At 49.9% G+C, this 57,671-nt stretch carries 57 protein-coding genes and 2 tRNA genes; 47 read left to right on the top strand and 12 right to left on the bottom strand.

The genetic code is table 11. The features are described 5' to 3' along the window. The first annotated feature begins 355 nt into the window (after positions 1 to 355). From BUB13_RS13190 to BUB13_RS13155, 8 genes are all read left to right on the top strand, one after another. On the top strand, positions 356 to 1,366 hold the full coding sequence (locus BUB13_RS13190) for a glycosyltransferase (protein WP_244151875.1): 1,011 nt from the start codon (positions 356 to 358) through the stop codon (positions 1,364 to 1,366). Positions 1,367 to 1,612: 246 nt separating this feature from the next. Next, positions 1,613 to 2,857, top strand: coding sequence for a carboxylate--amine ligase (locus BUB13_RS13185; protein ID WP_072909235.1), 1,245 nt, complete (start codon positions 1,613 to 1,615; stop codon positions 2,855 to 2,857). Between the two features lie 54 nt (positions 2,858 to 2,911). Further along, positions 2,912 to 3,274, top strand: a complete 363-nt coding sequence (locus tag BUB13_RS13180) for a GxxExxY protein (protein WP_208610174.1) — start codon at positions 2,912 to 2,914, stop codon at positions 3,272 to 3,274. 41 nt (positions 3,275 to 3,315) lie between these two features. Beyond that, entirely contained in the window at positions 3,316 to 4,323 is a 1,008-nt protein-coding gene (locus BUB13_RS13175) for a polysaccharide deacetylase family protein (protein ID WP_072909233.1), read from the top strand. A 136-nt stretch (positions 4,324 to 4,459) separates the two neighbouring features. After that, positions 4,460 to 5,839 carry a phenylacetate--CoA ligase family protein gene (locus tag BUB13_RS13170; RefSeq protein WP_072909232.1) on the top strand — a complete coding sequence of 460 codons (1,380 nt, stop codon included), beginning with the start codon at positions 4,460 to 4,462 and terminating at the stop codon, positions 5,837 to 5,839. Positions 5,840 to 6,005: 166 nt separating this feature from the next. Next, positions 6,006 to 6,782 carry a M55 family metallopeptidase gene (locus tag BUB13_RS13165; protein ID WP_244151880.1) on the top strand — a complete coding sequence of 259 codons (777 nt, stop codon included), beginning with the start codon at positions 6,006 to 6,008 and terminating at the stop codon, positions 6,780 to 6,782. Further along, positions 6,770 to 7,360: a tetratricopeptide repeat protein gene (locus tag BUB13_RS13160; RefSeq protein WP_072909230.1), complete on the top strand. Its 591-nt coding sequence runs from the start codon at positions 6,770 to 6,772 to the stop codon at positions 7,358 to 7,360. The genes BUB13_RS13165 and BUB13_RS13160 overlap by 13 nt, the downstream gene beginning before the upstream one ends. Positions 7,361 to 7,375: 15 nt before the next feature. After that, positions 7,376 to 8,785 carry a right-handed parallel beta-helix repeat-containing protein gene (locus BUB13_RS13155; RefSeq protein WP_072909229.1) on the top strand — a complete coding sequence of 470 codons (1,410 nt, stop codon included), beginning with the start codon at positions 7,376 to 7,378 and terminating at the stop codon, positions 8,783 to 8,785. On the opposite strand, the gene BUB13_RS13150 is transcribed toward BUB13_RS13155, so the two are convergent. Beyond that, positions 8,782 to 9,867 carry a CapA family protein gene (locus tag BUB13_RS13150; RefSeq protein WP_084092098.1) on the bottom strand — a complete coding sequence of 362 codons (1,086 nt, stop codon included), beginning with the start codon at positions 9,865 to 9,867 and terminating at the stop codon, positions 8,782 to 8,784. The genes BUB13_RS13155 and BUB13_RS13150 overlap by 4 nt on opposite strands. 115 nt (positions 9,868 to 9,982) lie before the next feature. On the opposite strand from BUB13_RS13150, the gene BUB13_RS13145 reads away from it, so the two are divergent. The 15 genes from BUB13_RS13145 (at position 9,983) to BUB13_RS13075 (ending at position 25,467) form a co-directional block, all read left to right on the top strand. Then, complete coding sequence (locus BUB13_RS13145) at positions 9,983 to 11,230, top strand: TIGR03790 family protein (RefSeq protein ID WP_084092096.1); 1,248 nt, start codon at positions 9,983 to 9,985, stop codon at positions 11,228 to 11,230. 243 nt (positions 11,231 to 11,473) lie between these two features. Continuing rightward, a complete protein-coding gene (locus BUB13_RS13140; RefSeq protein ID WP_072909227.1) occupies positions 11,474 to 12,028 on the top strand; it encodes a hypothetical protein in 555 nt (184 codons plus the stop codon). A gap of 24 nt (positions 12,029 to 12,052) precedes the next feature. Further along, positions 12,053 to 12,340, top strand: a complete 288-nt coding sequence (locus BUB13_RS13135; protein WP_161947654.1) for an HPr-rel-A system PqqD family peptide chaperone — start codon at positions 12,053 to 12,055, stop codon at positions 12,338 to 12,340. Further along, positions 12,337 to 13,272 carry an HprK-related kinase A gene (locus tag BUB13_RS13130; protein WP_072909225.1) on the top strand — a complete coding sequence of 312 codons (936 nt, stop codon included), beginning with the start codon at positions 12,337 to 12,339 and terminating at the stop codon, positions 13,270 to 13,272. Before BUB13_RS13135 ends, BUB13_RS13130 begins: the two co-directional genes overlap by 4 nt. Beyond that, a complete protein-coding gene (locus BUB13_RS13125; RefSeq protein ID WP_208610172.1) occupies positions 13,262 to 14,344 on the top strand; it encodes a nucleotidyltransferase domain-containing protein in 1,083 nt (360 codons plus the stop codon). The genes BUB13_RS13130 and BUB13_RS13125 overlap by 11 nt, the downstream gene beginning before the upstream one ends. 105 nt (positions 14,345 to 14,449) lie before the next feature. Then, positions 14,450 to 15,553: a non-hydrolyzing UDP-N-acetylglucosamine 2-epimerase gene (gene wecB, locus BUB13_RS13120; RefSeq protein WP_072909224.1), complete on the top strand. Its 1,104-nt coding sequence runs from the start codon at positions 14,450 to 14,452 to the stop codon at positions 15,551 to 15,553. 9 nt (positions 15,554 to 15,562) lie between these two features. Then, a complete protein-coding gene (gene xrtA / locus BUB13_RS13115; protein ID WP_072909223.1) occupies positions 15,563 to 16,390 on the top strand; it encodes an exosortase A in 828 nt (275 codons plus the stop codon). Next, complete coding sequence (locus BUB13_RS13110) at positions 16,387 to 17,019, top strand: exosortase C-terminal domain/associated protein EpsI (protein ID WP_084092092.1); 633 nt, start codon at positions 16,387 to 16,389, stop codon at positions 17,017 to 17,019. The genes xrtA and BUB13_RS13110 overlap by 4 nt, the downstream gene beginning before the upstream one ends. A 6-nt stretch (positions 17,020 to 17,025) precedes the next feature. Continuing rightward, a complete protein-coding gene (gene prsK, locus BUB13_RS13105; protein ID WP_072909222.1) occupies positions 17,026 to 19,083 on the top strand; it encodes an XrtA/PEP-CTERM system histidine kinase PrsK in 2,058 nt (685 codons plus the stop codon). 56 nt (positions 19,084 to 19,139) lie between these two features. After that, positions 19,140 to 20,555 (top strand): PEP-CTERM-box response regulator transcription factor, encoded by a 1,416-nt coding sequence (gene prsR / locus BUB13_RS13100; RefSeq protein WP_072909221.1) that lies wholly within the window; start codon positions 19,140 to 19,142, stop codon positions 20,553 to 20,555. 22 nt (positions 20,556 to 20,577) lie between these two features. Continuing rightward, the gene (locus BUB13_RS13095) at positions 20,578 to 21,258 is read left to right on the top strand and encodes a Crp/Fnr family transcriptional regulator (protein ID WP_072909220.1); all 681 of its coding nucleotides are present in this window, start codon (positions 20,578 to 20,580) and stop codon (positions 21,256 to 21,258) included. A 50-nt stretch (positions 21,259 to 21,308) separates the two neighbouring features. Continuing rightward, positions 21,309 to 21,677: a nitrous oxide-stimulated promoter family protein gene (locus BUB13_RS13090; protein WP_072909219.1), complete on the top strand. Its 369-nt coding sequence runs from the start codon at positions 21,309 to 21,311 to the stop codon at positions 21,675 to 21,677. Positions 21,678 to 21,781: 104 nt separating this feature from the next. Beyond that, a complete protein-coding gene (locus BUB13_RS13085; protein ID WP_072909218.1) occupies positions 21,782 to 22,552 on the top strand; it encodes an ATP-binding protein in 771 nt (256 codons plus the stop codon). A gap of 125 nt (positions 22,553 to 22,677) precedes the next feature. Continuing rightward, positions 22,678 to 24,099 (top strand): mannose-1-phosphate guanylyltransferase/mannose-6-phosphate isomerase, encoded by a 1,422-nt coding sequence (locus BUB13_RS13080; RefSeq protein ID WP_072909217.1) that lies wholly within the window; start codon positions 22,678 to 22,680, stop codon positions 24,097 to 24,099. 12 nt (positions 24,100 to 24,111) lie between these two features. Further along, positions 24,112 to 25,467, top strand: a complete 1,356-nt coding sequence (locus tag BUB13_RS13075) for a phosphohexomutase domain-containing protein (RefSeq protein WP_072909216.1) — start codon at positions 24,112 to 24,114, stop codon at positions 25,465 to 25,467. Positions 25,468 to 25,528: 61 nt separating this feature from the next. On the opposite strand, the gene tpiA is transcribed toward BUB13_RS13075, so the two are convergent. The 3 genes from tpiA to gap form a co-directional block, all read right to left on the bottom strand. Next, positions 25,529 to 26,287 carry a triose-phosphate isomerase gene (tpiA, locus tag BUB13_RS13070; RefSeq protein ID WP_072909215.1) on the bottom strand — a complete coding sequence of 253 codons (759 nt, stop codon included), beginning with the start codon at positions 26,285 to 26,287 and terminating at the stop codon, positions 25,529 to 25,531. Between the two features lie 9 nt (positions 26,288 to 26,296). Continuing rightward, positions 26,297 to 27,484 (bottom strand): phosphoglycerate kinase, encoded by a 1,188-nt coding sequence (locus tag BUB13_RS13065; protein WP_072909214.1) that lies wholly within the window; start codon positions 27,482 to 27,484, stop codon positions 26,297 to 26,299. 69 nt (positions 27,485 to 27,553) lie between these two features. After that, positions 27,554 to 28,555, bottom strand: a complete 1,002-nt coding sequence (gene gap, locus BUB13_RS13060; protein ID WP_072909213.1) for a type I glyceraldehyde-3-phosphate dehydrogenase — start codon at positions 28,553 to 28,555, stop codon at positions 27,554 to 27,556. A 259-nt stretch (positions 28,556 to 28,814) separates the two neighbouring features. Here gap and BUB13_RS13055 point away from each other — a divergent pair, with 259 nt between their 5' ends. From BUB13_RS13055 to pyrE, 5 genes are all read left to right on the top strand, one after another. Then, positions 28,815 to 29,591 carry an MBL fold metallo-hydrolase gene (locus BUB13_RS13055; protein WP_072909212.1) on the top strand — a complete coding sequence of 259 codons (777 nt, stop codon included), beginning with the start codon at positions 28,815 to 28,817 and terminating at the stop codon, positions 29,589 to 29,591. Positions 29,592 to 29,684: 93 nt separating this feature from the next. Further along, complete coding sequence (locus BUB13_RS13050; RefSeq protein WP_072909211.1) at positions 29,685 to 32,666, top strand: phosphoribosylformylglycinamidine synthase subunit PurS; 2,982 nt, start codon at positions 29,685 to 29,687, stop codon at positions 32,664 to 32,666. Between the two features lie 2 nt (positions 32,667 to 32,668). Next, positions 32,669 to 33,493 (top strand): phosphoribosylformylglycinamidine synthase subunit PurQ, encoded by an 825-nt coding sequence (locus tag BUB13_RS13045; protein WP_072909210.1) that lies wholly within the window; start codon positions 32,669 to 32,671, stop codon positions 33,491 to 33,493. Between the two features lie 8 nt (positions 33,494 to 33,501). Next, positions 33,502 to 34,908: an amidophosphoribosyltransferase gene (purF, locus tag BUB13_RS13040; protein WP_072909209.1), complete on the top strand. Its 1,407-nt coding sequence runs from the start codon at positions 33,502 to 33,504 to the stop codon at positions 34,906 to 34,908. Positions 34,909 to 34,959: 51 nt separating this feature from the next. Continuing rightward, the gene (gene pyrE / locus BUB13_RS13035) at positions 34,960 to 35,511 is read left to right on the top strand and encodes an orotate phosphoribosyltransferase (RefSeq protein ID WP_072909208.1); all 552 of its coding nucleotides are present in this window, start codon (positions 34,960 to 34,962) and stop codon (positions 35,509 to 35,511) included. Between the two features lie 56 nt (positions 35,512 to 35,567). Here the strand turns inward: pyrE and BUB13_RS13030 are convergent, their stop codons facing one another. The 3 genes from BUB13_RS13030 to nadB are packed head-to-tail and all read right to left on the bottom strand — an operon-like array spanning position 35,568 to position 37,686. Then, a complete protein-coding gene (locus BUB13_RS13030) occupies positions 35,568 to 35,777 on the bottom strand; it encodes a hypothetical protein (protein WP_072909207.1) in 210 nt (69 codons plus the stop codon). A gap of 1 nt (position 35,778) precedes the next feature. Then, on the bottom strand, positions 35,779 to 36,051 hold the full coding sequence (locus tag BUB13_RS13025) for a chorismate mutase (RefSeq protein WP_072909206.1): 273 nt from the start codon (positions 36,049 to 36,051) through the stop codon (positions 35,779 to 35,781). 12 nt (positions 36,052 to 36,063) lie between these two features. Continuing rightward, entirely contained in the window at positions 36,064 to 37,686 is a 1,623-nt protein-coding gene (gene nadB / locus BUB13_RS13020) for an L-aspartate oxidase (protein WP_072909205.1), read from the bottom strand. A 149-nt stretch (positions 37,687 to 37,835) separates the two neighbouring features. Here nadB and BUB13_RS13015 point away from each other — a divergent pair, with 149 nt between their 5' ends. The 11 genes from BUB13_RS13015 (at position 37,836) to nhaA (ending at position 43,887) form a co-directional block, all read left to right on the top strand. Then, positions 37,836 to 38,405, top strand: a complete 570-nt coding sequence (locus BUB13_RS13015) for a lytic transglycosylase domain-containing protein (RefSeq protein WP_161947653.1) — start codon at positions 37,836 to 37,838, stop codon at positions 38,403 to 38,405. Further along, on the top strand, positions 38,406 to 38,999 hold the full coding sequence (gene pgsA / locus BUB13_RS13010) for a CDP-diacylglycerol--glycerol-3-phosphate 3-phosphatidyltransferase (RefSeq protein ID WP_072909204.1): 594 nt from the start codon (positions 38,406 to 38,408) through the stop codon (positions 38,997 to 38,999). 117 nt (positions 39,000 to 39,116) lie between these two features. Continuing rightward, positions 39,117 to 39,191, top strand: a tRNA-Gly gene (locus BUB13_RS13005). Positions 39,192 to 39,229: 38 nt separating this feature from the next. After that, positions 39,230 to 39,304, top strand: a tRNA-Gly gene (locus BUB13_RS13000). Between the two features lie 277 nt (positions 39,305 to 39,581). Continuing rightward, positions 39,582 to 39,842 carry a BrnT family toxin gene (locus BUB13_RS12995; protein WP_072909302.1) on the top strand — a complete coding sequence of 87 codons (261 nt, stop codon included), beginning with the start codon at positions 39,582 to 39,584 and terminating at the stop codon, positions 39,840 to 39,842. Then, positions 39,832 to 40,059: a type II toxin-antitoxin system BrnA family antitoxin gene (gene brnA / locus BUB13_RS12990; RefSeq protein WP_072909203.1), complete on the top strand. Its 228-nt coding sequence runs from the start codon at positions 39,832 to 39,834 to the stop codon at positions 40,057 to 40,059. The genes BUB13_RS12995 and brnA overlap by 11 nt, the downstream gene beginning before the upstream one ends. A 233-nt stretch (positions 40,060 to 40,292) precedes the next feature. Further along, positions 40,293 to 40,535, top strand: coding sequence for a type II toxin-antitoxin system Phd/YefM family antitoxin (locus BUB13_RS12985; protein WP_072909202.1), 243 nt, complete (start codon positions 40,293 to 40,295; stop codon positions 40,533 to 40,535). Beyond that, a complete protein-coding gene (locus BUB13_RS12980) occupies positions 40,532 to 40,795 on the top strand; it encodes a Txe/YoeB family addiction module toxin (RefSeq protein ID WP_072909201.1) in 264 nt (87 codons plus the stop codon). Before BUB13_RS12985 ends, BUB13_RS12980 begins: the two co-directional genes overlap by 4 nt. A gap of 460 nt (positions 40,796 to 41,255) precedes the next feature. Then, the gene (locus tag BUB13_RS12975) at positions 41,256 to 41,453 is read left to right on the top strand and encodes a hypothetical protein (protein WP_072909200.1); all 198 of its coding nucleotides are present in this window, start codon (positions 41,256 to 41,258) and stop codon (positions 41,451 to 41,453) included. A 329-nt stretch (positions 41,454 to 41,782) separates the two neighbouring features. Next, entirely contained in the window at positions 41,783 to 42,640 is an 858-nt protein-coding gene (gene htpX, locus BUB13_RS12970) for a zinc metalloprotease HtpX (protein ID WP_072909199.1), read from the top strand. Between the two features lie 38 nt (positions 42,641 to 42,678). Next, positions 42,679 to 43,887: a Na+/H+ antiporter NhaA gene (nhaA, locus tag BUB13_RS12965; protein ID WP_072909198.1), complete on the top strand. Its 1,209-nt coding sequence runs from the start codon at positions 42,679 to 42,681 to the stop codon at positions 43,885 to 43,887. A 174-nt stretch (positions 43,888 to 44,061) separates the two neighbouring features. On the opposite strand, the gene BUB13_RS12960 is transcribed toward nhaA, so the two are convergent. Further along, a complete protein-coding gene (locus BUB13_RS12960; RefSeq protein WP_072909197.1) occupies positions 44,062 to 44,748 on the bottom strand; it encodes a DUF554 domain-containing protein in 687 nt (228 codons plus the stop codon). Positions 44,749 to 44,933: 185 nt separating this feature from the next. Further along, positions 44,934 to 48,605 (bottom strand): carboxypeptidase regulatory-like domain-containing protein, encoded by a 3,672-nt coding sequence (locus BUB13_RS12955; RefSeq protein WP_072909196.1) that lies wholly within the window; start codon positions 48,603 to 48,605, stop codon positions 44,934 to 44,936. 1,054 nt (positions 48,606 to 49,659) lie between these two features. On the opposite strand from BUB13_RS12955, the gene BUB13_RS12940 reads away from it, so the two are divergent. The 5 genes from BUB13_RS12940 to BUB13_RS12920 all read left to right on the top strand — a co-directional run bounded on the left by BUB13_RS12940 (position 49,660) and on the right by BUB13_RS12920 (position 53,584). Next, positions 49,660 to 51,405, top strand: coding sequence for a putative bifunctional diguanylate cyclase/phosphodiesterase (locus BUB13_RS12940; RefSeq protein ID WP_072909195.1), 1,746 nt, complete (start codon positions 49,660 to 49,662; stop codon positions 51,403 to 51,405). 110 nt (positions 51,406 to 51,515) lie between these two features. Next, positions 51,516 to 51,701, top strand: coding sequence for a DNA gyrase inhibitor YacG (locus BUB13_RS12935; RefSeq protein WP_072909194.1), 186 nt, complete (start codon positions 51,516 to 51,518; stop codon positions 51,699 to 51,701). 19 nt (positions 51,702 to 51,720) lie between these two features. Further along, positions 51,721 to 52,092, top strand: coding sequence for a 6-carboxytetrahydropterin synthase QueD (gene queD / locus BUB13_RS12930; protein WP_072909193.1), 372 nt, complete (start codon positions 51,721 to 51,723; stop codon positions 52,090 to 52,092). After that, the gene (locus tag BUB13_RS12925; protein WP_244151874.1) at positions 52,070 to 52,825 is read left to right on the top strand and encodes a 7-carboxy-7-deazaguanine synthase QueE; all 756 of its coding nucleotides are present in this window, start codon (positions 52,070 to 52,072) and stop codon (positions 52,823 to 52,825) included. The genes queD and BUB13_RS12925 overlap by 23 nt, the downstream gene beginning before the upstream one ends. Before the next feature lie 39 nt (positions 52,826 to 52,864). Beyond that, a complete protein-coding gene (locus tag BUB13_RS12920; protein ID WP_072909192.1) occupies positions 52,865 to 53,584 on the top strand; it encodes a creatininase family protein in 720 nt (239 codons plus the stop codon). Between the two features lie 29 nt (positions 53,585 to 53,613). Here BUB13_RS12920 and coaD read toward each other — a convergent pair whose 3' ends face one another. Together coaD and rsmD are read right to left on the bottom strand one after the other, a co-directional pair. Then, positions 53,614 to 54,105, bottom strand: a complete 492-nt coding sequence (coaD, locus tag BUB13_RS12915; RefSeq protein ID WP_072909191.1) for a pantetheine-phosphate adenylyltransferase — start codon at positions 54,103 to 54,105, stop codon at positions 53,614 to 53,616. 1 nt (position 54,106) lies between these two features. Continuing rightward, complete coding sequence (rsmD, locus tag BUB13_RS12910; RefSeq protein ID WP_072909190.1) at positions 54,107 to 54,667, bottom strand: 16S rRNA (guanine(966)-N(2))-methyltransferase RsmD; 561 nt, start codon at positions 54,665 to 54,667, stop codon at positions 54,107 to 54,109. A gap of 83 nt (positions 54,668 to 54,750) precedes the next feature. Here rsmD and BUB13_RS12905 point away from each other — a divergent pair, with 83 nt between their 5' ends. The 3 genes from BUB13_RS12905 (at position 54,751) to zupT (ending at position 57,437) form a co-directional block, all read left to right on the top strand. Next, entirely contained in the window at positions 54,751 to 55,377 is a 627-nt protein-coding gene (locus BUB13_RS12905; RefSeq protein WP_072909189.1) for a LysE family transporter, read from the top strand. 67 nt (positions 55,378 to 55,444) lie between these two features. After that, a complete protein-coding gene (locus BUB13_RS12900) occupies positions 55,445 to 56,578 on the top strand; it encodes a deoxyguanosinetriphosphate triphosphohydrolase (RefSeq protein ID WP_072909188.1) in 1,134 nt (377 codons plus the stop codon). A gap of 94 nt (positions 56,579 to 56,672) precedes the next feature. Continuing rightward, a complete protein-coding gene (gene zupT / locus BUB13_RS12895; RefSeq protein ID WP_072909187.1) occupies positions 56,673 to 57,437 on the top strand; it encodes a zinc transporter ZupT in 765 nt (254 codons plus the stop codon). Here the strand turns inward: zupT and BUB13_RS12890 are convergent. Further along, on the bottom strand, positions 57,386 to 57,671 hold a 286-nt coding region (locus tag BUB13_RS12890; RefSeq protein WP_139249384.1), incomplete at its 5' end, for a transposase. The two genes, zupT and BUB13_RS12890, sit on opposite strands and share 52 nt — an antisense overlap.

Below are 57,671 nucleotides of genomic sequence, written 5' to 3'. Positions count from 1 at the left end.
CAGGATCTGACAGGATGAAAATCTGATAAGTTCTGATATTGGCAGAATCAAAGTCAAAATCAGGTTTTTGGGGTAGGGCCTTAATCATCGAATTTATCTTTATGTTCGTGTGGGTCTGTGTGAGTCTGTGGCTGATAGACTGGCTTTAGTAGTTTGTACCATATGTTTTTCGTCTGCTCTTGTCTGCCTTGTCTGTGGCCAACAAAAGGGTTAGTTTTTGAAAATTCTTTCTTTCTCATACTGCTTTCCGAACCAACAAAACCCTAACTGGGGCATGTTTGTTTATCAGCGCTTGAAAGCACTGTCCCAGCTTGAAGAGTTAGAAGTCTGTTCGCCCGTTCCCTGGTTTCCGCTGTTGAAAAAGTATTCGGGGGCTAACGTCGCTCAGGATTGGCAGGGCTTGACCGTTCATCGACCTGGTTTTTTCTACCTGCCGGGAATGCTGAAGAACTCTGATGCGTGGTTCTATGCCAGGGGCTTGAAGCGCTGGCTGCAGCAGTATTGCGAAAATACGCGACCCGATTTACTTGATGCCCATTTCATCTGGCCTGATGGTGTCGGCGTGGCGCTGCTTGCGAAGGAATTGGGCATTCCTTATACCATCACTTTGCGGGGAAAAATCTACGAATGCCTGAAGGTGCCTTCCCAGGCCCACCAATGCGCGGAGGCGCTGAAAGGTGCCGCAGCAGTGATCAGTGTCTCGTCACGCATGGCGGATGAAGCATTAAGGTTGGGCGCCCCAAAAGACCGTTTGCATGTCATCAGCAATGGCGTCAACCTGGAACATTTTGCTCCGCGTGACAAGCAGGAGTGTCGTGCGCAGCTTGGTTTGCCCGCCGATCGACGACTGATCGTGACGGTAGCTCATCTTGGTCATCGCAAAGGGCACCACGAGATGATTGCAGCTCTTGCCGGATTGCCGGAAGATGTTCAGCTGGTGATCGTTGGTGGCGCTGCGCAAGGAGGGAGTGCCGAGCAGTTAACGGGGATCGCCAGAGATAATGGCGTTGAAGATCGCCTGATTCTCCCAGGTCCGCAACCTTATGCTAGAATTCCCTTGTACTTCTCGGCCGCTGACGTCAGCGTGCTGGCGTCCTACCGGGAAGGTTGTCCGAATGCTGTCCTTGAAGCGTTAGCGAGTGGAACACCCGTTGTTGCGACCGATGTTGGTGCTGTGCCGGATATTCTGCCAGAATCTGTTGGTCGCATCGTGCCTCCAGAGCAGGTTGAGCCGCTGCGTGAAGCTGTTGCCGACGTTCTGGAAAAATCATGGATTACCGAGCAGGTCATCGCCGATAGCGGTGTTCGCAGTTGGGAACAGGTGGGGGAAGAGGTGCAGAAGGTATTTCAAAATCTTTTGATTTAGCCACGGATCCACACAGACGAACACGGACAAGGCAAAATCTGGTATAGCCACCGACAAATGCAGGCAAATCCGGATAAGAGCTAAATCCTTTTGTTTGAGACAAAACAATAAGCTTTTGTTTGGTTTTAAAACCTGAAATTCATTTTTTTATGTCCAGCTTACGTCTGATTTTGTCTATGGCCGATTAAATTAACTGGTTTTTGTTTGTGTGGGTCCGTGTGTGTCTGTGGCAAATAATGAGGCGATATGAAACAAGTCAAACCAACTAATTCAAAGCTTATCCAGAAAGACCGCAGCCGCCGTGTCCTGGCAATTGTTGGGGATACCCAGGTTGGGTTGTGGGTTGTCCGTAGCCTGGCTCGCAACGGGCTAGAGGTGCATGCCATAACCAACACCATCCACGGCCAGTCGGCGCACAGTTGTTATTCTACCAGTTCATGGCTGCTGGATAATAATCCGAGCCTGCCTGGCTTTGCCGATGAAATCATCGGCCTCGCACAAAAGCTTGATGTGGGCTCAATTATGCCTGTTTCAGAAGGGTTCCATAATGGCCTGATTACACTTCGTGACTGCCTTGACGCTGCCGATATCCATCTCTTTTCTCCATCGCGCGAGTGTTTCGATAAGGCCACCGATAAGGATTACGTTCATCAGCTATGTCTTGATTTAAATATCCCGGTGGCAAAAGGGATGTGCCTGGATGAGTTGATGGAGCAGGGGCCAGAGTCAACGCTGCAATATCCTTTGGTGCTGCGCACTCGTAAGCAGAACGCTGGGTTAGGCAAAGTTCCGGTCAAAGCCGCCTATGCGCGGAATCTTGATGAGCTTTTGAACTGGCATAAGCAGTTCGAAAGTTTTGCCGATAATGTGCTGGTGCAGGAATACCACCCGGGTGCCGAGGAGCATGTGCAGATACTGATGCATGACGGCGAAATGTTCATGACCGGGGATTACATCGGTGAGCACCACATGCCGCTGGCCGGAGGAGTGACCGTGCAGCGAATCAGCTGCCATCATCAGGATGTCATCGATGATACGGTTAAGCTGCTGAAGGCTTTAAATTGGCAGGGTATCGCCGGGGTGCAGTTTCATTACGATACAGATACCGGTAAGTATATTTTTCTGGAAATCAATCCGCGCTTCAGTGGTGGCCTACCAACAGTTGTGATGGCAGGTTTTGAGGCTCCTTTTAATCTCTGGCAGAGCCATTTCGAGCCGGAGAGAATGCGCCGGACAAATTACCGCCTCGGACTGCGGACGCGCATCCTGGGTGGTGATGCCAACTGGTTTCTCGGCCAGTTGCGCCGTGATGAACTGCCGCCAGGACAGAGTCATCTGGGCAAAATTAAAGCGGCCATGACAATCCTTTGGAACTGCGGTCCCTGGACCAAAGATGATTCGTTTATGCTTGCTGATCCCAAACCTTTCTTCGTTGACTTCAAGCAGATGTTGAAAAAACTCGGGGCGCGGGGGCATGAAATCGTGAATTAGCCACGGACACACACAGACGCACACGGACAAAGTCTGGACCATGATGGGGGGATTGTGGGGATAGATGATATTACGTACCGTATCAATGGTGCGATATATGAGGTTAATAGGGTTTTAGGGCATGGCTTTTTGGAAAAGGTCTATGAAAAGGCTTTGCTGCATGAATTGAGAGAGTGTGGCTTGAAGGCTGAGTCACAGGTTCCGATACCTGTTTCTTATAAAGGTTTTTCTGTCGGAGACTATTTTGCTGATATTGTAGTTGAAGGAAAAGTCCTGCTTGAACTGAAATCGGTTAAGGTTCTTGATAAAAGTCATGAAGCCCAATTGTTGAATTATTTGAAAGCCACAAATATTCCAATTGGCTTATTGATTAATTTTACTTTTCCTAAAGCAGTCATAAAAAGATTTGTTTCTTAGTCTGTGTTCGTCCGTGTGTGTCTGTGGCAAATAGAGGTCTTATGAAACCTGGTGTTTTTATAACGTTCGATGTCGAATGTAGCATGGGAGGGGCCTGGAATGATCCGAGCCTCAAGCCGGTACCACCCCGTCTGGGAATGATGGGAGAGTACGGAAATAAGCAACTCGGCATTCCTCTGATCTGTGACATCCTTGATCGTTCGAATGTTAAAGCGACTTTCTTCACAGAACCTTTCAACGCCGAGCTCGGTTATCCCGGAGAAACTGAGCCGGTTGTCCAACACCTGATCGACTGCGGGCAGGATGTCCAGCTGCATATTCATCCGAACCATATCCACTACAGTCAATACAAGGCGGGTGAAGAGTATCAGATGACCGACCAGATGGCTGATCTGTCGGTTGAGAGACAGGCCGAAATGTTGGTCAAGGGCGCCGATCTTTTGCAAGAATGGAGTGGTCTGAGACCGATAGCGTTTCGGGCTGGAAACATGGGCGCTTCAGAGTCCACGCTAGAGGCAATGAGTCGTGCCGGCCTTTGGATCGACAGCAGTTATACCTTTCCCTATGTCGGTGGCCAGTGCCGTTTTCAGGAGACGGAACGTTATAACGGCTCGAAGTGGTACGGTGATGTGTTGGAAGTGGCGTTGTCAGCGTATCAGCAACCGGATGTTCCAGGACTTTATCCCGCTAAGCCGGTCGACCTGATGGGATCCTCTTTTGAAGAATGCCGGGATGCCGTCAAAATGATCTGCGATGCTGGTGGCGATGCGGTTGTTATTCTTCATAGCTTCAGCCTGTTCAAGGTGCGAGATAAACAGTATCGTGATGGTAGGGTGAACAGAATTGTGACTCGCCGGTTTGAGAAATTCTGCCAGTGGCTGGATGAAAACAGGGACAAATATCCAACACGGAATTTTGCTGAACTTGGTAAATTAGTAAAAGAAAATGGCTATAAGCCCGTTGCCGTACCGCCGTGCACGATTAATAAGCCTGTTAGGGCTTTGACGAGGAAATTTGTTCAAGGATTGAATAATTTTTATTGGTTTTAGCCACGGACGCACACAGACGTACACAGACAAAACCTAAAAAAAGAACTTTTATGTTTTTTGTTTTGAAGATTTTGGTTCTTTGATTTTGTCCAGCCCTTGTCCGTGTGTGTCTGTGGCAATTTAATAGAGGTTTTAAATGCTTCCATTTATCGCCAGAAATATTTTCAAACTGCAAGAGCAGCTTCTCGGTCGCAACAGCTTCTCGGTTTTATCTGAACTGCTCAGATCTGAGCGTTTGCCCCAAGAACAAATCCGTCAATTGCAGTTAGAGCGTCTTCAGTCAATCGTTCGTACAGCCTGTGATCATACGCCCTATTGGCGGCAGTTGATGGATGATAATTCGATCTCACCGGAATTTATCCAATCCTTGGATGACCTGAAGAAATTTCCATTACTCGATAAAGACATCATCCGCAGTCAGCGTGAGCAGATGGTGTGGCGCGAAGAGGGGAAGCGACTGCAGATGGTGCGCACCAGTGGGTCAACTAACGAAGCGCTGGAGTTTTATACCTCGTCAACACGGGAAGCCCAGATTAATGCTGCACGCATGCGTGGTCACGAATGGGTGGGTGTACGTCGCGGTGAAAAGGAGCTCTATTACTGGGGATCGCCGATCGAGTTGAACAAGCAGGACAAAATCAAACGCTTCCGTGACTGGTTGATTAACGATGGCCTGACCAATGGTTTTGAAGTTACCCCTGCAAGGCTAAAGGGATATTTTGAACAATGGCTGCAGTGGAAACCGAAGTGCATCTTCGGCTACCCAAGTACTTTTGTTTTGACGGTGACCATGGCTGAATCTCTGGGCATCAACCTGAAAGAGCTCAAGTCGAATGGTTTGACTGTCATCATCACAACAAGCGAAATGCTTTCTGAAGTTGATAGGCAATTGATTGCCGATGGGTTCGGTGTTCCAGTCTGTGACTCCTACGGCTTGCGTGAAGCAGGCTTGATTGGGCATGAATGTGAGCACGGAACGATGCATTGCATGGATGAGCAGCTTATTCTTGAGACGATCAATCCTGAAACACTTGAGCCTGTCGATGGGGAAGGGGAGCTGGTTGTTACCAATATCGTCGGACCTGCATTTCCGGTTATCCGCTACCGGACAGGTGATATTGTCACACTGTCGAAGGAACCATGTGCCTGTGGCAGAACCTTGTCGAGTATCAAAATTAGCGGTGGCCGGGCTGTCGAATTCGTTGTAACCAAAGAAGGAAAGTGGGTAGTCGGTTATTCGTTCATCTATATCGCCCGTTCAGTGCCGGGGATTGTAAAGTTCCAGGTTGTGCAGGATAAAATAGGTGAAGTGAGATTTCGAATTGTCGTTGATGAACGCTTCCCAGACGATGGTGAAGAGAGGGTCCGCGATCAGGCATCCAAACGTCTGGGGGGAGATGATCTGATTGAGGTAGAGATTGTAGATGACATCAAACCGGCTAAGTCGGGGAAGTATCGACCGGTCATCAGCAAGGTTGCAGAAGAGCTGTATAGCAAGAGAGATTTTACAGCATAAAAACCTGTTTATTGCCACAGACACACACGGACAAGAGCTGGACGAAGCCTCTGATTTCAAAATCTATAAACCTATATACAAGAGTGTAGTGGCTTTTAAGGGTTTAGATCATGTCTGTGTACGTCTGTGTGTGTCCGTGGCCAATGGAGGCTTAGCTTTGAAATTCATGATTGCCGTAGACTGCGATGGCCCCGCCTGTGTCGTAGGAGAACCGGGAAAAGCGTTGAGCGATTCTCGTGACATGGTTTTTGCCCGTGAACAGGCAACCCGTGAGGCGGACGCAGCGGCGAGAGCTCTTTTCGATTGCGGGGCGGAAAAGGTTATTGTCTGGGATAACCACGGCGTTGGTTCCAACCTGGTTTTCGATAAGCTTGAACCGCGTTGTGAAATAATTCTCGGTGCAGGTTTTGACAGGCGTTTTCCATTGCTGGATGAATCTTATGCCGGGGTTTTGATGATCGGCTATCATGCCATGGAAGGAACGCCGGATGCGGTACTGGCCCATACGTACAGTCCGTGGGCATACGCGGAGATCCGTGCAAATGGGCAACCAGTTGGTGAAATTGCACTGGATGCGGCAGTTGCAGGAGAACTTGAAGTGCCGTTGATCTTTGTTTCGAGCGATGACAAGGGGTGTGCAGAGGCACGACAGTTTGCGCCATGGGTTGAAACTGTGGAAACAAAAATCGCCTACGGCAGAACCTGCGCTTATAGCAAACATCCAAGCTCTGCTGAAAATGAAATTTATCAGCGGGTGACGGATTCTGTAAACAAACTTGAAAGCATGCAGGCTTTCAAGTTTGCCAAGCCGATCACAATTGAGATACGCTTTAAAAAAATCTTCAAGGCATTTAAGGCCAGAGTGAAGCGTTCTGGGTGGCGTTATTCGGGTTTCTCCTCGATTATGCGTGAACATTCAAGCATGTTGGAATGGCGATGTTAAATAAAAGCTTCATTGTTGTTATAGTTTTTTTTCTGTTGGCTCAATTTGCGCCGGTTGATGCTATTACCCGTCAGCAATATGCTCACAATCTTGCTTCGCTAGCTGAGAAAATGAGCAAGCAAGAAGGGAAAGAGTTCCTGGCTATCTCTTACATTAATGAAGCTATCAAAGCCCAACCTTCTAACCTTGGAATGTATTATAAAAGAGCAGCAATTTATAGCCGTGCAGGGCTGAATGCTGAAGCAATTAAAGATCTGAATTTGATTTTAAAAAATGATCCTTTAGGAAAAAAATTTCCCTCAACTCTAAAATACCGTGCTGAATGCTTTGCTGCATTAGGTTCTTATCAAAAAGCTCTTTCTGACTACCAAACTTTTCTCAGAAAAGCGCCTAAAAGTGGAAAGGTTTGGTATTACTATGCTGAATTGCTTTGGTTTGTTGGAGATCGTGAAAAAGCTTTGCAAGCAATCAATAGCGGATTGCGGACTGGTTCTCATTGGGAAAAAAAGATGAGGAGCCTTCAGACAAAGATCCTTGATAATAAAAAAGTAAAGCTCCATAAACCATTTTCAAACTGATTTTTTGGGGGAGGTATGAAAACCATAAAAATGGTTATGGTTTTAGTGGCTTTGTCTGGATTCTTGTCTTTCTCAGAAGCAGAAGTTGTAACCTTCGAAAAAGAACAATACGGAACGCACGTTTATGTTTCTGGCAGTGCAGAACTAAACGAGGTGCTCAGAAATATTCGTCCCGGGACAACGGTTATCATTCCAGCAGGAAATTATAATCGTGGTTTTGCTTTCCGGAATGTTAATGGTCTTCCTGATGCCCCTATCGTTATCGAAGGCTCCGACCCAGACAACCCACCAATTTTTGAAGGCCGCGGAGAAGGTCTCAAAGTCAGCAATTCCTCTTATATCAAATTCAAAAATATAACTTTTAAAGGTTTTACGACGAACGGTATCAATATCGATGATGGCGGTAAAATTGGCCAGCCTTCTCACCATATCATTCTGGACAATATCACCGTTCTTGATACTGGCCCTAAAGGCAACAACGATGCCTTGAAAATGTCCGGAGTTGACCACTTTATTATTCGCAATAGTCACTTCGAGGGCTGGGGAGGCGCTGCGATTGACATGGTCGGATGCCATCATGGTGTCATTGAAAATTCGACAATTGTCGGTAAGGAAGGCTACCGAACTGCTGTCGGGGCTCAGATGAAAGGCGGTTCCCGTTTAATCCTGTTGCAGAATAATTATTTTGAAAACGCAGGAACGCGAATGGTCCAGATTGGTGGCTCAACAGGGTTGAAATATTTCCGACCTGCGGAAACGGCTTACGAAGCTGATAGTATCCAGGTGAAAGGCAATGTTTTTGTTGGTGGGGAAGCTCAACTCTCCTGGGTGACTACACAGAACAGCTTGGTTTCGCATAACCTTTTCATTCGTCCGCAAAAATGGCTGGGTCGAATCCTGCAGGAAACTGAAAACCCGCGATTCGCCCCGAGCCAGACCGGAATCTTTGAAAACAATCTGGTTGTGCTTGGTGACAAAAAACGCAATTTCATCAATGTCGGGCGAGGAACTCTGCCGCAAAGCTTTGTTTTTCAGAAGAACGTATGGGATGCCTCCGAAAAAGACGTCGAAAAAAGCTTGCCCGTGAGAGAGAACCATGGGGGCTACAAATTTCAATTCCAGATTGAAGATGACCATTCGGGCCGATTATCGGTGACAAACGATGACCCGCGTATTGAGCAGGTTGGACCTGCTGCCTACAAACCATGGTCAGCGACTGTCGAATTTGCAGATATCGATTTGCTGCCGATTCTTCCCGTGACATCTTCGCTTGGATCAGTAGCTCTTGTCGATGACCGTTGGCTGGCAGTTATTGCGACTGTTTCTGCTGGTGCCTTGGGGGTTGGTGCATTGGGTTGGGTGATGATTCGTCCGCATGTGGCAAGAAATCGTAAACGGCGCAGAAGGAAAAGAGACAAAAACTAAATTTTCCCTGTAAGAAGCTTGATGGCTTTAATCAGGTGCTGAGGCCTGATCCGTTTCACCTCGTGCCACTGAAGCTTGTTGATGATTGGGAGAAGTTTTCTGACGCGAAACTTTTCCCTGCGATAATGCTTTTCCAGCGTTTTCCTCTGCAGGGAATTATAAGCCCGTTCCAGGTAGTATTTGCCTTCTTTTGAGCGGTCAATCTGGATAAGTTCACCATCATCATAGATGGCAAGCTGTTCCAGTTTTTGCACTCCTTCCTGATCAAACTCACAGATTATAAGCGCACTTGTTCTTTCAAAACGATTCCAGGTCAGAACATCGCCACTTTCCCAATACACATCACTGGCCATGAAATTACCAAGAGAATAGACGACGGGGCAATCGTTGTAATATTCAAGCCCTTGGATGACATGAGGATGATGACCGAAAATCATCGTTGCGCCGGCATCAATAAAGGCTTTTGCTTCTTCCCTTTGCTGGGGGGAAGGAAAGCGAAAACGCTCATCCCCCCAATGTGGCGAAATGACAATCTGGTCGACCTGTTTTTTAAGTTCACTTATCTGCTGACACAGGCGGTCTTTATTAAGCAACGCGACACCGCTGGTCTCTTCTGAGGCAAAGCGGTACATACCACTTGATTTGTCAACGACAGAGACGAACGCAGTGCGAATGCCGTTTTTGTTGATGATGATCGGCTTTTCTGCCTCTTCGAGATTTATCCCGGCGCCGAAATATGGCAAGCCAAGCTCTCGCAGCAGTCGAATGGTCTTCTGGAAACCTTCGTCCGTGCCGTCAAAGCAGTGGTTGTTGCCAAGGTTGACAAGTGTGATCCCGGTATTTTTCAAGCTGAGTATTTGTTCTTCTGTTGCAAAGACACGGGGTTCAGTTGCGACTTTTTTGTCGCTGGGGCTTGTGCATTCAAGGTTTGCCAGGACAATGTCGGCTGATTTGAATAACTCCCTGATTTCAGCAGAGAGTGACTCAAGTCCGCGTTGCTGGGGTTCCCCCGGCTTGATTGTCATCATCAGGTCGCCGATAGCGATCAGTCTTAGTGTTTTTGAATTTGTCGTGTCTGGCACAGAAGAAATCCATCTGGGGTGAGGGAATATGTTGTAAAGGTTAGACCCTGATAGCACTGTCAGTTAAGATATCTATTATGCCGTTATTTTTCAATCTTATCCGTTCGGTGTCCTGATGAAGCTTATATGCAGCGTTTTGATTTCGTGGTCTTTTCTTTTCTTTTCTCCCCCCAGTTTTGCGTTGCAACCAGGCGAAATTGTTGTTGTGGCGAATGGTCTCTATCACGACAGCGTTGATCTTGCCCGTTATTACATGAAAGCGCGGAACATCCCGAAAAAAAACCTTTTAAAAATTGCTACGACGGATCGCATTTTTATTGATCGTGATCGATACAATTCTGAAATAGCCAAACCTGTTCGCAAATTTTTGCAAAAAAGGATGCGTGATAAAGAGATCAAGTGTCTTGTAACGGTTCGTGGAATACCGTTGCGTATTGACCCGCCACGTCTTTCTTCTGCAGAAAAAAAGAAGCTTGAAGAACTGCAGGGCCAAAGGAAAGCCATATCGGAACAGCTGAAAGCTTTGGATAAGCAGGAAACAGAGAAACAGAAAAGCCTGAAATCTCAGCAGTCTGTACTGGATGCTGAAATTAAAAGAATAAAGAAAAAAGATTATCGAGCGGCGGTTGATTCTGAATTAACTTTGGTTTTGGTTGATGAATATCCTTTGAAGGGCTGGACAGCGAACCCATTTTTTGTCGGCTATAAAAATCGCCAGCTGGACATAAGCAAAAACGAAGTTCTTTTTGTCTCGCGGCTTGATGCTCCTACGGTCGATATCGTCAAACGCGTAATCGATGACAGTCTCGCCGTTGAAAAGGAAGGCTTGCAGGGGAAGGCTTATATTGATGCTCGCTGGAAAAAGCCTCAACCCGGAAAGAGTTTAAAGGGATACGCTTTTTATGATAACTCACTTCATTTGACGGCTGATTTTATAAAAAGTAAGAAGCTGATGCCGGTTGTCCTTGATGATCAGCAGAGATTATTTCAGGCAGGTGAAGCGAAAGACGCAGCGCTTTATTCTGGCTGGTACAGTCATCATCAATATGTGGATGCTTTTCAGTGGCGCAAAGGGGCGGTTGGCTATCACATTGCCAGCAGTGAATGCAGTACCTTGCGAACCGGGAAAAGTCAGGTCTGGTGCAAGCGCATGCTGGAAGAAGGGGTGGCCGCCACCATTGGACCTGTAGGCGAGCCTTATGTGCAGGCATTTCCCGTACCTGAAGTGTTTTTTCGCGTATTGGCAGATGGCTATTACAGCCTGGCAGAAGCATATTTCCTGAGCGTGCCATTTTTGTCCTGGCAGATGATTTTAGTAGGAGACCCTCTTTACACGCCTTTTGCGAATAGGCTTGTAAATTAAGGCAGTTAATAGAGGTGATTGAGGTGTCGATTTTTTTTACAGCTATATGGTTGGCTGTTTCTTATTAGCAAGAGTCCTAGACCCTTTTTAGGGAAATCAATGGGTTGCACTTGATGTGCTGTGTTGAAAATGTACGGCATGAAATTTGCGTCTACAAGCACTGTACTGTAGCTTATTCTTGCTATATACTTTTAAATATACAGCAAATATCCGAACAGGCTCTATAAGGCCAAGGGATTTGAGATGGAAGAGAATAAAGAAATTCGCGAAGAGATTGAGGCTGGTTCTGATCGTCGTACCTTTATGAAAAAAGGTGCTGTTGTTTCGGTGCCACTTGTTTTGTCTGCCTTCAGTCGACCGGTTTTGGCTGAACGCTGCGGTTTGTCTGGACTGACATCCGGGAACCTGTCTGGGCACGAGGATGATCAATGTGTCCTCGGTTTAAGCCCTGGTGCCTGGAAAAACAGAATGGCAGGGAAAAACGATAAGGAAGTCTTGTGGCCAGCTCCTTTCACCTTATCCACCCCGTATCATGATGCAACATATGGTTTTGCTGGAAACTTATTCGGCGATGCCAGCATGTATGAGGTTTTGTTTTTAACTGATTATTCTGTCTATCCGCCTGGCGCACATTTCGTCGCAGCTCTGCTCAATGCCTATTATTTTGATGACTACGTGTTGTCTGTGGCAGATGTTCATCAACTTTGGGGTGAATATCTGCTCAGTGATTACACTACCCTCGATGAGCTTGGTGGCTTCATAGATTTCAATAGCTTCCTAGATACAACCTGGACCTGAATGCTTTTTTGAGTTGTGACTGGTTTGCAGAGCTTCCCTTCAAAATGGAAAATTTGTGAAGGTTTAAGATTGGTTTGGCGGCAGTGGGGAGATGAGTTTGTTGTCTATCATTCCGGCTCAGCTGATGTGCACCTTTTATCGCCTGTTGTTGTCAGTATTCTTCGCAAATTACAGGCCGGTCCCAATACGCTAAATCATCTTGCCTCTGAACTGGCCATCGCCAATGGTCCCAAGCAAACTGAAGAGGCTGATGTTAAAGAAATTATTCGTTTATTGAATAACCTTTGCCTGGTAGAACCCTGCTCTTCGTGAAAATCTCTTCCTACTCATTACCCCAGTTGAAAAAACTGCTTAATACCGAAGGCCTTTGTCTCCGTACAGGCTCTTTTGTCAGCCGTATCCGATCGAGTCTACCCTTTGTTGCCGATGGGATTGCTTCAATGTACGCGGATTATTCCGTTGAACCGGAAAGCGATTTCTTCGATTTTCACATTTCACTTGAAAAACCGATGGGAGTCCGTCGTTGGGTTCGGCCTCAGGTTCAGTTCTATGTCGATCGGCTCACACCATTTAAACCGCTTCCTCTCGATCAAGCGTTTCCCATGTTGGAGTGGGGGCTCAACTGGTGTGTATCAACACGAATAAACAATCAACTTACCATTCATGCTGCTGTTGTTGAAAAAAATGGCTATGCTTTGATTCTGCCGGGTGACCCCGGGTCTGGAAAAAGCACTCTCTGTGCAGCACTTGTCAATTCGGGCTGGCGGCTTCTGTCTGATGAACTGACAATGGTTTCTCTGGCCGATGGGCGGATTTTTCCACTTCCCCGTCCTGTCAGTTTGAAAAACGAATCGATAAAAGTCATTCAACGGTTCAGCCCGGATGCGGTCATAAGTCGTATTTCTCACGATACGTCGAAGGGTTCGGTTGCCCATATGCGTGTACCGACTGAACATGTTGATCGTTCTACAGAAACCGCAATCCCTGGCTGGGTGGTTTTCCCGAAATATATTGCGGGCTCACCTTTGACGCTGGAACCGCTTTCGAAAGGGCAGGCCTGTATCAGGTTGATAGAGAACAGCTTCAATTACAGCATCCTGAGTGAGAAGGGGTTTGAGGCTGTCACAAAGGTGATAGATAGTTCTGATTGCTTCGATTTCAGCTACAGCGTTCTGGATGATGCCATTTCAGAATTCGATGATCTTGCCGCACTCAAGTCTGGGGAATCTCAGAATGCCACATAACGCCCCGATGCTGGTTCAGTTTTTTCGCAACCCGGAAACTGTTTCTGTATTCAAGCGCGGGGACTGGGATCTTTTGCTGCGCCAGGCTCAGGGGGCCGATGTTCTGCCTCGGCTTTCTTTTTTGTTGCGTGAAAAAGATCTTCTCGGTTCTGCTCCCGAACAGGTCATGGTGCATCTCGATTCAGCACGTAATCTGTCTGAGGGTTATGAACGGTCGGTAAAATGGGAAGTGAATCGCATTTGCCATGCACTAAGGGGAAGGGATGTACCTGTTATCTTGCTGAAGGGGGCAGCTTATATGCTGGCAGAGATGCCTTTTGCAAGAGGACGTGTTTTTTCCGATATCGACCTGCTGGTGGAAAGACAGAAGCTTGATACCGCAGAGCGCGCTTTGTTCCTTAATGGTTGGCTGTCGTCCCATCTGGACGAGTACGATCAACGTTATTACCGTCAGTGGATGCATGAACTGCCGCCGCTGAAGCATATGAAGCGGCGTTCCGTGCTTGATGTGCACCACACGATACTTCCTTTGACTGCAAGCTTGAAGCCTGACAGCAGCAAGCTTTTCGCAGACATTGTTCCCTTGCAGGACAACCCGTACATATTCACGCTGTCTCCCATCGACATGGTCCTGCACAGTGCCACCCACTTGTTCCACGAGGGAGAATTCGAGCACGGGTTCCGAGGCTTGCTCGATCTGGATGGATTGCTGCGCCAGTTTTCAGCAGAAATCGATGATTTCTGGACAGTACTGATTGGTCGTGCTGCGGAACTGGATCTGAACAAACCTCTTTATTATGCTCTCAGGTATAGTCATAAGATTCTGCTAACTCCAATTCCTTCAGGCAGCATCGAAAAAATTGGTGATGGGGTTCCGAAAGGACTGACAGCTAAATTGATGGATGCGTTGTTTATGCGTGCACTGCAGCCCTATCATTACAGCTGCGACAAGTTTGGGGCTTCTCTGGCACGCTGGCTTTTGTTCGTGCGTTCTCACTACCTGCGTATGCCTTTTTACCTTCTCATTCCGCATTTATTAAAAAAGGCGATGAAGCCGAAAAAACAGCTATAGTCACTAGTTGCTGTAACGACTCTTTATAAACAGGCTTGTTTCATTTGTCTCAGGCACATAAAATCACTGAATAGTTATTTATAAATTTTCTTGCTGGAGGGTCTCTTGAAAATCATCAACATCGTCGGTGCACGTCCTAACTTTATGAAAATGGCTCCGATCATCGAAGCCATGAACAAATATCCGGAACAAATCGAACACCTGCTGGTGCATACAGGTCAACATTACGACGAGAAGATGAGTAAATCCTTCTTCGATGATTTGGGGATGCCGAAGCCGGACATAAATCTTGAAGTCGGCTCCGGTAGTCATGCCGAGCAGACAGCCAAAATCATGGTTGAGTTCGAAAAGGTCTGTCTACAAGAAAAACCGGATCTGGTGATTGTGGTCGGCGACGTTAACTCGACTATGGCCTGTACTATTACGGCGAAAAAGCTTGGCATCAAAGTCGCCCATGTCGAGGCGGGTTTGCGTTCGCGTGATATGTCGATGCCAGAGGAAATCAATCGTCTCTGTACAGATGTCCTTTGTGATTACCTGTTCACGACCGATCATTTTGCCGATGAGAACCTGGCAGCCGAAGGCGTATCCAAGGAGAAGATCTTTTTCGTCGGCAATGTCATGATCGATACTCTGCTGAAACATAAGCAAATGGCAGCGAAGTCTGCTTTCGGTGAAAAGCTAGGCTTGCAACCAGGCAGATACGCAACGCTGACAATGCACCGTCCTGGTAATGTCGATAATAAAGATGTTTTTGAGGGAATACTTGAAGCTTTACATGAGATTTCACAAGAGGTGCCGATTGTTTTTCCGATTCACCCGCGAACTCGAAAAATGGCAGACCAGTTCGGTCTTTCTCACTATTTTAAGAGCGGAGACGAGATTAAGGGGATCTGGATTACCGAGCCGCTCGGCTATCTTGAATTTCTCAATCTGAACATGAATGCCAAGCTGGTCCTGACCGATAGCGGGGGGCTGCAGGAGGAAACCACGGTGCTCGGTGTGCCCTGTGTGACCATGCGCCCGAATACGGAGCGACCGATCACCTGTGAAGTTGGCTCAAACATCATGGTTGGCAACGATAAAAATAAGATATTACAGGAGGCGTTTAAAATTCTCAGCGGTGAAGCCCCAAAGGGCAGGTCACCTGAAAAATGGGATGGTAAGTCGGCGGAGAGAATTGTTGATGTCCTGCTGAATCTGTTTTAAGGGTCGATAATGCTGCTTTCAAAAAATCAAATCGGTTTATTCTCTGTTGTCGCCGTGCTACTTGCGGTCGTCTACGCAGATGTTTTCCAGGGGCTCTACTACGACTGGTCGAACGACGAGAACTATTCGCACGGTTTTCTGGTGCCAGTCATTTCGGCCTATTTTGCCTGGCAGGTCCGGGATCAGTTGCTGAATGATCTCATCAAGCCGATGAACAGCGGATTGCTGTTGGTTGCTTTTGCCTTGCTGGTTCTTTTTGCTGGAGTCTCGGCACAGGTTGATTTTGCCCTACGGACTTCCTTCGTTTTTCTGCTTTGTGGAATGGTCCTGTTTCTTTTTGGCTGGCAATGGTTCAAGACGTTGTCGTTGCCGCTCGGCTTTCTTTTTTTCATGATTCCGCTGCCTTATATTGTTTATGATTCTCTGGCGTTTCCGCTGAAACTTTTCGTTGCCAAGTTTTCCGTTATCATTCTGAAGTTGATGGGGGTCATCGTCTTACGGGAAGGGAACATCATCATGTTTCCCGAAACCGTGCTCGAGGTTGCGGATGCCTGTAGCGGCTTGCGTTCGTTGATGTCACTTCTGGCGCTAGGTGTGGCTTTGGCCTTTTTTACGCAGGATAAGCCAGTGTGGCGTGTGGTGTTGATTCTGCTGACCGTTCCCATTGCAATTCTCACCAATATGTTGCGTGTCATTGGAACTGGCTACCTGGCTCAATATTATGGTGCTGCAGCTGCGGAAGGGTTCTTTCACGAGTTCGCTGGCATGGGTGTTTTCTTGCTGGCGATGGTACTACTGTTCATCAGTAGTGGTGTTTTGCGGAAGGTGTCGTCATGATTAAAACCTGGAGATTTCTTCTGCTTTATGCCGTGCTGGCTTTGGCTGCAGCTTATGTTTATGCACGATCTGAGGTGGCAGTCCCGGTAAATCAGCCTCTCGATCTTTTCCCGCAAAAAGTCGGAGCCTGGCAGATGACCGGGCAAGCCCGGTTCGATGAACGAACTTTGGAGGTTTTAAGACCGGCCGATTATCTTTCAAGATCTTACCGCAACACTGACGGTGAACAGGTGTCGCTTTATATCGGCTATCATGATGGTGGTCCAGATAGCGGTGCAATTCATTCCCCGCGCCAGTGTTTACCGGGGAGTGGCTGGAACCGCTTGGACAGCCGTGTCGCGGAAGTTAAAATCGCTGGGGAGACCGTTCCCTATGTTCAGGCGATCTACCAGAAGGATGCGGAGAAACAGCTGTTCCTTTACTGGTTTCAGTTACGGGACGCTATCGTCACTGATGAATACAGGATGAAAATCGAGCAAGTGAAAAACTCCATCATTGCCAATCGTCGAGATTCTTCTTTTATCCGTCTTTCTGTCATGGCAACCGACAGGGTGGATAAAGCAATAGCGGTCGGTGAGAAGTTTATCCACGATTTCTATCCAGCAATAACCTCAGCCCTGCCTCGCTAACAGCATATGAATACAGCAGCATTTTCAATAATTTCTGTCGCTGCTGCCGTTTTGTGTAGCCTGTTTTTGCTTGCTCGCTCTTTTACCCGCGAAAACTCTCTGCTCGCGCTGCTGTTGCTTCTTTCCGCTGCGCTCTGCGGTCTGGATACCTACGTCCTGCTTTACCCGGAGCAGTTTCTGCTGAAAGCCTGGGTGCAGAAACTGGAATCGCTCCTGCCGCTGGTTGCGCTTGGCTGCTCGGCTTTTTATTGCCGTCCGGCAAAAATTTCAAGTCTGTCCAAGACGTCACGACTGTTGCTGCCAACAGCTTTTGTTTTTTTAGGCCTTGGCCTGAGCCAGGAGCTTAATGCTTTTTATTTTTCTCCGGATTTTGGTGAAGAAACCCTGCTGTTTCTCAGCAATATCGGTTTTGTTTTTTACCTGATGCTGATGACATTCCTGGTGCTGTCGATGGTGCAGATCGAGCGCACGTTTTCGGCGTTGTCACAGTTTGAGCGCTGGCACGTTAAATACGAGATCATCGGTCTCTGCGTGTTGCTCGGCATTTCCGTCGTTTATTACAGCCAGAGCCTGCTCTATCGATCTCTCGAGATGTCGATGACAGGTGCCCGTTCTTTTGCCCTGCTGGTTGCTGTTGCACTGATCTTCTATTCTCGTTTCTTCCGTCGTCAGGCCGGTAAAATCACGATTTCCCGAACGGCTGCATATCGTTCCCTGATCCTGTTTGTCGTTGGGGCCTACCTGATCGGACTTGGTCTGGTTGGGGAAGGGATGCGTTACCTCGATCTGCCGGCTCAGCGCAATATCCTGCTGGTCATCGCGATTGTCTGTGCGGTTTTGGTTTCTGTGCTGTTGATGTCGGAAACGTTGCGTCGCAAAATAAAAGTCCATCTGCACAAAAACTTTTATCAGAGTAAATACGATTATCGACAGCAGTGGACCGATTTTACTGCCAGGTTGAGTGGGGCCAATTCGTTAGGGGAACTGCAGCAGACGATACTGATCAGCTTCTGCGAAATTTTCGCTTGTAACGGAGGTGCCTTTTATCTGCTCGACAGTGAGACAGGTGAATACAGTTACAGTCATCATTTCGAATTTCGTCGTGACTGGCGCAGCTTCAAGGCCGATGACCCCTTGATTCTACAACTGTCTGAGAAAGACTGGGTACTGGACTTAAGACAGGCGAACGATGAACTCGAAGACGCCCTGATCAGCTCGCTTTCCGAAGCTGGTGCGTCTCTTGTTGTGCCACTTTTTTTCGACAATGAATTGACCGGTTTCATCGTCCTGACCGGTAAAATCAATGCAGCCGAAAACTACACGTATGAAGATTATGATCTGATGCGGATGTTGGCCCGGCAGTCGATCGCTGCGGTCCAGGGTCTGCGTTTGTCGGAACAATTAACTGTGGCGCGCGAACTGGCGGCCATCGGTAAGGTATCGACCTTTGTGTTGCACGATTTAAAGAACCAGGTTTCCGGTCTGTCTCTGATGCTGGATAATGCCAGGAACTATATAGAAGACCCGGAATTTCAGCAGGACATGTTGGAAACGGTCGATAATACCGTTAATAACATGAAAGGGCTGATCGCCCGCCTGAAGAACCTCAAGGAAAAGCCTCAACTGCTGGTGGCCCCCGTGGAGTTAGGAAAAGTTATTGAGGACGCAGTCAATACCGCGACCGGTGAGATTGAGATAAGTGGCGAGTCGGTCCAGATTGATGCCGACGAGGAAGAGATCTATAAAGTCATATTAAATTTGTTGCTTAATGCAGTTGAAGCAAGCAAGAATAACTCTGCCGTCCAGGTTAGATACGGTGTTAAGCAAAATTCAGCGTTTGTCGAAGTCCAAGATAGCGGTTGTGGCATGAGTGATGATTTTATCCAGAATCGCTTGTTCAAGCCGTTTGAAACGACAAAGAAACACGGCTTCGGAATCGGCCTGTATCAATGCAAGCAGATTATGGAATCTCATAACGGTCGCATTGATGTCGAAAGCTGTGAAGGTGAAGGGACGACCTTCCGGCTGCTATTGCCGCGGGCTCTTGGAATTGCCACTGAATAAATGAAAATCCAACCTCTTTTTTTGTGATCTGATTCGGTTTTCTTCCGGAGGTTCTGTTGGAAAAACTGCTGATTGTTGATGATAGCCAGGAAATCCGCAAGCAACTCAAGTGGGGGCTCGCAAAGGACTATAAAGTTATTCTTGCTGAGAGTGTCGACGAAGCACTGGTTTTGTTTGCTCAGCATCAGCCCGCCGTGGTGACCCTTGACCTGGGCTTGCCGCCAGATATCGATGGAGCAACGGAAGGGTTGCGCTGCCTCGAAGAAATCCTCAAGCAGCAGCCAGCAACCAAGGTGATCGTGCTTTCGGGCAATGAGGATCACGCCAATGCGCTGGCCGCAGTCGGCATGGGGGCCTATGATTTTTACCACAAGCCGATCAATCTCGATGAACTCAAGATTATCCTGTCGCGTGCGTACCATGTTGCCGGACTTGAAGAGGAAAACCGCCGATTGCAGACCGAAACCCGCAAGGAAGAGGGCGGATACGGGGGGATTTTTGGCCACTGCCCGGCGATGCAGAAAGTTTTTGCCACGATCAAAAAGGTTGCATCAATCGACATCCCGGTACTGATCCTCGGTGAAAGTGGCACTGGAAAAGAGATCGTCGCCCAGGCGATTCACAACCGCGGTCTTCGTCAGGAGGCCAGGTTCGTAGCGATCAACTGTGGTGCGATTCCTGAAAACCTGCTGGAATCGGAACTGTTCGGTCACGAAAAAGGAGCTTTTACCGGGGCTCAGAATCGGGTTCAGGGGAAGGTCGAATTCGCTGACCAAGGCACCTTGTTTCTGGATGAGATCGGAGAGATGCCACCGCTTCTGCAGGTGAAAATGCTGCGTTTTCTGCAGGACAAATTGGTGCAGCGGGTCGGTGGACGAGAGGATATTCCGGTCGATGTACGGGTCGTCGCGGCGACCAATATCGATATCCATGATGCCATGAAAAAGGGCGATTTTCGAGAAGACCTTTACTATCGTCTCGGCGTCATCACCATCGAATTACCTCCGCTGCGCGAGCGTGGTGATGATATCGAGCTGCTGGCCAATGTTTTTCTGCGTCGTTTCAGCCAGGAGCTTTCCATCAAGGCGCGTGGGTTCAGCGCTGCGTCGCTGAAATGGATCAAGGAATACGATTGGCCCGGCAATGTGCGTGAACTTGAGAACAAGGTGAAACGGGCGATCGTTATGGCGGACACTCCAATCATTGAACCATGGGATTTGGGTTTTGAAGAACGTGAACTGTCCGATCTCAGTGATGAAGCCACTGTTGCCACGGAAGACACAGAGATGTTAGGTGGATTGGAGTTGTCGGGTTTGTCGCTGAAGGATGCCCGCTACCAGGTCGATCATCTGCTGCTGCAACGAGCGCTTGAGGAGTGCCAGGGCAATGTACAGCAGACGGCAGAGTATTTGTCAGTCAGTCGACCAACGCTGTACGATCTGTTGAAAAAGCACGGTTTGCACGGTTCTTGATCTCAAGAAAAGGTTTGACTTGATGCGTCTTCCTGAAAATGTCACCCGCTGCCACCTTTTTGCTGGCCTGACAGATACTGACTTGCAACTGCTGGCCACCGTCGGACGATTACGTGAATGCCGACGTGGAGATGTTTTGTTTGAGCAAGGAGAAGAGGCTGCTGGTTTTTACGCGGTCGGCAGCGGGAAGGTCAAGATCTATAAGCTCTCCCCGGAAGGAAAAGAGCGGATTCTGCACGTGGTCCTGCCGGGAAGTACTTTTGCCGATGCCGCGATTTTCGATGACGGTTGTTATCCCGCTTTCGCCGAAGTGCTGGAAAAATCGACACTGGTTTTCTTCCCGAAGCAGGATTTTCTCAACCTGCTGCACCAGCATTCGCAAATTGCCATCAATATTATCGGTGGCCTCTCACGTTTTTTGCGTCAGTTTGTCACCCAGATTGAAGATCTGACATTTCGGGATGTGCCGGCAAGATTGGCTCGCTTCCTGATCGAAATCGGGGCCGACGAGAATCGGCAGGTGACACTGCCATTCTCGAAAAGCCAATTGGCCTCCAACCTGGGAACTGTCAGTGAAACCCTGTCGCGGACCTTCCGCAAGCTTGCGGATGAGGAGATGATTCGTGTCCAGGGGAAGACGATCGAAATTCTTGATGTCGACCGTTTGCACGATCTTGCCGACAGCAGCAAGGATATGGCCTGATTTTGACCTGCATCAAGGGATTCGTCCGTCAGCCTGTTTAAACTCACCGTATGAGTGATAAAAACCAACAGCAGCCACTAACCAGAAAAGAGCGTAAAGACCTCAAGGTGCTTGCACTTTTCACGTCGGTCTATTGCAAAGCCCACCATCAGGCTGGTCGATCTCCTATCGAGAACCTTCCGCCGGAACTGTCTCACTTGTCCGGTTATCGCTGCTGCACCGAGTGCACCGAGTTTCTCCTTTATGCGATCGAGCGACGCTTGAAGTGTCCTCTCGATGAAAAACCTTCCTGCAAGCATTGTACGATTCATTGTTACCGCCCGGGACATCGGGAGAAGGTACGTGAAATCATGCGTTTTTCCGGTAAAGCGCTGATTCGCAAAGGTCGGCTGGACCTGCTTTGGCATTATTTTTTTTAGAAAAAAGAGTTTTCTTGATCGAGGTCAAGGTTACAGCCCGCTTTAATCGCTATAGTGCGTACAACTTAAAGAAAAATCCATTGACTGAATAAAGGGAGTTACAGATGGCATATCGCGAGATGGTAAAGATTGATGAAGACAAGTGTGATGGTTGCGGTCTTTGTGTTCCGGCATGCGCAGAAGGTGCAATCCAGATTATCAACGGTAAAGCCAAACTGGTTGCAGACAACCTGTGTGACGGTTTGGGGGCTTGTCTCGGAGATTGCCCACAGGGAGCGATTACGATTGAAAAGCGTGAGGCGGATGAGTTTGATGAAGTGGCCGTTGAGCAGCATTTAAAGGAAATTGGCCGCGAAGAAACGGTTAGGCAACATCCGGCATCTCCGGCAGGTGGCTGCCCATCCGCACAGGTGAAAAGCTTCACTCCTCCGACAGGTGGCTGTCCTTCGGCAAAACTGATGAATTTCAGTAAGCAGGAAGCCGCTGATGCTGATCAGGCTGGTCAACGGCCATCCGAACTGTGCCAATGGCCGGTGCTTTTGAACTTGGTGCCACCGACTGCACCGTTTCTGGAAGGAAAAGAACTTTTGCTGGCAGCGGACTGTGGGCCTTTCGCCTACGCCGATTTCCACAAAGATATCCTTAAAGGGCGTTCGGTGGTTGTCGGTTGCCCCAAGTTCGATGATACACAGCTTTACATCGAAAAGCTTTCCGCCATGATCAAGGCTGGGGGCATCAGCAAAATCGTTGTAGCGCACATGGAGGTTCCCTGCTGTTCAGGGCTGATCGCGATTGCGAAGCAGGCAATCGAAAAGAGTGGTATCGATATGCCACTGGAAATGATTAAAATCGGTATTCAGGGCGACCTTAAATAGGTGGCTACAACATCCGGGTGAAGTGAAAGGCTCTGTGAATACAGGGCCTTTTTGCTTGCAGTCAGTTCTCTCTCTAGTATGATGACCTTTGTCTTTCAAGGTCGTTTTTAAGCAGGAGGGTTTAGATGCTTTTACCGGTTGTTCTTTCCGGCGGTGCAGGAACACGTCTCTGGCCGCTGTCTCGTGAATCCTACCCCAAACAGTTATTGCCGCTGACGAGCGATAAAACCATGCTGCAGGAAACTGTTTTGCGCTTGTCGGGCATTGCCGATCTTGGTAAGCCGATGGTGGTTTGCAACGAAGCCCATCGCTTTATGGTTGCCGAGCAGTTGCGCCAACTCGACATAGGAACTGATTCGATTATCCTGGAACCTTGCGGTCGAAATACCGCTCCAGCCGTTGCGATAGCGGCATTTCAGGCACAGGCTTCAGGCAATGACCCTTTGTTGCTGGTATTGCCGGCCGATCATTTGATTGGTGATGTTGCGACCTTTTGCCAAACAGTCAACGCGGCAGTTCAATTAGCAGAGCAGGGGAGCCTCGTCACGTTCGGCATTGTGCCAAATGCTCCTGAAACAGGTTATGGCTATATCAAGGCTGCTGAAAATGAAATTGGTGGAACAGGCGCGTTTCCTGTTGACCAGTTTGTCGAAAAGCCGGACTTGCAGACAGCGCAAAGTTATCTCGATTCCGGCAAATATTATTGGAACAGTGGCATGTTCCTGTTTAAAGCCAGTCGCTATCTTGACGAACTGGAAAAATTCCGCCCGGATATCTTTTCCGCTTGCCGGACCGCTTTTTTGTCACTGACAGCCGATCTCGACTTTCTCCGCCTGGACCAGGAGTCTTTTGCCGCGTCACCGTCAGATTCCATCGATTATGCGGTTATGGAGAAGACTGCCGATGCTGTGGTGCTGCCACTTGATGCTGGCTGGAATGACGTCGGTGCCTGGTCCGCCTTGTGGGATGTCCAGCCTCAGGATAAAAATGGCAACGTCCAGTTTGGCGATGTCCTCACCGAAGGTGCAAACAATTGCTATCTGCACGCAACTAACCGGATGATCGCCGCTGTCGGTGTTGAAGACCTGGTTGTGGTTGAAACCGCCGATGCCGTTCTTGTTGCCCATCGCGACAAGGTTCAGGATGTTAAGGGGATTGTCGGGCAACTGAAAGAACAGAAGCGTTCCGAAGCTTTGCTGCATCGCCGGGTCAACCGTCCCTGGGGCGCATATGAAGGGATCGATGTCGGCGAACGTTTTCAGGTAAAACGCATTACTGTAAATCCGGGCGCCAGTTTATCGCTGCAGAAACACCATCATCGGGCTGAACACTGGGTTGTCGTCAAAGGTACTGCAAGGGTCATTTGTGGCGAAAAGGATTTGCTGTTGTCCGAAAACCAATCGACTTACATCCCGTTGGGTGAAGTTCATCGCTTGGAGAACCCGGGACAGATCCCGCTGGAAATGATCGAGGTACAGTCGGGTAGCTACCTGGGTGAAGACGATATCGTTCGTTTGGAAGATAATTACGGTCGTAAGGCCGATTAGGAGTTTGTTGTAATGGAGATCACCTGTTTCAAAGCTTACGATATTCGTGGACGCCTGCCGGATCAGCTGAATGAAGATGTCGCTTGGCGCATTGGTCGCGCTTATGCTGAATTCCTCAAACCGAAAATTGTTGTTGTCGGCCGTGACGTGCGGTTGTCGAGCGAGTCACTGACAAACGCTCTGGCGGAAGGACTTTGTCAGGGTGGTGTCGATGTGCTCGATATCGGACTTTGCGGGACAGAGGAAATATACCACGCCACATTCAGCCAGAAGACCGACGGTGGCATTATGGTTACTGCCAGTCACAACCCGATTGATTACAACGGTATGAAACTGGTGCGAGAAGAGTCGAAGCCGATCAGCGGAGATACAGGCTTGAACGATATTCGAGCATTGGCGGAAAAGGGACAATTTCAGCCAGTCGACAGCCCAGGGGCAGTCACCAAGGTGTCTTTTAAGGCTCAGTATGTCGAGCATCTTTTGTCCTATCTCGATCCAGCTGCCGTGAAACCCTTTAAGGTGGTTTTCAATGCCGGTAACGGTTGCGCTGGTCCTATTGTCGATCTACTGGAAAAGCATCTTCCTCTCGAAGTGGTAAAAATTTGCCATCAGCCGGACGGCAGCTTTCCGAATGGCATCCCCAATCCGCTTTTGCGGGAAAATCGTTCCATCACCCGTGATGCCGTGTTGGCAAACAACGCCGATCTGGGTATCGCCTGGGACGGTGATTTTGACCGCTGCTTTTTCTTCGATGAGAAGGGCGAGTTTATCGAAGGGTATTACATTGTCGGACTGCTTAGTGAAGCTTTACTTTCACGTCATCCCGGCGAGAAAATTATTCACGATCCACGTCTGACCTGGAACACTATCGATACTGTAAAAAATGCCGGCGGCATCCCGGTGCAAAGCAAAACTGGACACGCTTTCATCAAGGAGCGGATGCGTAAGGAAAATGCCGTCTACGGGGGCGAAATGAGCGCCCATCATTATTTCCGCGAGTTTGCCTATTGTGACAGCGGCATGATCCCCTGGCTGATGGTTGTCGCGCTGATGAGCAGTAGTGGCAAGTCGATGTCTGAACTGGTGGCCGATTGTGTCGCTAAATTTCCAGCCAGCGGTGAGATTAACCGCCGGGTTGCCGATGCCTCGGTAGTCATTGCGGACATCAAGGAGCGCTATCAGGCTGATGCACTGGATATCGATTTTACCGATGGTCTTAGCCTCGACATGGGACAATGGCGGCTTAATCTGCGGGAATCGAATACCGAACCTGTTCTGCGCCTGAATGTTGAATCGAGAGGCGATATGTCGTTGATGGAAGAGAAAACAGCAGAGCTGCTGAAACTGATCGGTGGTGAACCTGCCTGAGGGGATTTGGGATAAGGGAAAAGAAACGGGAGCACTCTCAGTTGAGCGCTCCCGTTTTGCGTTATGGTTTTTCGAAACGAACCAGACGGATAAAGTCTTCCGCTTTCAAACTGGCACCGCCGACCAGCGCGCCGTCGATATCATCCTGGGCCATCAGGCCATCGACATTGCTTGGCTTGACACTGCCGCCGTAAAGGATGCGGGTCGCAAAAGCGACCTCCTTTGTAAACATGCCCTGCAGCAGACCACGAATGAACGAATGAGCTTCCTGCGCCTGTTCGTCGCTTGCGGTCTTGCCGGTACCGATAGCCCAGACCGGTTCGTAGGCGATAACGACATCAGCCATGTGCGTGGCGGAAAGGTTGGCCAGCCCGCCTTTGACCTGGTTGGCCAGGACGTCGAGCATGTCACCGTTTTCCCGTTCCTGCAGGGTTTCGCCGATACAGAGGATCGGTTTGAGTCCTGCTTCTAAGGCTTTGATGATTTTCTGATTGATGAACGTATCGCTCTCTTCCAGCAACTGGCGACGTTCGGAGTGGCCGATAATGACGTACTCGCACCCCGCGTCTTTGAGCATCAGCGGTGACACTTCACCGGTGAAGGCGCCGGTCTCCTCGGGGTAGCAGTTTTGCCCTGCCAGTTTGATCGCTGTCCCTTTGATCATCTCCTGTACCGCTGCCAGCGAGGTAAAGACCGGAGCGACAACGATATCGACAGCTTCAAAATTGGCCAGGCATTTGGCCAGGTCGCCACTTAGTTCACGGGCTTCGGCGATGGTCTTGTTCAGTTTCCAGTTGCCGGCAATCATCGGTTTACGCATGTTTCTCTCCTATTTGTCAGTCAATGCCACAACGCCGGGTAAGGCTTTGCCTTCGAGGAACTCGAGGGACGCGCCGCCGCCGGTGGAGATGTGGGTCATTTTATCCTGCAGGTTCGACTTGTTGACGGCTGCAACCGAGTCGCCGCCGCCGATAATCGACAGGCAATCGTTGGCTGCCAGGGTTTCTGCGATCGCGAAGGTGCCCTTGGCGTAGGCATCGAATTCGAAGACACCCATCGGACCGTTCCAGACGACGGTTTTGGCTTCAGCGACTTTCTGGGCGTAAAGCTTGATCGATTCAGGGCCAATATCAAGACCCATCTTGTCGTTCGGGAAGTTTTCGTTTGAGACAACTTCAGCTGGACTGTCAGCAGCGAAAGTGGCGGTCGCCAGATGGTCAACCGGCAGCAGGAATTGCACGCCGCTCGCTTCCGCTTTGCTCAACAGGTCTTTAGCCAGCTCCAGTCGGTCTTCTTCGACCAGCGAGGTGCCGATCTCGTAGCCTTGCGCTTTGAGGAACGTATAGGCCATGCCTCCGCCGATCAGGATAACATCGACTTTGCTGAGCAGGTTTTCGATGACGGTAATCTTGTCGCTGACCTTGGCGCCACCGAGAATGGCGACAAAAGGGCGCTTAGGATTGGCCAATGCCCCGCCGAGGTATTTCAATTCCTTCTCCATCAGGTAACCGGAAACCGCCGGGGAGAGGAGTTTGGCAACCCCTTCAGTCGAGGCGTGGGCGCGGTGAGCAGTGCCGAAGGCATCGTTAACGTACACTTCGGCAAGCTTGGCGAGTTGTTCGGCGAACTGCGGATCGTTGTCGGTTTCCCCTTTATAGAAGCGAACGTTTTCCAGCAGCATGACATCGCCGTCAGCCATCTCTGCGGCCAGCTTTTCGACCTCGACACCGATACAGTCAGGAGCCATATTCACAGGTTTACCGAGCAGGTTGGCCAGATAGTCAGCAGCAGGCTTGAGGCTGAATTCAGGCTGTGCTTCGCCTTTTGGACGGCCGAGATGGGAGGCGAGAATCAGCCGCGCCCCCTTGTCGATCAGGGCCTTGATCGTCGGCAATGCTGCTACAATCCGGGTGTCATCAGTAATCTTTCCATCTTTAATCGGTACATTGAAGTCGACGCGGCAGAAAACGCGCTTGCCGGCAACGTCGATATCATCGATAGATAACTTGTTGAACATTCTTCCTCCATTACAAATAAATTGACGCCGATTCAGATGAACCGGCGTCAGAGTGTTGATATGAATGTATTACTGTTGATCGATATATTTGACCAGGTCGAAGACCCGGTTGGAGTAGCCCCATTCGTTGTCGTACCAGGCCAGAACCTTGACCATATTTCCTTCAATCACGTTGGTGGTCATGGCGTCAAAGGTTGAGGATGCTGAAGAGCCGTTGAAGTCTTTTGAAACCAGCGGCAGGTCACAGTAGTCGAGAATCCCTTTGAGCTCGCCGTCAGCAGCGGCTTTCATCGCTGCGTTGACTTGCTCAACAGTCGCTGCTTTTTCTGTTTCGACGACCAGGTCGACCAGTGAAACGTTTGGTGTCGGCACCCGGACCGCCATCCCGTCCATTTTACCCTTGAGTTCCGGCAGCACCAGTGAAACCGCTTTGGCGGCGCCAGTAGTTGTCGGGATCATCGATACGGCTGCGGCACGGGCACGGCGCAGGTCTTTGTGCGGCAGATCGAGAATGTTCTGGTCGTTGGTGTAGGCATGGATGGTGGTCATCATGCCGCGAACGATACCGAATTCTTTCAGCAGGACTTTGGCGACCGGTGCCAGGCAGTTGGTGGTGCAGGATGCATTCGAGATAATATCGTGTTTGGCGGCATCGTACTCGGTTTCATTGATTCCCATGCAGATGGTGATGTCGGAGTTGGTGCCGGGCGCGCTGATGACAACTTTTTTTGCCCCGGCTTCAAGGTGCCAGGCTGCTTTGTCGCGTGCAGTGAATAGACCGGTCGATTCGATGACAATTTCGACGCCCAGATCTTTCCAGGGGAGTTGAGCGGGATCACGCTGTGAGAGAATCTGAATCTTCTTACCGTTGATAACCAGGTTGTCGCCGTCGACGGAAACATCGCCATTGAAGGTGCCGTGAACCGAATCGTACTTAAACAGATGGGCCAGCGTTCCCGCGTCGGTTAAATCGTTGATGGCAACAATGTCCATCGCATCTGAACTGCTAGCGATGCGCAGGACATTTCTGCCGATGCGGCCGAACCCGTTAATAGCAACCTTCACAGACATGTTTGATCCTCCTCGTTCAAGTGTTGAGCGGTTAGATGATACGCAATCTGTTTATGACGTACTCAAACATATGAAATCATATGCCAAGTATGCGGTTTCTTTTGTAGATTGACCGTCACCAAGGTTACATTAAATCCTGCCCTTTGCAAATCGATTTCAAAGAAAAAAATCCTTAAAAATCACGATGGTTTTTCTACTTGCAGCAGGCGCGGATTTTCGGTATAAGGGCAACGCTTTCGGGGGGAGGAAGGGACGACACGTGCGAGTATGTTTATTGGCCAGCGGCAGTCGGGGCAACAGTGCCCTGATAGAAGCAGATAACTGCCGAATTCTGGTCGATGCCGGTTTGTCCGGGCGTGAAATTGAAAAACGCCTGGCATCGCTGGAACTCGCAGGTGAAGACCTTGACGCCATCCTGGTGACCCATGAGCATCATGACCATGTCGGTGGGGTCGGCCCGCTGGCTCGTCGTTTTGATCTTCCTGTTTATATCGATCAGCAAACACATGCGGCCCTGCCAAAGCTTGGCAAAATAGCCCGGCTCGAACTTTTTGACGCCGGGGATACGTTCAGTTTTCGTGACCTGGAAATCAGCAGCTTTTCCACGACCCATGATGCGATTAATCCTGTTGGCTACGTTATCGAATCGGACGAGGGGAAGGTCGGTTATGCGACTGACCTCGGCATGTCAACGCGTCTGGTCAGCGATCAGCTTAAAGCGTGCCGGGTGCTGATTCTGGAAGCGAATCATGACGAGCAGATGTTGCTCGATGGCCCCTATCCATGGCCACTGAAACAGCGGATTCGCAGCCGCCACGGGCATCTGTCGAATAACGAATCGAGACGCCTGCTGGAAGATGTCAATTGGTCCGGTTTGGAGGCCTTGTTTCTGGCTCATTTGAGTGAAGAAAATAATTGCCCGGATCTGGTGGCGGAAACCTTTCGCCAGTTCATGCTGCAATCCGGTCATACACCGGAAATAATTGTCGGCCGGCAGCATCAAGCGAGTTCCTGTTTTGTCGGCGCTCTGTTATAGTTCCACATTTAAATAAATGAAAAATCTGTCTGAGCAGGAAATTGATTTCCTGCTTTGCTTGTTTCTTAGGACCAGTACAGCGCGGAGTTTTGAATGGCCTGGAGAATAGTTGTAGGACTCAAAGACGGCGTCAAGGACGCACGCGGCGAAAGGGTACGTCGCGAAATCAAGGAGCACCTTGGCTACGACCTTGAGAGAGTACAGACTCTTGATGTTTACACTGTCGATGCAGAGTTGAGCGATAGCGAAGTCGAGCAGGCGGCTGCCGGACCTTTTTCCGATCCGGTTATCCAGGAGGCTGCCATCAACCGACCCCTGGCCAGCGGTTTCGATATCCTGGTTGAAGTCGGCTTCCGACCCGGTGTGACTGACAACACGGGGCGAACTGCCAAAGAAGCGATTCAGTACATCACCGGCCGTCGGTTCTCGGCTGACGAAGGTGTCTACACCTCGACCCAGTACCTGCTGACCGGTCTTAAAGACAAAGAGGTCGCTGAGAAAATCGCCAAGGACTTTCTTGCCAATGGCCTGATTCAACGCTGGACCATTCTTTCAGCCGATGAGCTCGATCCGAAAACCGGCGTCCCGGTGACCGTACCGAAGGTTGTCAGCGACAGCACGCCAACGGTCAACAGTATCGACCTGAATGTCAGCGACGAGCAGCTGCTGGATATCAGCCGCAAGGGAATGTTGGCACTCAGCCTCGAAGAGATGCAGAAGATCCAGCAGCACATTGCTGATCCGCAGGTTGTTGCTATTCGCGAGAAGGTTGGCCTCGGCGCAGAACTGACCGATGTCGAGATCGAAGCGCTGGCACAGACCTGGAGTGAGCACTGCAAACACAAGATCTTTTCAGCGAAGATCGAGTACGAAGACGAAAATGGCAACAAGGAGACCATCGACTCCCTGTTTAAAACCTACATTGTCGGCGCTACCCGCGATATCCGCGAAGCGATGGGCGATGATGATTTCTGTCTTTCGGTATTCAAAGACAACGCGGGCGTTATCGAGTTTACCGATGACTGGAGTATTGTCTTCAAAGTTGAAACCCACAACTCGCCATCCGCTCTCGATCCCTACGGCGGTGCGCTGACCGGTATTGTCGGCGTTAACCGCGATGGCGTTGGCACCGGCATGGGCGCGCGCCTGATCTTCAATACCGATGTCTTCTGCTTCGCTTCACCGTTTTTGGAAAAAGAGCTGCCGCCGCGTCTGCTGCACCCGCGCCGGATTTTCGAAGGTGTGGTCGAAGGTGTCGAGCATGGTGGCAACAAGAGCGGTATCCCGACCGTCAATGGTTCCATCGTTTTCGACGAACGCTTTGCCGGCAAGCCGCTGGTTTACTGCGGTACCGCGTCGATCATGCCGCGCATGCTGAACGGCAAGCCGTGCCATGAAAAGAAAGTGCAGGTCGGTGATCACATTGTCATGTGTGGCGGCCGCATCGGCAAGGACGGCATCCACGGTGCGACCTTCTCCTCGGAAGAGTTGCATGAGGGCTCGCCGGTGACCGCGGTGCAGATCGGTGACCCGATCACCCAACGCAAGATGTTCGATTTCCTTATCATCGCTCGCGATCGTGGCCTTTACAGCTCTTTCACCGACAACGGTGCTGGCGGGCTTTCTTCTTCCATCGGAGAGATGGCCGAAGATACGGGCGGTTTCGAAATGCACCTCGACCGTGCGCCTTTGAAATACTCCGGCCTGCAGCCGTGGGAAATCCTGATCTCCGAGGCGCAGGAGCGGATGAGCCTGGCAGTGCCGCCAGAGAACCTGGATGCATTCATCCAGTTGGCAAAGGATATGGATGTCGAGGCGACCGATCTGGGTAACTTCACCGATTCCGGTTACTTCCACTGCCTCTACGAAGGCAAGACAGTCTCTTACCTGTCGATGGAGTTCCTGCACGAAGGCGTGCCACAAATGGTCATCCCGGCCAAGTGGCAGCTGAGAAACTTGAGCGAACCTGAGCTTGCTGCACCGCAGGATTTAAATGTCGAACTGCAGAAACTGCTCGGCCGGCTGAATATCTGCTCGAAAGAGTCGGTTGTGCGGCGCTACGATCACGAAGTTCAGGCCGGGACCGTCATCAAGCCGCTGGTCGGTGTCGCCAACGATGGTCCGTCCGATGCTGCCGTCTTCCGTCCGATGCTCGATTCCTTTGCTGGTGTGGTTGTTTCTCACGGCATCTGTCCGAACTACAGTGATATCGATACCTACCACATGATGGCCTGCGCCATCGATGAAGGCTTGCGTAACTATGTCGCTGTCGGTGGCAATATCGATCACGTTGCCGGCCTCGATAACTTCTGCTGGTGCGATCCGGTTAAAAGTGAGAAGACCCCGGACGGTGAATACAAGGCGGCTCAGTTGGTACGTGCCAACAAGGCTCTTTACGATTACTGCGTTGCTTTCGGTGTGCCGCTGATCTCCGGTAAAGACTCGATGAAAAACGATTACCAGATCGGTGACACCAAAATCTCGATTCCACCGACAGTTCTCTTCTCGGTGATCGGCAAGATGGCCGATGCACGCAAAGCGGTGTCGATGGATGTCAAGCGACCGGACGATCTGGTCTACCTGCTTGGCGACACCCACAACGAACTGGGGGGCTCGGAGTATTACGAAGAAAAAGGCGCGCTTGGAGCTAATGTTCCGAAGGTTGACGCCGCGTCAGCGTTACTGCGCTATCGCACCCTGAACAAGGCTCAGGACGAAGGTCTGATCGCGTCCTGCCACGATCTGTCCGATGGCGGACTGGCCGTTGCACTGGCAGAGAAAGCTTTCGCGGGGGGATACGGCATCAAGGTGTCGCTTAACCGGGTTGCTGCCGATGCCGGCATGCGCGAAGATCAGATTCTCTTCTCCGAATCACAAAGCCGTTTACTGGTGACGGTACACCCGGAAAATCAGGCGGCATTCGAGGCCTTGTTCAAAGGGCAGAGTTGCCAGCATCTCGGTAAAGTTACAATTCAGCCGGAGCTGTTGGTCAGCGGAGAAAAGGATAAGATTCTGATCAGTACACCGATCGATCTACTGAAAGAGGCGTGGCAAGCGCCGTTGCGGGAGATGTAAAGATGCCCAAACAAGTTAAAGCGATTGTCATTGCCGGCAACGGCACCAACTGCGAGCGCGAGGTTGCTTTCGCCTGCAAGCTGGCCGGTGCCGATGTGTCCGATATCGTCCATGTTGCAGAACTGCTCGCCGGACGGGTCAAGCTGGACGATTACCATTTTCTCAATCTGGCCGGCGGTTTCCTCGACGGTGACGATCTCGGTAGCGCCAAAGCCGGTGCCAACCGCCTGTTGCACGCAAAAATTGCCGGTTCCGATGAAACCATCGCCGACCAGATCCGTCGTTTCGTCGCCGCGGGTAAACTGGTGATGGGGGTCTGCAACGGTTTCCAGTTGATGGTTAAAATGGGCCTGTTGCCTGCGCTGACAGGGGAGAGCAAACAAAGCTGTTCATTGACCTTTAACGACGGTGGGCGCTTCGAGGATCGCTGGGCATGGCTCAAGGTTGATCCCGAGTCTCCATGCGTTTTTACCCGTGGCCTGGATGCCGTTTACCTGCCGGTACGTCATGGTGAGGGGAAATTTGTTACTGATAACAAGGGCACCCTGATGCAGCTTGAGCAGCAGAACCTGGCGGTGGTCAAGTATGCCGATGCTGACTTGAACCCAACTATGGTGTATCCGGACAACCCGAATGGAAGTGAGGCTTCTATTGCTGGCATCTGTGATCCGACAGGTCGTTTGTTCGGGCTGATGCCGCATCCGGAAGCGTATATTCACCGGACCCACCATCCGCGCTGGACTCGCGAGGACATGCCGGAAGAGGGGATGGGATTGTGGATGTATCAGAACGCTGTCCGCTTTATTCGTGAAGAACTGCTGAAATAGGAATTCCGATGTTTGATAAATTACATGAAGAATGCGGGGTGTTCGGTATTTTCGGCCACCCGGAAGCGGCCAACCTCAGCTACCTCGGCCTTTACGCGCTGCAGCATCGTGGCCAGGAAAGTTGCGGTATCGTCGCTTCGGACGGTTATCATCTGAAGTCGCACCTCGGCATGGGGTTGGTTTCCGATGTCTTCAAAAAAGATGATATCTTCGAAAACCTGCCGGGGCATGCCGCTATCGGCCATGTCCGCTATTCGACCGCCGGTGGCAACGACATGAAAAACTGTCAGCCGATCATGGTCGATTACGCTCGTGGCAGCATTGCTGTTGCCCACAATGGCAATCTTGTCAATGCGATGGAAGTGCGCACCCAGTTGGAAAACAGTGGTTCGATCTTTTCCACGACGGCTGATACTGAAACTATTATCCACCTGATTGCCCGTGCACAATCCGATTCCCTGATCGATCGTATCTGTGAATCCCTGCACCAGGTCAAAGGGGCTTACAGCCTGGTTTTTCTGACCGAAACCCGGATGATTGCAGTGCGCGACCCGAATGGTTTCCGCCCTTTGAGCCTCGGCAAGCTTGATGGCGCTTATGTTGTTGCTTCTGAATCCTGTGCTTTTGACCTGATCGAAGCCGAGTTTATCCGTGAGCTTGACCCGGGTGAAATGATCGTGGTCGATAAAGATGGCATGAAGAGCTTCTCGCCGTTTAAAGAGACCAAGAATACTCCCTGTGTCTTCGAGCATATCTACTTTGCTCGCCCGGACAGTCGTATTTTTGGCCGCATGGTTTATACCGTGCGAAAAGAGTTTGGTCATCAGCTGGCGCGCGAATATCCGGTTGATGCTGATATTGTTATCGCCGTGCCAGACTCCGGAGTTCCTGCCGCCATGGGCTATGCGGAAGAGGCTGGTTTGCCGCTGGAGCTTGGGCTGATCCGGAATCATTACGTCGGCAGGACGTTCATCGAACCGCAGCAATCGATCCGGCATTTCGGTGTTAAGCTGAAGTTGAACCCGGTGCGTGAAATCATCGAAGGAAAGAAAGTTGTCGTAATTGATGATTCGATCGTTCGTGGCACCACCTCGCGTAAAATCGTCAAAATGATTCGCAACGCGGGAGCCAAGGAAATTCATGTCCGGATTTCCAGTCCGCCGACCAGCTACCCATGCTTTTACGGCATTGATACCCCGTCACGTAAAGAACTGATTTCTGCATCGCACTCTATTGATGAGATCAACCGGTACATCACGTCCGATTCTCTTGGCTACTTGTCGATTGAAGGGATGCATGAAGCTGTTACTATGCACGGTGATGATAAGATCGGTTTCTGCGACGCATGTTTCTCGGGAGAATATCCGGTCAAATTCCCTCGCCTGAAATCAGACAAGCAACTTGGCTTGTTCTGATTAATCAGCTGTTTGGGACAGAGTATTTAAAGTTAATTCGAGGAGTTCTTGATGAGTGTAAAAGAAGAGTTGAAGCCGATTCTGGTAGAGATGTCTTACGAACAGCGTGAAGTCACGCTGGCGTCGGGCCGCAAAAGCAATTTCTATTTTGACGGCAAGCAGACGACCCTGCACGCAAAAGGCGGTTTGCTGGTCGGCAAGGCCTTTTGGGAAGAAGTAAAGGCGTTTGAAGGGCCGATCGACGGTGTTGGTGGTCTGACCCTTGGCGCCGACCCGATCGCTACGGCAACATCAATCGCAGCTCAACTGGATGGCGAAGATGTCCATGCCTTTATCATCCGCAAGGAGCCGAAAGGGCACGGAACCGGTCAGTGGCTGGAAGGCCGGAAAAATCTTCCGCCCGGATCACGTGTTGTTATCGTTGAAGATGTCACGACGACTGGCGGGTCATCGCTTAAAGCTGTTGAACGTGCAGAAGAGGAGGGGCTGGTCGTTCTTGGCATCGTTACCCTGGTCGACCGCGAAGAGGGGGCACGTGAAGCGATTGAGTCGGCAGGTCAGAAACTGCGGGCTGTTTTTACCCGCACCGAAGTTGTCGGTTAATTTCGGCTTGCTGCAATTTATAACGGGGCGTTGAATCGATTCAACACCCCGTTTTTTCATTCTTCGCTTGGAATGCGATAAACATCCAGAACCCCGGGCAGGTTCCGCAGGGTTGTTTCATCAATCAGGCTGGTATCGCCAACAACGCCGAGGATAATCCGATCGGCTCCGGTTGATTGATGAAAATCACAATCCTGTTCAACCAGGAATTGTTTGGTCTCTTCCAGTTCTGCTTCGGTGGCAGTTTTTTTCATAATCACCAGCATTTCAATCCCCTTTACTTTTTGCCCGTTCCAGGCTCCGGCTTTCATCGATCACACGTTCGAAAAGTCTGACAATCGCTTCATTGTCCAGGGGCCCCGGGTTCTCCTCTTTCATTCGTTCGAAAATCAGTTTTTCCCGTTTCGGGTCGTAGATCGGCAAACCGATTTTCTTTTTTATGTGGCCGATTTCCAGCGCCAGTGCTGCACGTTCGTTAAATATCCGCAGCAGTTCGGCATCCAGCTCATTGATTTTCAGCCTGATGGTATCGATATCCACGAAAAGCTCTCCTTATTTTTCCGTTTCAGATGGATTGGCGTATTGGCAACCGGGAATTATGGTGTCATGCAGGGAGTTCGCATCCGCTTCCGGATAATCGATGGTGTAATGCAGCCCACGGCTTTCTTTGCGCATCAAGGCACTTTGCACGATCAGTTTGGCGACAGTAGTGATGTTGCGCAGTTCGATCAGGTCGGACGTGATATAAAAATTCCAGTAATATTCGATGATCTCTTCCTGGATCAGGTTGATGCGGCTCATGGCCCGGTGCAGACGCTTGTTGGAACGAACGATGCCGACATAGTTCCACATGCTGCGGCGGATTTCATCCCAGTTGTGAGCCACCACAACCTCTTCGTCACTGCAGGTCGCACTGCCACAATCCCAAGGCTCGATCGACGGGAAAGATGGCGGCTCCTCGGTCAATCGTTTGATCGACTCTTCAGCCGCAAATTTGGCGAAAACGATCCCTTCGAGCAAGCTGTTGCTGGCCAGCCGGTTGGCACCGTGCAAGCCGGTACAGGCTACTTCGCCGATGGCAAAGAGGTTACGAATGCTGGTTTCGCCGTTGGTGTCGGTCTTCAATCCGCCGCACAGGTAATGCGCTGCCGGAACGACGGGAATTGGCTCTTTAGTCATGTCGATGCCGTATTCGAGGCACGTCTGGTAGATTGTCGGGAAGCGATCTTTGATGTAGTCTTCGCCTTTGTGCGTGATGTCGAGGAATACGCAGTCGTCGCCATGCTTTTTCATCTCGTTATCGATGGCGCGGGCGACAATATCACGGGGAGCAAGGTCTTTCAGGTCGTGGTAATCGGGCATGAAGGCGTAGCCATCGCTGCGCTTGAGGATAGCTCCTTCGCCTCGCACGGCTTCTGAAATCAGGAAAGATTTAGCGTTCGGGTGGTATAAAGTCGTCGGGTGGAACTGCATGAATTCCATGTTGGCTACAGACGCTCCCGCACGCCAGCCGATTGCCAATCCGTCGCCGGTGGCAATATCCGGGTTGCAGGTATAAAGATAAACCTTCCCGGCTCCACCGGTTGCCAGCACGGTGAAACGGGCGCCAAAAGTGATGACTTCATCGTTTTTGATATCAAGGATGTAAGCACCGAGGCAGCGATTCTCATCAAGTTCTTGTTTCTGGATTTTCGCCTCGGTAATAAGATCGACGGCGATGTGGTGCTGATAAAGCGTAATGTTCGGATGTGCCTGCGCCGCTTCTACCAGCGCACGCTCGATTTCGCGACCGGTGGCATCTTTGGCGTGGAGAATGCGTCGGTGACTGTGACCGCCTTCACGTGTCAAATCGTATTCGTTATCACGGTTACGGCTGAAATTGACTCCCCATTGGATCAGATCAGCGACTGCTTTCGGGCCGGCTTCAACCACAAGATCGACAACGTCGGCATGGGGTAAGTCGACTCCGGCAACCATGGTGTCCTTTGCATGGGCCTGAAAACTGTCCTCCTTGGAGGAGACTGCAGCAATGCCACCCTGGGCCAATTGGGTTGCGGTGATGTCGATATCTCTTTTGGTAATCAGGGAGACAGTTCCCTTGTCGGCAACTTTAAGTGCATAGGAAAGACCGGCGATCCCGGTCCCGATAACGAGAAAATCTGATGTAATTTTCATGATTTGGGTGTCCTGACAAACGTTGGTCAGCAATGCAAATACAAGTTACATTTTCATGAGCGGCATTATCGGTTGCGCTGTCAATGATGTCAAGAAATTCACGGAATTACGCTGTTGAATTATAAAATCACTTCGGCTAAGATTACAGAATGCTCATAAAGAGACTTCATATCTTTATTGCCGCTGCTTTCATGCTGTTCGGGTTCTGTAGCGATGCCGCCGCCGCAATCTATCGCTACGTCGATGCGAATGGCCAGCTGCATTTTACGAATGTCCCAACTGGCAATCACTATCGCCTGTATCGTGGTGATAGAGATGGGAACAGGATTGAAGATCTGATAGAGCATTTTGCCAGCAAATTCAGGCTGGAATCTGCCTTGGTCAAAGCTGTTATAAAGGTCGAAAGCAATTTCAATCCCAGCGTGGTTTCTCACAAAGGTGCCCAGGGGTTGATGCAATTGATGCCGGGAACCGCTCGTGAAGTCGGTGTCAGTAACCCCTTTGATCCCCGCCAATCGATCTACGGTGGCTCATTGTATTTGCGTAAAATGCTTGATTCTTTCAACTTTAACCTTGATTATGCACTGGCCGCATACAACGCGGGACCATCGGCCGTGCGTAAATATGGCGGTATTCCCCCTTACAAAGAGACGCAAAATTATGTAAAAAGGGTGAAGAAATATATCGACTATTATCGCCGTGAAAAGGTTATCAATTAAATGAGTAATACCACCGACACCAAACTGATGAACCTCCCCAACATTCTTACCCTTGCCAGGATCGGGGCCGTACCAGTGGTTGTTGTTCTGTTGATGTTCGAATCGAAAACGACGAGCTTCTGGGCAGCCTTTATTTTCTCCCTTGCGGCGATCACCGATTGGCTGGATGGCTATCTGGCGCGCAAATGGGAGATCGTCACTGTGCTCGGGAAATTCCTTGATCCGCTGGCGGACAAACTTATTGTGATGGCTGCCCTTATCATGCTGATCCCACTCGATCGGGTTCCGGCCTGGGCGGTTTTTCTGATTCTAGGTCGTGAAATGCTGGTGACCGGTTTGCGTTCAATCGCCTCTGCGGAAGGCATTGTCATCGCTGCCAGCAACCTTGGTAAATACAAGACCATTTTCCAGATGGTTGCGATTATCGGATTGTTGTTACATTACCGTTATTACTGGTTTTTCGGTCTTGAAGTCGACCTGTTCCATGCTTCGTTCCACAATGCTGGCATCTTTTTCTTTTATATCTCCCTGATTATGACTCTCTGGTCCGGGTTCGATTACCTGGCAAAGTTCTTTAAACTTTTCGCTCGATAGAAAGCTTCGATTTATCAGCAGTTTAGCGATTCGAGAAAAAAGACTGTTTTTTATTGACACCTCGCAAATCGTTTTGCTATAAATGCATCCGCTCGTCACGGCGGGCATAAATACTGAGCGGGAATAACTCAGTGGTAGAGTGCAACCTTGCCAAGGTTGACGTCGCGAGTTCGAATCTCGTTTCCCGCTCCACTGAAATAAGCTGCTACAAGCAGCTGTAAATAGAGTTTGCGGGAATAACTCAGTGGTAGAGTGCAACCTTGCCAAGGTTGACGTCGCGAGTTCGAATCTCGTTTCCCGCTCCATCTAAAAAAGAGGTTAGGACAAAAGTCCTAACCTCTTTTTTCATATGTTCAGCTAGTTACAAATCTATTGAGTGGAGTTACAGCGCAGGCAACTAGATTTTTCCCAAATGTCCTCCCGCAATGATCGCTACTCGCTGATTCCTCTATTTTCAAATACTTAGCGGTGGAAAAATCTAGTCAAAAGTCGGCAATTTTTTGCGAATCGGCTCTTCCTTAGAAGTCCTTCCACCCAGGTATGATGTTGACAATAGGTGGATTAAGGTATGATTTTTATACCATGAGTTTCGAATACGTCCTGAAAAAGAGCGCCATCGATCTAGAGAAGCACGGAATTGATTTCGATGTAGCTCAGAACCTTTGGGTCGATCCGGACTTATTGGAGATACCAGCTAAAACGATTGATGAACCAAGATATCTGGTTATCGGAAAAATTGGGGGGAAACATTGGTCTGCGGTAGTGATCTATCGCGAGGGAAGTCTTCGCCTCATCCTTTTCCGCCGATCCCGCCAAGAGGAGATCGAACTTTATGAAAGCTAAAGATTTCGATAAAAAATTTGACGAAGCACAAAGCATCCTCGATGACCTTGACCTCTCAAGGACTCGTCGCCCAGAACAGGAGCTAAAGCGAGTCAATGTTGATTTCCCTGTCTGGATGATTCAGTCCTTGGAGAAGGAAGCTCGCCGCCTCGGTGTTCCCCGGCAATCAATCATCAAGATGTGGATCGCTGAAAAGCTGGAAAAAACTGCGAGCTGAAGAAATATTCAAAACAGATAAAGCCCTCTTGTTTCTGTAAGGTTCAAGAGGGCTTTTTGCGTTTTATCAAAATGGGGAATTACTATATTTGCAAATTGTTCGATCAGTTTGATTTTGTCCTGCAAAAAGAAAATTTCGATTTTTGGGGTATCTCGAATAATACGTAGAAAATTGAAACATTGACAATCTCTCTCGATCGGCGTACGTTATAGCGTACATAAGAGGAGGCTAGTATGCCAATCATTACAGCTACTGAGGCAAGAAAAAGTCTATACAGGCTGCTTGACGAAGTTTCAGAATCACATGAGCCAATACAGATAACTGGTAAGCGCGGCAATGCAGTTTTGATTTCAGAAGACGATTGGCGTGCCGTTCAAGAGACCCTCTATCTCCATTCTATTCCCGGAATGAAAGAATCAATTATTGAGGGGCTACAGACTCCTATCGATAAATGCGACGAGGAACTTGACTGGTGAGCTGGCAGATCGTTTATACCAAGCAAGCCCAGAAAGATGCCAAGAAATTAGCTGCTTCAGGAATGAAACAAAAAGCACAAAAACTTCTTACGATTGTTACCGAGAATCCATACCGGAATCCGCCTCCTTATGAGAAACTTGTTGGTGATTTGGCCGGAGCATATTCCAGACGAATCAATATTCAGCATCGTCTGGTTTATCAGGTGCTCGAGGACACAATGACCGTTAAAGTGCTCCGCATGTGGACGCATTACGAATAATTCAGCCCTATTCCAAATACCCTTCAAAAATAAGGACCGCTTGTAGAAATATCGTTGATTATTAAAATGATCATAACTTCAAATCCGACTATATTTGAAAACGGCCTGCTCCCCCGACATCCACTCTGTAAAAGCGTATTATTGATTTTTGAATTGTTCCCTCAAGTGCTCCGGTGATGGGTCGTGAATGTCGTCGATGTTGTGAGACCTTGAATTTTCATATTTTTTAAAATCGCTATTCTCAACAAGCATTTTGGTGTTTTCTTAAATGTGGACATTGCAATTTTGGGCAGCAAGTAATTGTGGATTTTCTAAAACGTAAAAACTCTAGTCTTTACAGGACGTTCTTGGCTCTTTCTTTGGGTAGTGAGGTCCTGAGCGTAAACGGTTCATAATTTGCAAAGCTAGATTTGTGCAAAATTATGGTGACCGGATGCATTCACTCAGGAGGACTAAACTCATGTCTACACGCAAAACTCCAAAAGACCTCGAGCTTAAACCAGAAGATCTTGATGGCTTTGACATAAAGGATTTAAAATGTCACGCTTGCAGCGGCTACGGTAATTGTGGTTATCGGATGTATCGATTGTTGGATGGAAAACCAGTACTTATATGTCAAGTACGCAAGCAACAACTTATTGAAGAACGCGACCAATAGAGAACAAAAACATCAGAGTGACTCGTCCCTACTAATTTCAGAAGTGTGAACATTTTTTCAAAAGGCATATGAAAAAACGAATTATTGAATTCGATTCTTATTGACAGCAAGCTCAAGTCTCTTTTACAGTCATTTGTGTAAAGGGGAGTAGCTACCGGTGGGAGACACTGCCGGCTCGTGTTTCGTCATTACAGTGACATAGGTCACTCGGACGCGAGGTTACTTTAAGTAATCAGCAAGACCTTTATCCAAGCGTGAACATAAATCATGCTGCGGGTAAAGGTCTTTTCTTTTACCTGCAGCGCAAACAAAGTTCTGGAGGTAAAAGAATGAACCGCATCAAAACAACTTTTTTACTCACATGTCTCACCCTGTTGCTGGTCGCCATGGGCAGCGCCATCGGCGGTCGCTCCGGTATGATCATCGCTTTTGTCATCGCCGGTGGAATGAACTTCTTCTCCTACTGGTACTCGGACAAAATTGTCCTGAAGATGTACCGGGCCAAAGAAGTTTCCGAATCAACCCATCCGTCCTTTTACAACATGGTCCGTCGCCTGACGCAGCAGGCGCAGATGCCGATGCCGAAGGTCTATATCATCCCGTCCGAAGGACCGAATGCCTTCGCCACCGGGCGTAACCCGCAAAATGCTGCAGTCGCAGCAACTGAGGGGATTATGCGTCTGCTTTCTGAAGAGGAGATGGAAGGGGTTATGGCGCACGAGTTGGCCCATGTACAGAACCGTGACACCCTGATTTCTACTGTTGCCGCAACAATCGCAGGTGCCATTGCCATGCTCGGCAACATGTTGCAGTGGGCAGCGATCTTCGGTGGGGGCAATAGCGATGAGGAAGAGGGCGGCGGTCTGCTCGGTGGCCTGGCGATGGCCTTCATCGCACCGATCGCCGCCATGCTGATCCAGATGGCTGTCTCCCGCTCGCGTGAGTACCTGGCGGATGAGGCCGGGGCGAAAATCTGCGGGAAGCCTTTGGCGCTGGCGAGCGCCCTGCGCAAACTGCAGATGGGTGTTCAGGCCGCTCCGATGCAGGAAGCAACGCCGGCGACATCTCACATGTTCATCGTCAATCCGCTCGCCGGGTCATCGATGATGAAACTTTTCTCCACCCATCCGCCGATGGAAGAGCGGATCGCGCGCCTGGAAGCTCTTCAGGCCAAGGGTCTTTCGTAGAACGTTTTCTTAAACAGACGAGGTAAATCACAACAAAAATGACTGTACAGACTGTTCGTAATTTTTTGAAACTTGAATCCGCCAGCGGCCTGCTGCTGATCAGCGCCATGCTGCTGGCGCTCCTTTTTGCCAACACGCCCCTCAACTGGCTCTATACCGGTCTGCTGCAGACCCATGTCGAGTTTCAGGTTGGTGCGCTCGAACTGGCAAAGCCGTTACTACTCTGGATTAATGATGGTCTCATGGCCATCTTCTTTTTGCTGATTGGACTCGAGGTTAAACGCGAGATTCTCGAAGGAGAGCTGTCCAGCCTGCCAAAGATTGCTTTGCCGGGTATCGCTGCAATCGGTGGCATGCTGGTTCCGGCTTTGATTTACCTGTGGTTGAACTGGAGTGACCCGATCGCTCTGCAGGGCTGGGCAATACCGGCGGCGACAGACATCGCTTTCGCTCTCGGGATCATGGCTTTGCTGGGAAATAAAGTTCCCGCATCCCTCAAGCTGTTTTTGCTGACATTGGCGATTCTTGACGATCTCGGCGCTATCGTGATCATTGCCCTGTTTTATACCGCCGATTTGTCGGTTGCTTCGCTGGTTCTGGCGGCGTTGGCGATTCTGGGATTGTTTTTGCTCAACCGTTCCGGGGTGACGAGGATTGCTGCTTACATGGTGCTTGGGGTTTTCCTCTGGATCTGTGTCTTAAAGTCAGGAGTACATGCGACTTTGGCTGGTGTTGTTCTGGCATTTGCTGTTCCATTGCGAACACAGAACCAACAGGGCAAGTCTCCGTTGCGGCATCTGGAGCACAGCCTGCATCCCTGGGTCGCTTTTGGGATTCTCCCACTGTTCGCTTTTGCCAACGCCGGGATTTCCCTCGCAGGACTTTCACTGAATGACCTGCTCTCGCCTTTGCCGTTAGGCATCGCGGCCGGTCTGTTTGTTGGCAAGCCGCTTGGTATCTTTGTTTTTAGCTGGCTGGGAGTAAGGCTTGGGTTCGCCCGTTTGCCACAAGGTGTCACTTGGCTTGAGTTTCTCGGTATGGCCGTTCTCTGTGGCATCGGCTTTACCATGAGCCTGTTTATCGCAACCCTGGCTCTTGGCGGGATGTCCTCGGAGATGGCTGAATCTGCTCGACTCGGGGTGTTGCTCGGGTCTCTTGTGTCCGCACTTTCGGGATATTTCCTCCTGCGCTTTGCCGCACAAAGAGATCTTTACCCTCGCTCTGTGCTAAAGGGTGAAAAGGTATGATCTAAACGCATCAGGCCCCGTTAGTTTTCGTATGGTGCTTTGTACTCCACTGCTATAGCTAATCTCTTTTCGCTCACGGGAATGTTGTCTGTAAATGTTCCCGTGAGTGAAACTGTCGGTGGGGAGCAGCCTGGAGGAGTGTAAAGCCATTACAACTTGGGATAAAATGCCCCGTTAGGCCATTCCAAATAGCCAGAGCAAACCTATAGCAACGAACACGGAGGGCAGAAGATTTCCGACTGGCAGTCTTTTGATACCAAGTAGATCGATGGCGATAGCGACAATCAACAACCCGCCAACAGCGTTCATCTCGGTAACAACTGTCTCAGTGAGGATCGAGGAAGCTAAACCCGCCGCCAAAGTAATGCTTCCCTGGTACAGGAGCAATGGAAAGATAGAAAAAATAACGCCAATTCCAAGCGTGGAGGTCAGAGCAATTGATGCAACCCCATCAAGTGCAGCTTTGGCATAGAGGATTGTTGGAGTTCCTCCCATGCCATCCTGTAGAGCCCCCATGATAGCCATTGCCCCAACGCAGTAGAGCAGGCTTGCGGTTACGAATCCCTCAGAGATTTTTCCCATTCCGGAAAAGCGCTTTTGCAATTGATGGCCAAAGTTTTCCAGGCGTTTTTCAATACCAAGCCCCTCTCCGAGCAGGCCACCGAAAATTAAACTGCCAATCACAATCATTATTTGATTGCTTTGCAATGCGAGCTGTAACCCGATAAGCAGAACTGCTAATCCCAGCCCTGCCATCATTGTTTCTCTCATTTTGGCAGACAGGTAGCTCCCAACCCATTTACCAACTAAGCAACCTGTTGCAACGGCAGAAATATTTACTATTGTTCCCTGAAGGACCATTGGCTTCCTCTAGATCAATAAAAAATTGGGCGAAAGCTAACATGGATTCTGAGGGTATTCAAGGATGTTCAAGTCCCTTTCGAGCAGTTCTACCCCGTCTAAGAAGGGGATGGCTTTTTAAAAAAAATAAGATAGGCAGACCCGAAAGAGGTGAGGCGCCCCGGATGGAGCGCCCCTTTTTGCCGTTATTTGAACAGAACTAAACCACCGCCGTGGTCGGCGACATATAGCCGGCCATTAGCGATTTCGACATCGACGCATTCGTTGGCAGTCGGTACTGCATCCAGCATGACTGGAGTGGTTGGGTCGGTGTAGTCGATTTTGACTACGCCATAGTGGCCGAAGGCGGCGTAGATGTAGAGCTTGCCCGCCTGCTCGGTGTAGGCCATCTTGACGGTACCACCATCGACATCTTCGTAGCCCAGCTGTTCCTGCAATTTGAATTTGCCGAGAAATTCCGGGCGGTAGTCGTAGAGTACGGTTCCGTCTGTCTCTTTCTTGAACAGCTCGGTTGGGTCGACACCATCAGGTAGCGGCTCGATCAGATCGGTCATGCTATAAGCAATCAGCCCGAAACTGTCGTAACCGTAGTAAGCGATGTCACCGATCACTTCCAGATCCATTGCTTGACCATCGGCCGATCCAAGGTCACCGTTTTCGTATTTGATCGGCTCGAAGACCTTGACGATCTGCATGGAGTTCACATCAGTGACGTTAACCACGGCGACGCCGTAAGGGCCACTGGCCAGCACAGCGTAGCGATTATTGGTGGCTGGATCGGTCCACAACTCGATACCGGAGGCGGTGCCGAGTAGCGGACTGCCCTGGTTGTAGCCGATGTTGCCGACAAAGAAGCCACTGTTGGCCTTGGTCGAATCTTTGCTAATGTCATAGATAGTCAGACCGTTGGTGCCGTCGGCGACATAGGCGTAGTTACCGAGAAATTCCACGTCGTAGGCCTGATCCTGATAGTTAAACTTGCGGACCACGCCCCAATCACCGTTGTGCTCGAAACTGTCCTCGATGTACAGCTTCATCAGTGCCGGTACGCCAGCACTGCCGATGCCGGCTTCGATGTCAGCGATCGGTACCCTGCGCAGACCGTTGCCGACACAGAGGGCCCACGTGTAGTCGCCGGATGCGTCAATCACATTCCGCACTGTGTGCGAGGCCGGATAGATCAGTTCGCCGTTGACTTCGATCGGATACTCATCCTGAATGGTGTTGCCAACAACGTGGATAGCATCGGTCGGGTAACCGAGGTCGTCAGTGATCTTCCAAGCGGTGATGCCGTGCGGGCCATCGGAAACATAAATGTAGTTTTCCGTCGATGCGATGCCGTCGGTGTGGCCGATGGCGATGGTGGCGCTCGGAGATCCGTCCGGTGCCGCACCGATTTCGTCGGTCGATGGGAAGTAAACGCTGATGTCGAAGCGATCGGTCATGACCGCTGCGCTGATGTCAGTAACGTCGACCATGACGAAACCGCCGCCGGTAGAGCATTCGAGTACATCGATCTGGCCAGCAGCGGTCAAATCGATGTTGTCCATCAGGGTCAGGCCGTAACCGTGACCTTTCAGCTCGCGAGTGGCCAGCTCACACGGTGCTTGATAATAAGCCCAAGGCAGCGACTCATTGTCGGTCGGATCCCAGGCAGACATGTCGTAGGAGGTAACATCCTCGTATTCCGGAACATTGTTGTTCGGGATGCCGTCGCTGTCGTTATCATACGGCGGAGCATCGCCGCTCCAGTTTTCCGGTGTCGCTGCACCGCTGAGGATAACCATACCGGCAAAATGGTCAGTCAGGAAGACCCGGTCACCCAGCACATCAACACTGAGCACGCCCGATTCTTTGAGCATTCCGGCACCCTCGTACGGTAGCAGACTGGATGGCTGAGATCCGGTGTCATAGGGGCCGTTAGCTGGAACCGCGACGAAATAACCGAGGTAGGGGGCGCTCAGAAAACTGCTTGAGGTTGCGCTTTCAAAGCCGGTGACGTCAACCGCCACTACGCCGCCGAGAGAATAGGCGATGAAGGCGATAGTGCGAGCGCCCTGTTGGGCGACATCAACATCGACCGCTTCGTAATACCACTTGCCTTCACGTTCAAAATCGGCCCATGGGGTATCTCCGTCACCACTGCCGTGCATGATGGTGCCGATTTCGTAGTTGACCTGGCGATAGTCCGGCATGCCGGTGAAATCGTCGAGATAGGGGTCGCCGGTAACCGGGTCGCTGGCAACGGTCTGACTGATCGCCATGGCGCCTTCGTAGTCTTCGATGCGGGCTTCATCGGTGTAGAGGTTGTAGCGTCCGGTCTGCTCCAGGGTTGCCGGATCGAAAATACCCATACCGAGGGCGCCGAGACCGGCAAACAGTTTGCCACCGTAGAGCTTGAGTGAAAACGGACCCCCCCAGCCGTGTTCGCCAGCGTACTGAACTGTGAGGACCTCCTGGTCGATCAGCAGGGTTCCGTCGGCTTCACGGCTGTCGGCGAACAGGTTGGCTAGCGAGGTTTTGTGGATGCCGTAATCGTGATCGCCAATATACAGATCGACACCGTCGGTTGCTAGGGCGACGACCGGCCCGGCATCGCTTTCGAAAATATTGTCGTAAAGGATCGAGCCGCCACCTTCGGCGAAGATGACTCCGTCAAAGTAGTAGTTGACCGGAGCAGAACTGACGACGCTCATTGCTGCAGGATCAGCAATGTTGACTACGGTAACACCGGCACCGCCGTTTGCGATCAGTGCATATGTTCCACCATTGTAGGTGATGATTTCGATGTCGTAAATCAATGCCGGCAGGGTTAACTCATAAACCGCGCCTTTTGTCGTACTGACCGGTGTCGCTTTCAGGGTGGTACCGATATTGAACAGGCACCATTCCGTGCCACTGTACTGGAAACGGGCTACGGCAGTGGTCGAACCACCGATCTGGACGTTGAGTCCCGGATACTGGAGCATGTTGGCCGGCTGCATCAGAACGGTGACTGTTTGGCTGACAGAGCTGCTGGCATCAGCAACGGTCAGTTCGAAAACCAGCTCGCACTCTGCGGCGATTTCCAGTGTGCTAACATCAGCGCTAGCAGTTTCACCGGCAGGAACTAGCGGAACCTTCGGCCCAGAAACCTGAATCCACTGGTAAGAGGTTGGAGCGCCATCGATGACAGCTGTCAGGGAGAGGGTCGTGACAGTTGCCTCGACAAAGCTGTCCGGGCTTGCTGTTAAGGATGTAATTGCCAGCCCTGCAGAGACTGGAGTCAAGGCGAAATCCGTGCTGGCTGTCTCGTCGGCAGCAACTGTGGCTGCCAGGGTCGCGGCCTGGTAGCCATCCAGCGATACTGTCAGCTCATAGGTCCCTGCTGCAACGTCCAGCAGGTATTGACCCTGTTCGTCTGTGGCGTCGCTATAGCCACCATGATCGGTTGCAACCAGTGCGGCAACAAGCGGTAAGCCGGTAGCAGCATCAGTTACCGACCCGGTCAACGTGCCACCAGTAGCGATCACTTCTGATAGAGCGAAGTTGAGAGTGGTTTTGGTACCATCACCGACTGTTGCCGAGAATGACTGGCTGATGTAGCCATCAGCACTGGCAGTGACATTGTAGCCACCAGCAAGAGGAGTCATGGTGTAAACCCCTTTACTGTCGGTTGTGGCAGAAAGAGTTTCTACAGCGCCGACAGCAGTCACTGTTGCGCCAACGATTGCAGTGCGGGTACCAGCGATCAGTACCTTGCCGGTTAAAATTCCAGTGCCGGACGGGGATGGGGCAGGTTTGGCTGCTAGCGCCGTACCTGTAAGCAACAACATGAGTAAAAAGCATAGTAAACCGCTCAAACCAACCTTTTTCATTTTGCCTCCTTGAGATAGGCATATCTCAGTTGTGTGGTTAGTGTTTTCTGAGCAATAAATTGTTTTTAAAATAACAGGTAGATTCGAATAATATAGATATGGGTGATTAGGGTTTTAGGATCCGGGAGTTCGCGGCAAAACTACAACTACTTAATGAAAAATAGTGGTTTTTTTAATTTTTCCTCCTTTCATTGCACCCACTCCTAAATTGCAACAACTAAGCCATGGTTACAAATACCAGATATTGCTTAATTAAAAAGTGACTCAATAGTACATTTTCTTGGTCGTGTAAAGAATCTCAACATTAGTAAGGAAGTGTTATCATGGTATATGAATAACATAAAGTAACGTTCTTTGGATTGTTGAGACCGATGCAGAGCGATGACTGACAGTAATGCTTATCGTTGGGCTCTACAAATGGCTTTATATTGCTGATTGGTTCATCAAATGAATCTTTGTAGCTACCGTCAATCCTAGATCAAGGCCAGACTTTTTGGTGAACCGCTGGAGCCGTTCCGGGCGCATAAGGAACTCAATGATCTGGATGCTCGAATCAATCGGTTCATAAGTGAGAACGGAATCAAGAAAGTTATTTCTATCAGTGACGGTACCACGTATAAGGAGGGGCAACGAGCGGCCTGATTCGGGCCCTAGTTTACCAGGAGTAGGTCATGGAAAAAGAATATCAGCAAAACTGTTGGGCCATCATGCTTTCCCTCTTTAGATGTTCTGGTTAAAATATCTCAAAAGCAGTGAGTTTCATGACGAATGCACCTGAAATCATTAGAGCTTTTTTTGCTTAAATAGGCATTTTCCGGAATAACTTAGTGGTTGTGTGCAACCTTGCCAAGGTTGACGTCGCGTGTTTGAATCTCGTTTCCCGCTCCACGTAAAAAGAAGTCAAGTTTAATGCTTGATTTCTTTTTTTGTTTAAGCAGTTCTTACGCATTTCCCGGGCAGAGATTAAAATTGAATCTCAAATGCCATTTTTCAGTTGTTAAAAATCTCCAAGCTTTTACAATAGATACTGTTTCGGAGGGGAAGGGGGAGCGGTTTGGTTACAAATTTCATCAATGACGGCTTTAAACATCATCTTTCTGCCAAGGTGCTGGTGATTGACGATGTTGCGCTGAACCTGTCGATCATTGAAGACATGCTCAGGGATAACGGCTACAGCAACGTGATTGCCCTGCAGGATCCCTTGCAGGCGTATGACGTCATCGAAAGCGAACGCCCTGAGCTGATCCTGCTCGATCTTGTAATGCCGGAAGTCTCCGGCTTCGATATTCTCTCACACCTGAGAAATCATCCTAAATTCAAATATTTGCCGGTCATCATTCTGACCGCAAGTGATGAAGACGAAAACAAGCTAAAGGCGCTTGAACTGGGAGCGACCGATTACCTGAGTAAGCCGCTTGACACGCTCGAACTCTGCATGCGGGTGCGCAATATCCTTTATTCAAAGGCCTATCAGAATCAGCTGGCCTATTACGATACTTTGACGCAGTTACCGAACAAGCAGATGTTCCTGGATGATCTGGCCTGGGTTTTAAAAAGCGCATCCCGGCATGATGACAAGCTTGCGCTGCTGAACATTGAAATCGACAATTTTGACAGTATCAACAACACGGTCGGTTTAAACGCGGGGGATGCGGTGTTGCGCTTGGTGACGGCACGGATCCAGAATGTTATCCGTGATTCCGATCTGCTTGTGCACCTGGTTGATAAGCAGGATGCAGAAATCAAGCTGTTCCACCTTGAGCGCAATGTCTTTTCTCTGCTGCTGACACGTGTGCCTAGCGCTGAATCTGTGGTTCAGATCGCTCGGCGGATCAACAGTGAGATCGAAGCGACCATGCATGTTGAAGGGAATGATTATTATGTTTCCGCCAGCATCGGCATTGCTGTCTATCCGGATGAGGCCGAAGATCTGTCTGAGTTGATGCGTTTGGCGGGAAGCGCCAAAGATTTTGTCAAACGGCAAGGGGGCAACAGCTTTCAGTTCTCTTCGAAGGAGATCAACGAGAAATACGAAAAGCGACTCCAGCTCGATGCCAGTTTGCGTCAGGGGCTCACGAACGAAGAATTTCTGCTTTACTATCAGCCGAAAGTCGATTTGGGAACGGGGCGGGTGACGGGTGCTGAAGCTTTGATTCGCTGGCAACCAAACGGAGAGCTGATTTTCCCCGACAAATTTCTGCCGCATGCCGAAGAGACGGGTTTGATTGTGCCGATTGGCAATTGGTGCCTGAAGGAGGCGTGCAAGCAATTGCGGGAATGGCACCAGCACGGCAACCGTATCAACCTGGCGGTGAACCTGTCGGCCAAGCAGTTGGGCGATAAGGATTTTTTGCCTTTTGTTCAGAGTATCATTGCCGAAACGGGAGTTGATTCGAACTACCTTACCTTTGAACTGACCGAAAGTTTCCTTATCTCTGATGTGGAAAGAAAGATCGAACTGTTCGGCAAGCTGCGTGAACTCGGCATCAAGTTGTCGATAGATGACTTCGGAACCGGGTATTCTTCCCTCAGTTACCTGCGGAGAATTCCTCTCGATGAACTGAAAATTGATCGCAGCTTTATTATGGAAGTTTCTCAAAACAACAATAGCCGCGCGATCGTGTCCACAATCATTTATCTCGCCAAAAGCCTAAACCTGTCGACGGTGGCAGAAGGGGTTGAGCTGCATTCCGAACGTGATTTTCTGCAGCAACTCGATTGCACCCAGTTTCAAGGCTTCCTTTTCAGTAAAGCGGTTCCCGCCGAACAATTATCAATGCTGCTGCAGAAGAATCACTGATCGATTTTTTCCCGAAACTGTGCTAAAACGCTGAACCCTTGATGTTCCTCTCTACATCACTTAAAAACAGCAAGTTGCTATTCTGAAAACTTTCTTTGTATAGTGGATAAATGACGAACCTGAAAGTAAAATGTCCCCGCTGCGGTGCTGAAACCGCGTGGCAGGGAAATGAGTCACGCCCGTTCTGTTCGGAAAACTGCCGTATGGTCGATCTGGGTAATTGGGCGAACGAAGAATACGCGATTGACGGTGGCAAGGCCCCGCAACGTGACATGGAAGACGATCTTCATTTCTGATCGAACAACAGGAGCTTAAATGTACCATTTGACGATACAGACCCACTTTGCCGCCGCGCACAATCTTTTGAATTACGACGGCGATTGCGAAAACCTGCACGGTCATAACTGGAAGGTTGAAGTGACGGTCAAAACCAGCACCCTCGATGATGCAGGTCTTGGCATTGACTTCAAAATTCTCAAGAAAAAAACCAATAAAGTTATGGACTTCCTTGACCATAAGTATCTGAATGATCTTGAGCCGTTCAAGGGGGTCAGCACCTCGTCCGAGCGGATTTCCAAGTATGTTTTTGATGAACTGGTCGACGATCTGCAGGGAAGCGGCGTCATTGTCGAACGCGTCACCGTCTGGGAATCGGATAACGCCTGTGCCAGCTATACCGCAGATTGACCTTCCTTTGATCGAAGCCTTCTCCTCCATCCAGGGGGAGGGGCTGCTGGTCGGCTGTCGCCAGATCTTCCTGCGACTGCCGAACTGTAATCTGAACTGCAATTACTGCGATACTCCCTTTGCTTCCACCAAAAGCTGTCTGCTGGAAAACCCTCCAGGAAGCGGCACCATAATTGAACTGGAAAACCCGGTTTCTTTGCCGCGATTGATGGAAACCTTCAGTGATTGGTGCGCCAAGGCTCCCGGAGTTCATCATTCGTTCAGCCTGACAGGTGGTGAGCCTTTGCTGCATGCAGATTTGTTGCAAGAGTGTTTGCCTGTTCTGCGTAAACTGCTACCGATCTATCTGGAAACGAATGGGACTCTGCCCGATCAGCTGGAAACACTCATTAGCCAGATCGACTGGGTTTCGATGGACATCAAGCTTGAATCGATGTCTGGTGAGAAAACTGACTGGGAGCTTCAGCGTTGTTTTCTCGAGATCGCCAATCGCACGCAATGTTACGTAAAAATTGTTGTCGGCAGGGAAACGACAGATGCCGAATTGCAAAAGGCCGCTGAGATTGTTTCTTCGGTTTCTGAGAACATCAGCTTGATTTTGCAGCCGGTAACGATCGAAGCCAAACCGGGGATGGGTACCCAGCATTTACTGAAGATGCAGGATGTTGTTGCGGCAATAAACCCAAACGTACGTATAATCCCACAAACTCATGTTTATCTTGGACTTCTTTAGCTATAGATAAAGTTATACATTAACAAACTGCTGAGTATTATGATTATCTCCAATATGACCATGAACGAGTTCACTGCCGGGCTGGAAAAAACCCGGACTGTCCTGGTTCCCTTTGGTTCAACTGAAGAGCATGGCACTCATCTGCCACTCGATACAGACACCCTGCATGCTAGCGAAGTCGGCAGGAAACTTGCGGAGGTTCGTGATATCTTTATCGCTCCGCCGATTCATTATGGTGTCTGCCGTTCGACTTTCAATCACCCCGGCACCTTAAGTATCTCTACGGAGACTCTGAAGGTACTCACCCTCGATGTCGTTTCTGCTCTGTATCGGCAGGGACTGCGTAATTTTGTTCTGATCAGCGGCCATGCAGGTGGAACCCACATGGCAACTTTGACCGATGCCGGGGAAATGCTTTTACAGCAGTATCCGGATATAAAAATCGCTGTTTTGACGGAATACATGATCGCGGCTAAAGTTGGAAAAGAGCTGATTGAAACGGACGGGGATTCACACGCAGGGGAAATCGAGACGTCACGTATGCTCCACAGCCATCCACAGTTGGTCAAAGGGACGGCTGAAAGGGAATTTCCAGACTTTCCGGTCGGCATGCTGGTGCGCGATAAACAGAAATATTGGCCGGGCGGAGTTTGGGGAGACCCGGGCAAAGCGTCGGCTGAAAAGGGGGCAAAACTGGAGAAACTGGTCGTCCAAGAGTTGAATACTTTTGTCGACCGCATGGAAAACTGGCAGGAATAGAAAAGGGCGCTTAGTAAGCGCCCTTTGTGTTACTTCATCTCAGCAAACTTTTTCTGGAGTGCCCGCAGGACAGGCGGCGGTACAAACTTGCTGACATCACCGCCCAATCGACCGACCTCTTTCACCACCGACGAGCTTAAATAAGCGCATTCCGGCGAGGTCATCATGAACAGGGTTTCTACCTGCTCGCAGACGGTGTGATTCATCTGCGCCAGCTGGAATTCAAATTCAAAGTCGGAAACCGCCCGCAAACCTCGCAGGATAACCCGAGCTTCCTTTTTGACAACGTAATCGACCAGCAGACCGTCCAGGGCTTCAACTTCGACACGCGGATTGTCAGCGACCAGTTCAGTGATCAGGTCGACTCGCTCCTGGAACGTGAAAAACCCATTTTTTTCAGAATTACAGGCAACAGCGATAATCAGTTTTTCAAAAATTTCCAGGCCACGATTGACAATGTCGAGGTGACCGTTGGTAAAAGGGTCGAAGGAGCCGGGGTATATGGCAATGTGTCGGTTCATTTCAGTCCTCATTCCAGGAAAACAGGTGGATCGTTGAGGATCCATACTTGCGGCTGGCAATTAAAGTAAGCTTCCCGCAATCATCAATCACTTCATTAGAGGCCGATTCGGCACAGATTATTCCATCTTCGCTGAGTAGTTGCAAGGTTTCTATCTCCTGCAGAGCGCGTGGAATGAGTTGTTTGTTGTAGGGTGGGTCGAGCAGAATCAGGTCGAAGGGGGCATATCCAGATACCTGCGAGAGCGCAGCAAAGACATCTTGCCTGACAATCTGCAGGCGATCTTCCAGCTTGCAGCGCTGCGCATTTTCCTTGATCAGCTTACAGGATTGGGCGCTGGAGTCGACGGCAATTGCAGAGTCAGCTCCGCGACTGAGAGCTTCGAGAGATTGCGCTCCGCTGCCGGCAAACAACTCAAGAATTTTAAGGCCATGAAATGTGCCAAGTCGGCTCTGCAAGATACTGAAAAGCGCTTCTCGCACCCGGTCCGGTGTCGGTCTGATACCGCTGCCGACAAAAGCAGCCAGCTGGCGTCCGCGCGCTGTTCCACTGATGATTCTCATGCTACTATTGACTCCTTTTGGACAGGCACACTTTGCCGAACTCGCTGATCAAGTGCAAGTATATATTGACGAAAGCACCTGTTATGGAAGACATCTGGTTCAACATCTGCTCAATGCTGTTGATTTTCACTGTCGCGATTATCAGCCCTGGTCCTAATTTTATCTTCGTTGTCAATCGGTCGCTCAGTGATTCACGCCGTACCGGCTTGTATTCTGCCTTAGGTGTCGCAACCGGCAGCGGGATTTTTGCCATTGCCGGTCTTTTGGGGCTGATTGTCCTGATCAGTACACTGCCATACTTTTCGACACTTATCCGTTATCTTGGCGGGGGTTACTTGATTTATCTCGGCATCAGTACGCTGCTGAGCTGTCGGCAACAGATGGTCAGCACAAATCCCACGAACAGTGGGCTCTCGATATCAGCGAAAGCGGCCTACTACACTGGACTGCTGACAAACCTGACGAACCCGAAAGCCTGGGCTTTTTACCTGAGCCTGTTTACCCTGATGATTGAAAATCACTTTCCACTCTGGGCGAAAATTTTTCTCGCCATCAGCATGTTTCTTATTTCTTTCAGCTGGTATGCGTTAATGGCGTTAGTGATTTCCGACCGCAGAGTACAGGGCAACTTTCTCCGGCTGCAACCGCTTATCAAAAGTGTGCTCGGCTGCATGTTGATTCTGCTTGGGGGCAAACTGCTAAAAGGCTAGTGTGACATAGTCTGTCTTTTGCGGCTATTATATTCAGGGTGCAAACACAGAACTGAAAGGTAAAGCTATGCGTCAGAACGGATTAGCGGATTATGCCGCCCACAGTGAAGAGAGCCGTGGACGTGCCCATGAAGAGCCTTACAAAGATGTCCGTCTCGCTTATGAGCGGGATCGTGACCGAATTATCCATTGTGCCGCGTTTCGTCGACTGGAGTATAAAACCCAGGTTTTCGTCAACCATGAGGGGGATTACTACCGGACACGATTGACACATTCACTGGAAGTTGCGCAAATTGCTCGCGGTATCGCACGAAGTCTGCGGCTCAACGAAGACCTGGTTGAAGCCTTGGCCCTGGCACACGATCTTGGTCACACTCCTTTCGGCCACACTGGCGAAGATGCTCTCAATCGGCTGATGAAGGATTACGGTGGCTTTGAACATAACCGGCAATCCTTGCGCATCGTTGAAACTCTTGAACACCGCTACCCTGATTTTGACGGTTTGAATCTTAGTTGGGAGGTGCGGGAGGGGATCATCAAGCATTCTTCCGACTATGATGCTGCCGGAAATTCAGCGATCGAAGCGTATGCGCCGGATGAACGGCCGACACTGGAAGCGCAGATTATCGATCTGGCTGATGAAATCGCTTACAACAACCATGATATTGATGACGGCCTGAAGGCGGGTTTTATCAGTCTTCAAGATCTTTCGCAGGTGGAGCTCTGGCAGAAAACCTGGGCGAAGGTGGGCGAGAAGTTCCCGGCATTGGATGAACGCAGACAGACGCTGCAAACCATCAGTTACCTGATCAGTGCATTGATCCACGATCTCGTCGCGACCACAGCACGGAAAATCGATAACGCTAATATACGCAGCCAGGCGGATATCCGGATCCAGCCAAAGAATCTCGCCAGCTTCAGTCCCGAAATGAAGCAATTAAACCAACAGTTGAAAAAATTTCTCTACGCCAAGCTTTATCGCCATCATAAAGTCGAGCGTATGCGGGTAAAGGCTGAACGCTTCCTGACGCTGCTGTTTGAAAACTACAGTAGCAACCCGTCACTTTTACCGGAAAAATACCAGCAAAGGTTTGATCAATTCGGCACGCAAAGGGTTATCTGTGACTATATTGCCAGCATGACCGATCGTTATGCCCAGGACGAATACAAGAGGCTTTACGAGCCATTTGAACGCACCTGATTATCTTATGTAATTTTATTTACAATCTATAACAGATAAAGTAATCTTTTGCCTGTTCATTCATTACCAGTAAATTTCTTTGGGGGAGAACTCCGTGAATTACGACATGGGGTCGGTTCTGTTCGCATTCGGTTTGACCGTTTTTGCCGGTTTGTCGACAGGTGTCGGCAGTGCATTGGCATTCTTCGCGAAAAGCACAAACACGCGTTTTCTGACCGTTTCTCTTGGTTTTTCTGCGGGCGTGATGATTTATGTCTCGCTGGTGGAAATATTTGTCAAAGCACGTGATGCTCTCACTGCGGCTGCGGGAGAATTTCAGGGCTATCTCTACACGACGCTTGCCTTCTTTGCAGGAATAATGCTGATAGCGCTGATCGACAAGTTTGTTCCAAGCTATGAAAACCCACATGAAATACGTGATGTTGATGAAATGGACGATGAGGAACTCAAGCGTCAGAAGTTGCATCGCATGGGACTTTTTTCTGCTTTGGCGATTGCGATTCACAACTTTCCCGAAGGTTTGGCGACCTTTGTCGGTGGCTTGCAGGACCCCGCGCTGGGCATGAGTATCGCCGGTGCAATTGCGATTCACAATATCCCGGAAGGAATCGCTGTCTCAGTTCCGCTATATTACGCGACCAACAGCCGGAAGAAGGCTTTCGGTCTGTCGTTTCTCTCCGGGTTGTCCGAGCCGGTCGGGGCCATTATCGGCTTCTTCCTGTTGTTCCAGTTTTTCAATGATTTTGTTTTTGGCCTTCTTTTCGCGGTCGTTGCCGGGATTATGGTCTTTCTGGTTATCCACCTCGCTCAAGTAGCAGGTTCCAGAACCAGATTCTTCAAAGGAACTGGCGCTGATTGAGCGGCTTGTTGCATGATTCGCCAAAATCGCTTACCAACTGCTCTGCAGCTACGGCGATTGAAGCGAAAGACATATTCATCCAGGTAGCGCTGCAAATACTGCGGGTCAAAGCGCCCCTGGAAGGTGCCGAGCATAACCCGCTTTGCTAGTGACGTTACCAAGTGGACGCCCGGCAGCACGCTTTCTTTTTCGGCGGTCTTGCTCTGAATGATGGCTTTGTGAGAATAGCCTTCA

Source organism: Malonomonas rubra DSM 5091 (genome assembly GCF_900142125.1).
In the GTDB taxonomy this organism is placed as follows: Bacteria; Desulfobacterota; Desulfuromonadia; order Desulfuromonadales; family Geopsychrobacteraceae; genus Malonomonas; species Malonomonas rubra.
The sequence above is the reverse complement of the archived record's forward strand: the minus strand, read 5'-3'. Positions and strand labels throughout refer to the sequence as shown.

Coding starts and splice junctions, on each gene's coding strand:
- BUB13_RS13185 (WP_072909235.1), top strand. CDS start 1,613: ATGAAACAAGTCAAACCAACTAATTCAAAGCTTATCCAGAAAGACCGC.
- BUB13_RS13175 (WP_072909233.1), top strand. CDS start 3,316: ATGAAACCTGGTGTTTTTATAACGTTCGATGTCGAATGTAGCATGGGA.
- BUB13_RS13170 (WP_072909232.1), top strand. CDS start 4,460: ATGCTTCCATTTATCGCCAGAAATATTTTCAAACTGCAAGAGCAGCTT.
- BUB13_RS13165 (WP_244151880.1), top strand. CDS start 6,006: ATGATTGCCGTAGACTGCGATGGCCCCGCCTGTGTCGTAGGAGAACCG.
- BUB13_RS13160 (WP_072909230.1), top strand. CDS start 6,770: ATGGCGATGTTAAATAAAAGCTTCATTGTTGTTATAGTTTTTTTTCTG.
- BUB13_RS13155 (WP_072909229.1), top strand. CDS start 7,376: ATGAAAACCATAAAAATGGTTATGGTTTTAGTGGCTTTGTCTGGATTC.
- BUB13_RS13145 (WP_084092096.1), top strand. CDS start 9,983: ATGAAGCTTATATGCAGCGTTTTGATTTCGTGGTCTTTTCTTTTCTTT.
- BUB13_RS13140 (WP_072909227.1), top strand. CDS start 11,474: ATGGAAGAGAATAAAGAAATTCGCGAAGAGATTGAGGCTGGTTCTGAT.
- BUB13_RS13125 (WP_208610172.1), top strand. CDS start 13,262: ATGCCACATAACGCCCCGATGCTGGTTCAGTTTTTTCGCAACCCGGAA.
- xrtA (WP_072909223.1), top strand. CDS start 15,563: ATGCTGCTTTCAAAAAATCAAATCGGTTTATTCTCTGTTGTCGCCGTG.
- BUB13_RS13110 (WP_084092092.1), top strand. CDS start 16,387: ATGATTAAAACCTGGAGATTTCTTCTGCTTTATGCCGTGCTGGCTTTG.
- prsK (WP_072909222.1), top strand. CDS start 17,026: ATGAATACAGCAGCATTTTCAATAATTTCTGTCGCTGCTGCCGTTTTG.
- BUB13_RS13095 (WP_072909220.1), top strand. CDS start 20,578: ATGCGTCTTCCTGAAAATGTCACCCGCTGCCACCTTTTTGCTGGCCTG.
- BUB13_RS13090 (WP_072909219.1), top strand. CDS start 21,309: ATGAGTGATAAAAACCAACAGCAGCCACTAACCAGAAAAGAGCGTAAA.
- BUB13_RS13085 (WP_072909218.1), top strand. CDS start 21,782: ATGGCATATCGCGAGATGGTAAAGATTGATGAAGACAAGTGTGATGGT.
- BUB13_RS13080 (WP_072909217.1), top strand. CDS start 22,678: ATGCTTTTACCGGTTGTTCTTTCCGGCGGTGCAGGAACACGTCTCTGG.
- BUB13_RS13075 (WP_072909216.1), top strand. CDS start 24,112: ATGGAGATCACCTGTTTCAAAGCTTACGATATTCGTGGACGCCTGCCG.
- tpiA (WP_072909215.1), bottom strand. CDS start 26,287: ATGCGTAAACCGATGATTGCCGGCAACTGGAAACTGAACAAGACCATC.
- BUB13_RS13065 (WP_072909214.1), bottom strand. CDS start 27,484: ATGTTCAACAAGTTATCTATCGATGATATCGACGTTGCCGGCAAGCGC.
- gap (WP_072909213.1), bottom strand. CDS start 28,555: ATGTCTGTGAAGGTTGCTATTAACGGGTTCGGCCGCATCGGCAGAAAT.
- BUB13_RS13050 (WP_072909211.1), top strand. CDS start 29,685: ATGGCCTGGAGAATAGTTGTAGGACTCAAAGACGGCGTCAAGGACGCA.
- BUB13_RS13045 (WP_072909210.1), top strand. CDS start 32,669: ATGCCCAAACAAGTTAAAGCGATTGTCATTGCCGGCAACGGCACCAAC.
- purF (WP_072909209.1), top strand. CDS start 33,502: ATGTTTGATAAATTACATGAAGAATGCGGGGTGTTCGGTATTTTCGGC.
- pyrE (WP_072909208.1), top strand. CDS start 34,960: ATGAGTGTAAAAGAAGAGTTGAAGCCGATTCTGGTAGAGATGTCTTAC.
- BUB13_RS13030 (WP_072909207.1), bottom strand. CDS start 35,777: ATGCTGGTGATTATGAAAAAAACTGCCACCGAAGCAGAACTGGAAGAG.
- nadB (WP_072909205.1), bottom strand. CDS start 37,686: ATGAAAATTACATCAGATTTTCTCGTTATCGGGACCGGGATCGCCGGT.
- BUB13_RS13015 (WP_161947653.1), top strand. CDS start 37,836: ATGCTCATAAAGAGACTTCATATCTTTATTGCCGCTGCTTTCATGCTG.
- pgsA (WP_072909204.1), top strand. CDS start 38,406: ATGAGTAATACCACCGACACCAAACTGATGAACCTCCCCAACATTCTT.
- BUB13_RS12995 (WP_072909302.1), top strand. CDS start 39,582: ATGAGTTTCGAATACGTCCTGAAAAAGAGCGCCATCGATCTAGAGAAG.
- brnA (WP_072909203.1), top strand. CDS start 39,832: ATGAAAGCTAAAGATTTCGATAAAAAATTTGACGAAGCACAAAGCATC.
- BUB13_RS12985 (WP_072909202.1), top strand. CDS start 40,293: ATGCCAATCATTACAGCTACTGAGGCAAGAAAAAGTCTATACAGGCTG.
- BUB13_RS12975 (WP_072909200.1), top strand. CDS start 41,256: ATGTCTACACGCAAAACTCCAAAAGACCTCGAGCTTAAACCAGAAGAT.
- htpX (WP_072909199.1), top strand. CDS start 41,783: ATGAACCGCATCAAAACAACTTTTTTACTCACATGTCTCACCCTGTTG.
- nhaA (WP_072909198.1), top strand. CDS start 42,679: ATGACTGTACAGACTGTTCGTAATTTTTTGAAACTTGAATCCGCCAGC.
- BUB13_RS12960 (WP_072909197.1), bottom strand. CDS start 44,748: ATGGTCCTTCAGGGAACAATAGTAAATATTTCTGCCGTTGCAACAGGT.
- BUB13_RS12955 (WP_072909196.1), bottom strand. CDS start 48,605: ATGAAAAAGGTTGGTTTGAGCGGTTTACTATGCTTTTTACTCATGTTG.
- BUB13_RS12935 (WP_072909194.1), top strand. CDS start 51,516: ATGACGAACCTGAAAGTAAAATGTCCCCGCTGCGGTGCTGAAACCGCG.
- queD (WP_072909193.1), top strand. CDS start 51,721: ATGTACCATTTGACGATACAGACCCACTTTGCCGCCGCGCACAATCTT.
- BUB13_RS12920 (WP_072909192.1), top strand. CDS start 52,865: ATGATTATCTCCAATATGACCATGAACGAGTTCACTGCCGGGCTGGAA.
- coaD (WP_072909191.1), bottom strand. CDS start 54,105: ATGAACCGACACATTGCCATATACCCCGGCTCCTTCGACCCTTTTACC.
- rsmD (WP_072909190.1), bottom strand. CDS start 54,667: ATGAGAATCATCAGTGGAACAGCGCGCGGACGCCAGCTGGCTGCTTTT.
- BUB13_RS12905 (WP_072909189.1), top strand. CDS start 54,751: ATGGAAGACATCTGGTTCAACATCTGCTCAATGCTGTTGATTTTCACT.
- BUB13_RS12900 (WP_072909188.1), top strand. CDS start 55,445: ATGCGTCAGAACGGATTAGCGGATTATGCCGCCCACAGTGAAGAGAGC.